Annotated in this window: 60 protein-coding genes (1 of these 60 only partly in view); 26 read left to right on the plus strand and 34 right to left on the minus strand. The window is 70.6% G+C overall.

Annotation, left to right across the window (positions count from 1 at the left end; genetic code table 11):
• Positions 1-391: 391 nt before the first annotated feature.
• Complete coding sequence (locus tag ACIBJC_RS30120) at positions 392-1,033, minus strand: DNA-3-methyladenine glycosylase (RefSeq protein ID WP_399297842.1); 642 nt, start codon at positions 1,031-1,033, stop codon at positions 392-394.
• Positions 1,034-1,118: 85 nt separating this feature from the next.
• Between ACIBJC_RS30120 and ACIBJC_RS30125 the strand changes: the two genes are divergently transcribed.
• The 3 genes from ACIBJC_RS30125 (at position 1,119) to ACIBJC_RS30135 (ending at position 3,189) form a co-directional block, all read left to right on the plus strand.
• Positions 1,119-1,901: a sporulation protein gene (locus ACIBJC_RS30125; RefSeq protein WP_399297844.1), complete on the plus strand. Its 783-nt coding sequence runs from the start codon at positions 1,119-1,121 to the stop codon at positions 1,899-1,901.
• A gap of 67 nt (positions 1,902-1,968) precedes the next feature.
• Positions 1,969-2,508: a YbhB/YbcL family Raf kinase inhibitor-like protein gene (locus tag ACIBJC_RS30130; RefSeq protein WP_329826297.1), complete on the plus strand. Its 540-nt coding sequence runs from the start codon at positions 1,969-1,971 to the stop codon at positions 2,506-2,508.
• 162 nt (positions 2,509-2,670) lie between these two features.
• Positions 2,671-3,189, plus strand: a complete 519-nt coding sequence (locus tag ACIBJC_RS30135; RefSeq protein ID WP_399297846.1) for an HNH endonuclease — start codon at positions 2,671-2,673, stop codon at positions 3,187-3,189.
• A gap of 3 nt (positions 3,190-3,192) precedes the next feature.
• On the opposite strand, the gene ACIBJC_RS30140 is transcribed toward ACIBJC_RS30135, so the two are convergent.
• The 4 genes from ACIBJC_RS30140 to ACIBJC_RS30155 all read right to left on the minus strand — a co-directional run bounded on the left by ACIBJC_RS30140 (position 3,193) and on the right by ACIBJC_RS30155 (position 6,435).
• Positions 3,193-3,969 (minus strand): sulfite exporter TauE/SafE family protein, encoded by a 777-nt coding sequence (locus ACIBJC_RS30140; RefSeq protein ID WP_399297848.1) that lies wholly within the window; start codon positions 3,967-3,969, stop codon positions 3,193-3,195.
• A gap of 140 nt (positions 3,970-4,109) precedes the next feature.
• Positions 4,110-5,042, minus strand: a complete 933-nt coding sequence (locus tag ACIBJC_RS30145) for an SPFH domain-containing protein (RefSeq protein ID WP_399297850.1) — start codon at positions 5,040-5,042, stop codon at positions 4,110-4,112.
• Between the two features lie 92 nt (positions 5,043-5,134).
• Positions 5,135-5,566: an NfeD family protein gene (locus tag ACIBJC_RS30150; protein ID WP_399297852.1), complete on the minus strand. Its 432-nt coding sequence runs from the start codon at positions 5,564-5,566 to the stop codon at positions 5,135-5,137.
• A 77-nt stretch (positions 5,567-5,643) separates the two neighbouring features.
• On the minus strand, positions 5,644-6,435 hold the full coding sequence (locus tag ACIBJC_RS30155; RefSeq protein WP_399297854.1) for an ABC transporter ATP-binding protein: 792 nt from the start codon (positions 6,433-6,435) through the stop codon (positions 5,644-5,646).
• Positions 6,436-6,562: 127 nt separating this feature from the next.
• Here ACIBJC_RS30155 and ACIBJC_RS30160 point away from each other — a divergent pair, with 127 nt between their 5' ends.
• Positions 6,563-7,363: a hypothetical protein gene (locus ACIBJC_RS30160; protein ID WP_399297856.1), complete on the plus strand. Its 801-nt coding sequence runs from the start codon at positions 6,563-6,565 to the stop codon at positions 7,361-7,363.
• A 288-nt stretch (positions 7,364-7,651) separates the two neighbouring features.
• On the opposite strand, the gene ACIBJC_RS30165 is transcribed toward ACIBJC_RS30160, so the two are convergent.
• From ACIBJC_RS30165 to ACIBJC_RS30175, 3 genes are all read right to left on the minus strand, one after another.
• Positions 7,652-7,900, minus strand: a complete 249-nt coding sequence (locus ACIBJC_RS30165) for a chaplin (protein ID WP_399297858.1) — start codon at positions 7,898-7,900, stop codon at positions 7,652-7,654.
• A 175-nt stretch (positions 7,901-8,075) separates the two neighbouring features.
• Positions 8,076-8,774 (minus strand): response regulator, encoded by a 699-nt coding sequence (locus tag ACIBJC_RS30170; RefSeq protein WP_399297859.1) that lies wholly within the window; start codon positions 8,772-8,774, stop codon positions 8,076-8,078.
• Complete coding sequence (locus tag ACIBJC_RS30175; RefSeq protein WP_399297861.1) at positions 8,767-9,912, minus strand: GAF domain-containing sensor histidine kinase; 1,146 nt, start codon at positions 9,910-9,912, stop codon at positions 8,767-8,769. Before ACIBJC_RS30175 ends, ACIBJC_RS30170 begins: the two co-directional genes overlap by 8 nt.
• 285 nt (positions 9,913-10,197) lie before the next feature.
• Between ACIBJC_RS30175 and ACIBJC_RS30180 the strand changes: the two genes are divergently transcribed.
• The 3 genes from ACIBJC_RS30180 (at position 10,198) to ACIBJC_RS30190 (ending at position 13,135) form a co-directional block, all read left to right on the plus strand.
• Positions 10,198-10,896, plus strand: a complete 699-nt coding sequence (locus ACIBJC_RS30180) for an SDR family NAD(P)-dependent oxidoreductase (RefSeq protein WP_399297863.1) — start codon at positions 10,198-10,200, stop codon at positions 10,894-10,896.
• The gene (locus ACIBJC_RS30185) at positions 10,893-12,071 is read left to right on the plus strand and encodes an S-adenosylmethionine:tRNA ribosyltransferase-isomerase (RefSeq protein WP_399297865.1); all 1,179 of its coding nucleotides are present in this window, start codon (positions 10,893-10,895) and stop codon (positions 12,069-12,071) included. Before ACIBJC_RS30180 ends, ACIBJC_RS30185 begins: the two co-directional genes overlap by 4 nt.
• A 281-nt stretch (positions 12,072-12,352) precedes the next feature.
• Entirely contained in the window at positions 12,353-13,135 is a 783-nt protein-coding gene (locus tag ACIBJC_RS30190) for a transglycosylase SLT domain-containing protein (RefSeq protein WP_399297867.1), read from the plus strand.
• A gap of 200 nt (positions 13,136-13,335) precedes the next feature.
• Here the strand turns inward: ACIBJC_RS30190 and ACIBJC_RS30195 are convergent, their stop codons facing one another.
• The gene (locus ACIBJC_RS30195; RefSeq protein ID WP_399297869.1) at positions 13,336-15,942 is read right to left on the minus strand and encodes an FHA domain-containing protein; all 2,607 of its coding nucleotides are present in this window, start codon (positions 15,940-15,942) and stop codon (positions 13,336-13,338) included.
• A gap of 536 nt (positions 15,943-16,478) precedes the next feature.
• Between ACIBJC_RS30195 and serB the strand changes: the two genes are divergently transcribed.
• Positions 16,479-17,744, plus strand: a complete 1,266-nt coding sequence (gene serB / locus ACIBJC_RS30200) for a phosphoserine phosphatase SerB (RefSeq protein ID WP_399297870.1) — start codon at positions 16,479-16,481, stop codon at positions 17,742-17,744.
• 130 nt (positions 17,745-17,874) lie between these two features.
• Here the strand turns inward: serB and ACIBJC_RS30205 are convergent, their stop codons facing one another.
• From ACIBJC_RS30205 to ACIBJC_RS30220, 4 genes are all read right to left on the minus strand, one after another.
• Positions 17,875-18,393, minus strand: a complete 519-nt coding sequence (locus ACIBJC_RS30205; protein WP_399297872.1) for a SixA phosphatase family protein — start codon at positions 18,391-18,393, stop codon at positions 17,875-17,877.
• Between the two features lie 93 nt (positions 18,394-18,486).
• Complete coding sequence (locus tag ACIBJC_RS30210) at positions 18,487-18,696, minus strand: hypothetical protein (RefSeq protein WP_399297874.1); 210 nt, start codon at positions 18,694-18,696, stop codon at positions 18,487-18,489.
• Positions 18,697-18,857: 161 nt separating this feature from the next.
• Complete coding sequence (locus tag ACIBJC_RS30215; RefSeq protein ID WP_283958703.1) at positions 18,858-18,974, minus strand: SGM_5486 family transporter-associated protein; 117 nt, start codon at positions 18,972-18,974, stop codon at positions 18,858-18,860.
• Between the two features lie 4 nt (positions 18,975-18,978).
• A complete protein-coding gene (locus tag ACIBJC_RS30220) occupies positions 18,979-20,337 on the minus strand; it encodes a CynX/NimT family MFS transporter (RefSeq protein ID WP_399297876.1) in 1,359 nt (452 codons plus the stop codon).
• A gap of 93 nt (positions 20,338-20,430) precedes the next feature.
• Here ACIBJC_RS30220 and ACIBJC_RS30225 point away from each other — a divergent pair, with 93 nt between their 5' ends.
• Positions 20,431-21,111 (plus strand): FadR/GntR family transcriptional regulator, encoded by a 681-nt coding sequence (locus ACIBJC_RS30225; protein ID WP_399297878.1) that lies wholly within the window; start codon positions 20,431-20,433, stop codon positions 21,109-21,111.
• On the opposite strand, the gene ACIBJC_RS30230 is transcribed toward ACIBJC_RS30225, so the two are convergent.
• The 5 genes from ACIBJC_RS30230 to ACIBJC_RS30250 all read right to left on the minus strand — a co-directional run bounded on the left by ACIBJC_RS30230 (position 21,092) and on the right by ACIBJC_RS30250 (position 25,282).
• The gene (locus ACIBJC_RS30230; protein ID WP_399297880.1) at positions 21,092-21,430 is read right to left on the minus strand and encodes a hypothetical protein; all 339 of its coding nucleotides are present in this window, start codon (positions 21,428-21,430) and stop codon (positions 21,092-21,094) included. The genes ACIBJC_RS30225 and ACIBJC_RS30230 overlap by 20 nt on opposite strands.
• A 181-nt stretch (positions 21,431-21,611) precedes the next feature.
• Positions 21,612-22,382 (minus strand): enoyl-ACP reductase FabI, encoded by a 771-nt coding sequence (gene fabI / locus ACIBJC_RS30235; RefSeq protein WP_399297882.1) that lies wholly within the window; start codon positions 22,380-22,382, stop codon positions 21,612-21,614.
• Positions 22,383-22,386: 4 nt separating this feature from the next.
• Positions 22,387-23,106: a 3-oxoacyl-[acyl-carrier-protein] reductase gene (gene fabG / locus ACIBJC_RS30240; RefSeq protein ID WP_329826278.1), complete on the minus strand. Its 720-nt coding sequence runs from the start codon at positions 23,104-23,106 to the stop codon at positions 22,387-22,389.
• 147 nt (positions 23,107-23,253) lie between these two features.
• Positions 23,254-24,744 (minus strand): ATP-binding protein, encoded by a 1,491-nt coding sequence (locus tag ACIBJC_RS30245; RefSeq protein ID WP_399297885.1) that lies wholly within the window; start codon positions 24,742-24,744, stop codon positions 23,254-23,256.
• A gap of 58 nt (positions 24,745-24,802) precedes the next feature.
• The gene (locus tag ACIBJC_RS30250; RefSeq protein ID WP_399297887.1) at positions 24,803-25,282 is read right to left on the minus strand and encodes an ATP-binding protein; all 480 of its coding nucleotides are present in this window, start codon (positions 25,280-25,282) and stop codon (positions 24,803-24,805) included.
• Positions 25,283-25,475: 193 nt separating this feature from the next.
• Here ACIBJC_RS30250 and ACIBJC_RS30255 point away from each other — a divergent pair, with 193 nt between their 5' ends.
• From ACIBJC_RS30255 to tyrS, 5 genes are all read left to right on the plus strand, one after another.
• Positions 25,476-26,342 (plus strand): helix-turn-helix domain-containing protein, encoded by an 867-nt coding sequence (locus ACIBJC_RS30255; protein WP_399298227.1) that lies wholly within the window; start codon positions 25,476-25,478, stop codon positions 26,340-26,342.
• Complete coding sequence (locus ACIBJC_RS30260; RefSeq protein ID WP_399297889.1) at positions 26,339-26,560, plus strand: DUF397 domain-containing protein; 222 nt, start codon at positions 26,339-26,341, stop codon at positions 26,558-26,560. Before ACIBJC_RS30255 ends, ACIBJC_RS30260 begins: the two co-directional genes overlap by 4 nt.
• A gap of 170 nt (positions 26,561-26,730) precedes the next feature.
• Positions 26,731-28,254 carry a TldD/PmbA family protein gene (locus ACIBJC_RS30265; RefSeq protein ID WP_385004540.1) on the plus strand — a complete coding sequence of 508 codons (1,524 nt, stop codon included), beginning with the start codon at positions 26,731-26,733 and terminating at the stop codon, positions 28,252-28,254.
• Positions 28,251-29,663, plus strand: coding sequence for a metallopeptidase TldD-related protein (locus tag ACIBJC_RS30270; protein ID WP_399297892.1), 1,413 nt, complete (start codon positions 28,251-28,253; stop codon positions 29,661-29,663). The genes ACIBJC_RS30265 and ACIBJC_RS30270 overlap by 4 nt, the downstream gene beginning before the upstream one ends.
• An 84-nt stretch (positions 29,664-29,747) precedes the next feature.
• Entirely contained in the window at positions 29,748-31,016 is a 1,269-nt protein-coding gene (gene tyrS / locus ACIBJC_RS30275) for a tyrosine--tRNA ligase (RefSeq protein WP_399297893.1), read from the plus strand.
• Between the two features lie 73 nt (positions 31,017-31,089).
• On the opposite strand, the gene ACIBJC_RS30280 is transcribed toward tyrS, so the two are convergent.
• On the minus strand, positions 31,090-31,389 hold the full coding sequence (locus ACIBJC_RS30280; protein WP_399297895.1) for a GlsB/YeaQ/YmgE family stress response membrane protein: 300 nt from the start codon (positions 31,387-31,389) through the stop codon (positions 31,090-31,092).
• Between the two features lie 259 nt (positions 31,390-31,648).
• Here ACIBJC_RS30280 and ACIBJC_RS30285 point away from each other — a divergent pair, with 259 nt between their 5' ends.
• Complete coding sequence (locus ACIBJC_RS30285) at positions 31,649-32,038, plus strand: DUF3099 domain-containing protein (protein ID WP_399298228.1); 390 nt, start codon at positions 31,649-31,651, stop codon at positions 32,036-32,038.
• Positions 32,039-32,377: 339 nt separating this feature from the next.
• Positions 32,378-32,650 (plus strand): hypothetical protein, encoded by a 273-nt coding sequence (locus ACIBJC_RS30290; protein ID WP_399297897.1) that lies wholly within the window; start codon positions 32,378-32,380, stop codon positions 32,648-32,650.
• Here the strand turns inward: ACIBJC_RS30290 and moaA are convergent.
• The 3 genes from moaA to ACIBJC_RS30305 form a co-directional block, all read right to left on the minus strand.
• A complete protein-coding gene (moaA, locus tag ACIBJC_RS30295; protein ID WP_399297899.1) occupies positions 32,633-33,622 on the minus strand; it encodes a GTP 3',8-cyclase MoaA in 990 nt (329 codons plus the stop codon). The two genes, ACIBJC_RS30290 and moaA, sit on opposite strands and share 18 nt — an antisense overlap.
• Before the next feature lie 213 nt (positions 33,623-33,835).
• Positions 33,836-35,488, minus strand: a complete 1,653-nt coding sequence (locus ACIBJC_RS30300) for a cation acetate symporter (protein ID WP_399297901.1) — start codon at positions 35,486-35,488, stop codon at positions 33,836-33,838.
• Positions 35,485-35,928: a DUF485 domain-containing protein gene (locus ACIBJC_RS30305; RefSeq protein ID WP_399297903.1), complete on the minus strand. Its 444-nt coding sequence runs from the start codon at positions 35,926-35,928 to the stop codon at positions 35,485-35,487. Before ACIBJC_RS30305 ends, ACIBJC_RS30300 begins: the two co-directional genes overlap by 4 nt.
• A gap of 254 nt (positions 35,929-36,182) precedes the next feature.
• Here ACIBJC_RS30305 and ACIBJC_RS30310 point away from each other — a divergent pair, with 254 nt between their 5' ends.
• Positions 36,183-37,772, plus strand: a complete 1,590-nt coding sequence (locus tag ACIBJC_RS30310; protein ID WP_399297905.1) for a S8 family peptidase — start codon at positions 36,183-36,185, stop codon at positions 37,770-37,772.
• Between the two features lie 91 nt (positions 37,773-37,863).
• Here the strand turns inward: ACIBJC_RS30310 and ACIBJC_RS30315 are convergent, their stop codons facing one another.
• Positions 37,864-38,907 carry a zinc-dependent alcohol dehydrogenase family protein gene (locus ACIBJC_RS30315; RefSeq protein WP_399297907.1) on the minus strand — a complete coding sequence of 348 codons (1,044 nt, stop codon included), beginning with the start codon at positions 38,905-38,907 and terminating at the stop codon, positions 37,864-37,866.
• Positions 38,908-39,073: 166 nt separating this feature from the next.
• On the opposite strand from ACIBJC_RS30315, the gene ACIBJC_RS30320 reads away from it, so the two are divergent.
• Together ACIBJC_RS30320 and ACIBJC_RS30325 are read left to right on the plus strand one after the other, a co-directional pair.
• Positions 39,074-39,646, plus strand: a complete 573-nt coding sequence (locus ACIBJC_RS30320; RefSeq protein WP_399297909.1) for a hypothetical protein — start codon at positions 39,074-39,076, stop codon at positions 39,644-39,646.
• A 29-nt stretch (positions 39,647-39,675) separates the two neighbouring features.
• A complete protein-coding gene (locus tag ACIBJC_RS30325) occupies positions 39,676-39,969 on the plus strand; it encodes a hypothetical protein (RefSeq protein WP_399297911.1) in 294 nt (97 codons plus the stop codon).
• Here the strand turns inward: ACIBJC_RS30325 and ACIBJC_RS30330 are convergent.
• On the minus strand, positions 39,966-40,703 hold the full coding sequence (locus ACIBJC_RS30330; protein ID WP_399297913.1) for a VIT family protein: 738 nt from the start codon (positions 40,701-40,703) through the stop codon (positions 39,966-39,968). The two genes, ACIBJC_RS30325 and ACIBJC_RS30330, sit on opposite strands and share 4 nt — an antisense overlap.
• Positions 40,704-40,820: 117 nt before the next feature.
• On the opposite strand from ACIBJC_RS30330, the gene ACIBJC_RS30335 reads away from it, so the two are divergent.
• The 5 genes from ACIBJC_RS30335 (at position 40,821) to ACIBJC_RS30355 (ending at position 45,864) form a co-directional block, all read left to right on the plus strand.
• Positions 40,821-41,921 (plus strand): DEDDh family exonuclease, encoded by a 1,101-nt coding sequence (locus ACIBJC_RS30335; RefSeq protein WP_399297915.1) that lies wholly within the window; start codon positions 40,821-40,823, stop codon positions 41,919-41,921.
• Positions 41,922-42,009: 88 nt separating this feature from the next.
• Positions 42,010-42,243, plus strand: a complete 234-nt coding sequence (locus ACIBJC_RS30340; protein WP_329826260.1) for a hypothetical protein — start codon at positions 42,010-42,012, stop codon at positions 42,241-42,243.
• A 107-nt stretch (positions 42,244-42,350) separates the two neighbouring features.
• Positions 42,351-43,163 carry an SURF1 family protein gene (locus tag ACIBJC_RS30345; protein ID WP_399297918.1) on the plus strand — a complete coding sequence of 271 codons (813 nt, stop codon included), beginning with the start codon at positions 42,351-42,353 and terminating at the stop codon, positions 43,161-43,163.
• 75 nt (positions 43,164-43,238) lie between these two features.
• The gene (locus tag ACIBJC_RS30350) at positions 43,239-45,104 is read left to right on the plus strand and encodes a glycoside hydrolase family 15 protein (protein WP_399297920.1); all 1,866 of its coding nucleotides are present in this window, start codon (positions 43,239-43,241) and stop codon (positions 45,102-45,104) included.
• 4 nt (positions 45,105-45,108) lie between these two features.
• Complete coding sequence (locus ACIBJC_RS30355; RefSeq protein WP_399297922.1) at positions 45,109-45,864, plus strand: SDR family oxidoreductase; 756 nt, start codon at positions 45,109-45,111, stop codon at positions 45,862-45,864.
• Positions 45,865-45,869: 5 nt separating this feature from the next.
• Here ACIBJC_RS30355 and ACIBJC_RS30360 read toward each other — a convergent pair whose 3' ends face one another.
• Both ACIBJC_RS30360 and ACIBJC_RS30365 read right to left on the minus strand, forming a co-directional pair.
• The gene (locus ACIBJC_RS30360) at positions 45,870-47,072 is read right to left on the minus strand and encodes an FAD-dependent oxidoreductase (protein WP_399297924.1); all 1,203 of its coding nucleotides are present in this window, start codon (positions 47,070-47,072) and stop codon (positions 45,870-45,872) included.
• Between the two features lie 186 nt (positions 47,073-47,258).
• Entirely contained in the window at positions 47,259-47,531 is a 273-nt protein-coding gene (locus ACIBJC_RS30365; RefSeq protein WP_399297926.1) for a DUF4873 domain-containing protein, read from the minus strand.
• A 178-nt stretch (positions 47,532-47,709) separates the two neighbouring features.
• Here ACIBJC_RS30365 and ACIBJC_RS30370 point away from each other — a divergent pair, with 178 nt between their 5' ends.
• Positions 47,710-48,348, plus strand: a complete 639-nt coding sequence (locus tag ACIBJC_RS30370; protein ID WP_399297928.1) for an HAD family acid phosphatase — start codon at positions 47,710-47,712, stop codon at positions 48,346-48,348.
• Positions 48,349-48,443: 95 nt separating this feature from the next.
• On the opposite strand, the gene amaP is transcribed toward ACIBJC_RS30370, so the two are convergent.
• The 5 genes from amaP to ACIBJC_RS30395 form a co-directional block, all read right to left on the minus strand.
• A complete protein-coding gene (gene amaP / locus ACIBJC_RS30375; protein WP_399297930.1) occupies positions 48,444-49,022 on the minus strand; it encodes an alkaline shock response membrane anchor protein AmaP in 579 nt (192 codons plus the stop codon).
• Positions 49,023-49,026: 4 nt separating this feature from the next.
• The gene (locus ACIBJC_RS30380; RefSeq protein ID WP_399297932.1) at positions 49,027-49,713 is read right to left on the minus strand and encodes a DUF6286 domain-containing protein; all 687 of its coding nucleotides are present in this window, start codon (positions 49,711-49,713) and stop codon (positions 49,027-49,029) included.
• Positions 49,710-50,072, minus strand: a complete 363-nt coding sequence (locus tag ACIBJC_RS30385) for a hypothetical protein (RefSeq protein ID WP_399297934.1) — start codon at positions 50,070-50,072, stop codon at positions 49,710-49,712. The genes ACIBJC_RS30380 and ACIBJC_RS30385 overlap by 4 nt, the downstream gene beginning before the upstream one ends.
• Before the next feature lie 21 nt (positions 50,073-50,093).
• Positions 50,094-50,285 (minus strand): hypothetical protein, encoded by a 192-nt coding sequence (locus ACIBJC_RS30390; protein ID WP_399297936.1) that lies wholly within the window; start codon positions 50,283-50,285, stop codon positions 50,094-50,096.
• Positions 50,286-50,354: 69 nt separating this feature from the next.
• A complete protein-coding gene (locus ACIBJC_RS30395) occupies positions 50,355-50,822 on the minus strand; it encodes an Asp23/Gls24 family envelope stress response protein (RefSeq protein ID WP_329826245.1) in 468 nt (155 codons plus the stop codon).
• Between the two features lie 95 nt (positions 50,823-50,917).
• Between ACIBJC_RS30395 and ACIBJC_RS30400 the strand changes: the two genes are divergently transcribed.
• Entirely contained in the window at positions 50,918-51,670 is a 753-nt protein-coding gene (locus ACIBJC_RS30400) for a hypothetical protein (protein ID WP_399297938.1), read from the plus strand.
• 82 nt (positions 51,671-51,752) lie between these two features.
• On the opposite strand, the gene ACIBJC_RS30405 is transcribed toward ACIBJC_RS30400, so the two are convergent.
• The 3 genes from ACIBJC_RS30405 to ACIBJC_RS30415 form a co-directional block, all read right to left on the minus strand.
• Complete coding sequence (locus ACIBJC_RS30405; RefSeq protein WP_399297940.1) at positions 51,753-52,544, minus strand: enoyl-CoA hydratase/isomerase family protein; 792 nt, start codon at positions 52,542-52,544, stop codon at positions 51,753-51,755.
• Positions 52,545-52,674: 130 nt separating this feature from the next.
• Complete coding sequence (locus ACIBJC_RS30410) at positions 52,675-52,896, minus strand: helix-turn-helix domain-containing protein (RefSeq protein WP_006123601.1); 222 nt, start codon at positions 52,894-52,896, stop codon at positions 52,675-52,677.
• Between the two features lie 393 nt (positions 52,897-53,289).
• Positions 53,290-54,477, minus strand: partial view of an ABC-F family ATP-binding cassette domain-containing protein gene (locus ACIBJC_RS30415; protein ID WP_329826242.1) — the 3' portion only. The gene runs 411 nt beyond the window's last position; the window shows 1,188 of its 1,599 coding nt (coding positions 412-1,599); its start codon lies off the right edge, out of view; the stop codon is at positions 53,290-53,292.

The raw sequence follows: 54,477 nt of genomic DNA on the forward strand, positions 1-54,477 counted from the left end.
TTGAGTTCTCAAGGAACGGACGCTTCCTTCGTACTCACCCCTGCGGGCTTTCCTCCGGGCGCTTCCCTTCGGTGCTTCATTTTGTTCTGTACTTCTTGTTTCTGTACTTCGTTCCTGCGTTTCCGACTCTATCAGATTCATTCGGCGGTGTTTCCCGCTTCCAGAATTCCGAAGGCCTTTGGAGTGGCCCTTTGCCTTTCGGCTGCTCACTACTTTAACCGAATCCCCGCCCGGCTCATAATCGAGCCGATGGGCGCAGAAATTTCGGCATGCCGAAACTCAGACCCGTAAGGGTTTGATCGTGTGTAGTGGGTGGCCGCTGCGGAGGCTGCTGAACAGCAGGCTCCGTTGAAAGCGGCTCGGGCCACGTTAGGCGGACGAAACAGCGGAGTCAAGTTCGGCGGCGGCGCGGGGCGTGGGCCCGATAAGGGCTGACCGAGGGGTCGCCGTCGATCCAGAAGCGCCAGGGGTGGGTCGCCCCGTCGCCGCCCACCCCCGTACGGGGACCGCTGCGGACCTGGTCTTTGGTGACCGGGGTGCCGGTGAGTACCGACAGCGGCTGGTCCGGGCCGGCACAGACGTCCGTGCCGTTGAGTGCGCGGTCCACGTCCAGGGCGGTGGCCAGGCGGGCCGGGCCTTTGGCCAGTTCCCTGTCGTGACGGGCCGAGATTCGACGTTTGCGTGCCTGCTCCGCGCCCATGCCGATCTCGCCGGCCCGGAGCAGGACCCCGCTCGCCCGGCCCTCGGGCCCGCACACCAGGTTGAGGCAGTGCCACATCCCGTAGGTGAAGTAGACGTACGCGTGGCCGGGCGGGCCGAACATCACCGCGTTGCGGGGCGTGCGTCCCCGGAAGGCGTGCGAGCCCGGGTCCACCTCGCCCGCGTACGCCTCCACTTCTGTGAGCCGTAGCTCGATGGGGCCGTCGTCCGTCTCCCGTACCAGCGTCCGGCCGAGGAGGTCGGGTGCGACGTCAAGGACCGCCCGGTCGAAGAAGTCCCTGGGCAACGGCATACGGTCGGGGCTCGCCATCATGGCGTCCGAGCGTACCGGGGAACCGTCCGTGGCCGGATCGCGTATGTAGGGGTCAGGGACCCGAAGGATTTAGTAGGAGTGACATATGGGCTTCAAGAAGCTGCTCGCGAGCCTGGGCGCCGGTGGGGCGACCGTCGAGACCGAGCTGACCGAGTCGAACGTGGTGCCCGGCGGAGTGGTGCAGGGTGAGGTGCGGATCGAGGGCGGCTCCGTGAACCAGCGGATCCAGGGGCTCTCCGTCGGACTGCAGGCACGGGTCGAGGTGGAGGGGAACGACCAGGAGACCAAGCAGAACATCGAGTTCACGCGGCAGAGCATCGGCGGCGCCTTCGAGGTTCAGGCCGGCGCGGTGCACGTGGTGCCGTTCGGCCTGGAGATCCCGTGGGAGACCCCCGTCACGACCATCGACGGGCAGCCGCTGCGCAACATGAACATCGGGGTGACCACGGAGCTGGACATCGCGCGGGCGCTGGACAACAGCGATCTCGACCCGATCAACGTCCACCCGCTCCCGGCCCAGCAGGCCATCCTGGACGCCTTCATCCACCTCGGTTTCCGCTTCAAGAGCGCGGACATGGAGAAGGGGCACATCCGCGGGACGCGGCAGCGGCTGCCGTTCTACCAGGAGATCGAGTTCTTCGCGCCGCAGCAGTACCGCGGGCTGAACCAGGTCGAGCTGACCTTCGTCGCGGACGACCGCGAGATGGACGTCATCCTGGAGATGGACAAGAAGCCGGGGCTGTTCACCGAGGGCAGCGACTCCTTCCGCTCGTTCCAGGTGGGGCTGGGCGACTTCCAGGAGACCGACTGGGCCGCCTATCTGAACCAGTGGCTCGCCGAGGTGGGTGGCCGTCGCAACTGGTTCTGAGCGAAGCCTTTAGGCTCGGGGTCGCCGACAGACGACATGCCGACAGCCGACATCCGGAGGTTCAGACGTGACCGAGGCGACGAGGGCACCGCTCCCTCATGACTTCCATCCGAAGGTGCCGTCGTTCACCGTGGTGAGCGACGACGTCGCGCCCGGGGCGGTCCTGAAGGACGCCCAGGTCCAGGCCGCTGGGAACACCTCGCCGCATCTGCGGTGGGAGGGGTTCCCAGCGGAGACCGGAAGCTTCGCCGTGACGTGCTTCGATCCCGACGCCCCGACCGGCAGCGGGTTCTGGCACTGGGTGGTCTTCGACATCCCCGCGTCGGTCACGGAGCTTCCGGTGGCCGCGGGCAGCGGCTCGTTCGAGGGGCTGCCCAAGGGTGCCGTACAGGCGCGCAACGACTACGGTTCGAAGGACTTCGGGGGCGCCGCGCCGCCGCCCGGGGACCCGGCGCACCGCTATGTGTTCACGGTGTACGCGGTGGACAGTGAGCGGCTCGGTCCGGACAGCGACGCCTCTCCCGCGGTGGTCGGATTCAATCTGCGCTTCCACACGCTGGCGCGCGCCCAGCTCGTCGGGGAGTACGCGGCCCCCGCCGCTGGCTGACCGTTTGCTTTTTGTTTGCCCTGCCCTGGTCTTGGAGAGATCAGGGCAGGGCATTTTTTATTGTGTTGTCCCTCTCGGCGCGCCCGGCCAGAGTTGATCCAAGCCCACAGCCCTGTCAGCCATGTCAGGGGGCCGGGCGGCGAAACACGGGAGGTGGACGGGATGCGGGACACGCTGGTACTGAATGCGAGCTTCGAGCCGCTGTCGACGGTGACGCTCAACCGTGCGGTGGTCCTGGTGCTCCAGGACAAGGCCGTCGTCGAGCAGGCCCATCCCGGTCTCCGTGTGCGCGCCGCCGCCGTGGAGCTTCCGGTGCCGCGGGTGATCAGGCTCTGCCGGTATGTCCGGGTGCCCTTCCGAAGACAAGCTCCGTGGTCGAGGCGTGGGGTCCTGATACGCGACCAGCACCGGTGCGCGTACTGCGGTCGGCGCGCGACGACGGTGGACCATGTGGTGCCGCGGTCCCGGGGTGGCGCGGACAGTTGGCTGAATACGGTGGCTTCGTGCGCCGAGGACAACCACCGGAAGGCGGACCGTACGCCGGATCAGGCGGGGATGCCGCTGCTGCACGCGCCGTTCGTACCGTCACCGGCGGAGGCGATGCTGCTGTCGTTGCGGGTCGGTGAGCGCTCCGAGCTGCCGCAGTGGCTCGCGGGGGTGCAGGCACAGCCCGCCGCGTGACCGTCAGCCGTACCTGCGGATCAGAAGCTGGACGATGGCGACCACGCCGACCGTCACGACCAGCGCGCGCAGGGCGGCCGGCGGCAGCTTGCGGCCGAACTTGGCGCCGAGCTGGCCGCCGATGGCCGAGCCGACCGCGATGAGTACGACAGCCGTCCAGTCGAACTCGGCGACGAAGAGGAAGAAGAGCGCGGCGACGCTGTTGACGACGGCGGCGAGGATGTTCTTCACCGCGTTGAGGCGCTGCAGGGTGTCGTCGAGCAGCATGCCCATCAGGGAGAGGTAGATGATTCCCTGGGCAGCGGTGAAGTAGCCGCCGTAGACGCTGGCGAGCAGCACTCCGGCGAACAGGAGCGGGCCGCCGTTGAGTCCCGCGCTGGTGCCTTTGCGTGTGCGGCGGGCCTGGACGGCGCGGGCGAGCCGGGGCTGGAGGATCACCAGGACGAGGGCGAGGGTGACCAGGACGGGCACGACCGTCTCGAAGGCCGTGGACGGCAGGACCAGCAGCAGGGTGGCGCCACTGAGTCCGCCGAGGATCGCGGCGACGCTCAGGCGCAGGACGCGGGGGCGCTGGCCGGTGAGTTCGGCGCGGTAGCCGATGGCTCCGCTGATCGAACCGGGTATCAGGCCGAGGGCGTTGGAGACGGTCGCCGTGACCGGGGGCAGCCCTGTCGCCAGCAGGACGGGGAAGGTGATGAGCGTGCCGGAGCCGACGACGGTGTTGATGGCCCCCGCGCTGATGCCCGCAGCGAAGACGGCGAGCATCTCCCAGATGGTCACGGTGTGCTGCCCTTCGTGCTGATCGGTGCCGGATGCACCGACCACCGATCATGCACGAAGGGCGGGGGCGTTCTGTCGAGCGGGGTGTTCTGTCGGCGCGGGGTGTTCTGTCGAACGGTGTTCGGCCGGCGCAGGGTGTTCTAGTCGAGCGGGGTGTCCTGCCTGCGTTCCTTGCCGCCGGTGTTGAAGCCGGGCATGCCGCCGCCGAGGTTGTCGAAGGCGCCGCTGAGTCCCTTGAGCGCGTCGCCGATCTCGCTGGGCACGATCCAGAGCTTGTTGGCGTCGCCCTCGGCGATCTTGGGGAGCATCTGGAGGTACTGGTAGGCGAGGAGCTTCTGGTCGGGGTCGCCGGCGTGGATGGACTCGAAGACCGTACGGATGGCCTGGGCCTCACCCTCGGCGCGCAGGGCGGCGGCCTTGGCCTCACCTTCGGCACGCAGGATCGCGGACTGCTTCTCGCCCTCCGCGGTGAGGATCTGCGACTGGCGGATACCTTCGGCGGTGAGGATCGCGGCGCGCTTGTCACGGTCGGCGCGCATCTGCTTCTCCATCGAGTCCTGGATGGAGGTGGGCGGCTCGATGGCCTTCAGCTCGACGCGGTTGACGCGGATGCCCCACTTGCCGGTGGCCTCGTCGAGGACGCCGCGCAGGGCCGCGTTGATCTCCTCGCGGGAGGTGAGGGTGCGCTCCAGGTCCATGCCACCGATGATGTTGCGCAGTGTGGTGACGGTGAGCTGCTCGATCGCCTGGATGTAGCTGGCGACCTCGTACGTCGCGGCGCGGGCGTCGGTGACCTGGTAGTAGATGACGGTGTCGATATTGACGACCAGGTTGTCCTGGGTGATCACCGGTTGGGGCGGGAAGGGGACGACCTGTTCACGGAGGTCGATCCGGTTGCGGATCGAGTCGATGAACGGGACCACGATGTTCAGGCCCGCGTTGAGCGTGCGCGTGTAGCGGCCGAACCGTTCGACGATGGCGGCGCTTGCCTGCGGGATGACCTGGATCGTCTTGATCAGGGCGATGAATACAAGCACCACCAGGATGACCAGGACGATGATGATTGATGGCATCGCGTTTCTCGGGCCCTTCTCTGCCGGATGTTCTGATGATCCAGTTTCTCAGACCGGAGGTGAACGTGGTGACCGTTCGCCCGGGTTGAGCCTCACATGACGACGGCTGTCGCTCCGTCGATCTCGACCACGTCGACCTGCTGGCCGGGTTCGAAGGATGTGGACTCGTCGTAGGTGCGCGCGGACCACACCTCGCCGGCCAGTTTGATCCGGCCGCCTCTGACGTCCACCCGTTCCAGGACGAGGGCTTGACGGCCTTTCAGCGCGTCGATCCCGGTGGCGGATCCCGGGCTCGATCCGGCGCGCTGCCGGGCCGCGTACGGGCGTACGGCGGCGACGAGCGCCACGGACACCACGACGAAGACGAGGACTTGGACCACCACGCCGCCGCCGAGGGCCGCGGTGATCGCGCCGGCGACCGCACCGGCGGAGAACATGCCGAACTCGGGCATCGCCGTGATGACGAGGGGAATGCCCAGTCCTACGGCGCCGATCAGCCACCACACCCACGCGTCGATTTCCACATGGTCATGGTAGGGGCGCGGGTCCCTGTCCCGACAGGGGCGATATCAGGTCAGAAGGCCGCCGATATGACGGAGGTTCAGCCGAGGGGCAGACCGTGCGCCGTCCAGCGGTCGTTGGTGCGCTCGACGACGAGCGGGAGCCCGAAGCAGAGCGAGAGGTTGCGGGAGGTCAGCTCGGTCTCCATGGGGCCGGCGGCGAGCACCTTGCCCTGGCGGATCATGAGGACGTGGGTGAAGCCGGGCGCGATCTCCTCGACATGGTGGGTCACCATGATCATGGAGGGGGCGTACGGGTCGCGGGCGAGACGGCCGAGGCGGCGTACGAGGTCCTCACGGCCCCCGAGGTCGAGGCCGGCCGCGGGCTCGTCGAGGAGGAGGAGCTCGGGGTCGGTCATCAACGCGCGGGCGATGAGGGTGCGCTTGCGCTCCCCTTCGGAGAGCGTCCCGAACTTGCGGTCCAGGTACTCGGTCATGCCCAGCCGGTCCAGGAAGGCGCGGGCTCGCCGCTCATCGACCTCGTCGTAGTCCTCGTTCCAGGTGGCGGTCATGCCGTACGCGGCCGTGAGGACGGTCTGGAGGACGGTCTGGCGCTTGGGCAGCTTCTCGGACATGGCGATGCCCGCCACGCCGATTCGCGGGCGCAGTTCGAAGACGTCGACCTCGCCGAGCTTCTCGCCGAGGATCCGGACCTGGCCGACGGTCGGGAAGAGGTAGCTGGAGGCGAGGTTGAGCAGGGTGGTCTTGCCCGCGCCGTTGGGGCCGAGGATGACCCAGCGCTCCCCCTCCTTGACCGACCAGGAGACATCGTCCACCAGAGCGCGTCCGTCGCGGACCACGGTTACGTCCACCAGCTCCAGTACATCGCTCATGAGCGCGTTGTCTCCCCATGCAATCGTCTTGAGGTTTCGGGTGCGCCTGTAGACGCGGACCCCCAGGGAAAACCTACGCCACCGGTCGAGTGGTCCGGCCGTGAGGTCTGTTACCTAGGCTGTGACCATGCTTTCGCAACCACGCTCAGGACTGCTGGCCGCTTGGGGAAATGCCCTGTTGGCCGGATTTGTATCGCCGGACGACGCGGTGCTCGCCGTGGTCGGCGAGGACGCGCTGCACCGGGTGGAGGGGCTGCCGGGCGAGGCGGGGCCCGTGGGGCTGACGCTGGCGCTGGGGCGGCTGCGGTCGCTCGGGGTGACCGGGTACCGGGTCGCGCTGCCCGCGCCGGGGCACCCGCTGGGGCTCTGCGGACCGCCGGAGTTCAATGCCCGCGCCCTGGAGGCGGAGGAGGCCGTGATCGCCGTGGGGGCGCCCTACGGGCTGGTGCCCGAGGTGTCCGCGGTGGGTCCCGAGGGCGACCGTCATGTGGAGGTCCTCTGGCACTGTCTGCCGGTACGGGAGGCCCCGCCGGCGGACGTGCCCTCGCTCGGGGAGGCGGAGCGGGAGCTGTCGGAGGCACTGCGGGAGGCGGCGGAGGTGCTGTCCGGGCTGGACGTGGCGGCGTCGGGGCCGGTGGCCGAGGCGATCGTGGACGCGTACCGGGCGCGGGCCGAGGCGGGGCGCGAGGTGCTGGCCCCGGGCTATCCGCAGCGGGCGGTGCGGGTGCTGGAGCAGGCGCAGCGGGTGGGGCTGATGATCGAGCTGGCGTACCGGCACGGGCACGGGGGCGCGGTGAGCGCGTCGGAGATGGCGGCGCGGGGTGAGGCGCTGCGGCCGGTGGAGCGGTTCGCGCGGCGGGCACAGGTGGCGTCGTACAACGCGTATGTGGAGGAGCGGGAGCGGAACGGTCCCGGGGCGGGCGTCTGACACCCCTGGGGTCGACGCCTCCCCGCTGGGCACGCGTGCCGAGCGGGGAGGCGTCGACCCCGGAGGCATACTCCGGTGCGGGGGGAGGCCTCCGGCGCCGGATCATCGGCCCGTCTCCCCTCCTGGCCGGCGAGTGAGCCGAAGGGGCGCGCCGCTGTCGAAAGGGAGAGCGCGCGCAGGTTCGTGAGGAACGAACGAACCGAGCACGGTCGACCGTCGACAGCGGCATAAGGCGCCCCGGAGGCGAACCGAGCCCTTAAAAAAGGGGGCCCGGAGGCGAACCGAGCCTTAAAAATTAACAGCGTGGTTGCCGAACGCCGGGTTCAGCAGGCCGATCACGTTGACCGTGTTGCCGGTGAGGTTCACCGGGATGTGCACCGGGACCTGGACGGCGTTGCCGGAGCCGACGCCCGGGGAGTGCTGGGCCAGGCCGTCGGCGTGGGCGCCGCCCTCGGTGGCGAACGCGGCGCCGGCGGAGGCGCCCGCGGCGAGACCGGCGGTGACGAGGACCAGGGCGGCCTTCTTGGCAACCTTCATGAGGTGTTCCTTAATCGCGTGGTCAACAGCCGCGGCGGGATGCGGCGGCACGCCTTGGAGAACGCGCGACCGGCGCTCAGGATGCGCCGTGTGGGTGACATACACCCGACAGTATGAATCTCAGATCGGAAGATGACCTTCCGTTTTCGCATTGGGCCCCGCCGTCATCGCCGTATCAGCCGGTCACCCCGTGACGTACGGCCCACAGCGCCGCCTGCGTACGGTCCGAGAGGTCCAGCTTCATCAGGATGTTCGACACATGCGTCTTGACCGTCTTCTCGGAGAGCACCAGCGCGCGGGCGATCTCCCGGTTGGAACGCCCGTCGGCGATGAGGGTGAGCACCTCGCGCTCCCGTTCGGTGAGCGACGTGCCCCTCCCCTGGCCCATGGCCGGGTCGTCCTGGGCCAGCAGGGCGCCCGCCACCTCGGGCTGGAGCAGGACGTGCCCCGCGTGGACGGAGCGGATCGCGCCGGCCAGTGCCTCGGGGTCGACATCCTTGTAGACATAGCCGGAGGCCCCGGCGCGCAGCGCGGGCACGACGGTGCGCTGCTCCGTGAAGCTGGTGACGATCAGCACCCGGGCCGGGTTGCCGAGGTCGCGGAGCTTGCGCAGCGCCTCGATCCCGTCCGAGCCGGGCATCTTGATGTCCATCAGGACGACGTCGGGGCGCAGCTCCTCGGTGCGGGCGACGCCCTCGGCGCCGTCGGACGCCTCCCCCACGACCTCGATGTCGGGCTGGATCTCCAGGAACGTACGGAGTCCGCGCCGTACCACCTGGTGGTCGTCGACCAGCAGTACGCGGATGGCACGCCCGTCGCCTGCCCCCGCCCTGCCTTCGAAGCGCTGCGCGCCGCCCTTGTCGTCTTCAGCCACCGGGCACCTCCATCTCGATCGTGGTGCCCTGTCCGGGCGCCGATTGCACCCGGAGTCTGCCGCCCACTCCGCCGGCCCGGTCCCGCATCGAGACCAGTCCGAGGTGGCGCCCGGCCCGGCGGACCACACGGGGCTCGAAGCCCTTGCCGTTGTCGGTGACGCTGAGGACCGCGCCCTGGGCGCGACGGGCGAGCGTGACGTCGACGCGGTCGCCGCCGGAGTGGCGCAGCGCGTTGTGCAGGGCCTCCTGGGCCACGCGCAGCAGCGCCTCCTCCTGGGCGGCGGGCAGCGCCCGTACCGCCGAGCTGTCGAAGGTGACCCGGGCCGCGTGGGCGCGGTCGAGCACCTGGATCTGGGTACGGAGCGTAGCCACCAGGCCGTCCTCGTCCAGGGCGGCGGGGCGTAGCTCGACCACGGCGGCGCGCAGCTCGTCGGCGGCTTCCGCGGCGAGGGCGGCGACCTGCTGGAGCTCGTCCTTGGCGCGGGCGGGGTCGCGGTCGACGAGGGCGGCGGCGGCCTGGGCGGTGAGCCGCAGGGAGAAGAGCTTCTGGCTGACGGCGTCGTGCAGCTCGTGGGCGAGGCGGGAGCGTTCCTCGACGATGGTCAGTTCGCGGCTGCGCTCGTAGAGCCGGGCGTTGGTCAGGGCGATCGCGGCGTGCTGGGCGAGGATCGAGAGGAGTTCCTCGTCCTCCTCGGTGAATCCGCAGCCGCCGTCCGGCTTGGGGCAGCGTTTGTTGGCGAGGAAGAGCGCGGCGATGGTCTCGTCGCCGTCCCTGACCGGCAGGCCCAGGAAGTCGGACATGTCGGGGTGGGCGGAGGGCCAGCCCTCGAAGCGGGGGTCCTTCCGTACGTCGGCGAGGCGCTCGGCCTTCTCCTCGTGGAGCATCGCGGCGAGGATGCCGTGCTGGCGCGGGAGCGGGCCGATGGCCTTCCACTGTTCGTCGCTGACGCCGTCGACGACGAACTGGGCGAAGCCGCCGTGGTCGTCCGGCACACCGAGGGCCGCGTACTCGGCGTCGAGCAGCTCCCGGGCGGAGACGACGATCGTCTTGAGGACGTCGTGCACCTCCAGACGCCTGCTCATGGCGAGGAGTGCGGTGCTCACGGCGGCGAGGCCGGAGCTGGGTCGGTGGCTCATGTGGCCACCGTATCCCCGGGCCGGTACGCGGCGTATCGGCCCGGGGACGGTCCGCGGCCGGGGTCCTTGGGACTAGGACCCGGGTGTCCCGGCCTAGGTCCCCGGCGTCCCGGCCTAGGGCGAAGTGCCCGCGTGGGTCCGGGCCCGCGCACGAGGCGGTGGGGGCGGGGGCGTTCCTACGTTGGACGTGTCACAGGGTCACTGGGTCACGGCGCCGCGGAGTCACGGAGTCACGGCAGGCGGGCGACCGGTGACCGGGAACGCCGACGCGGAGGAGCGGACGTCATGCCGGTAGCGGTCATCACGGGGGCATCGAAGGGGCTGGGGCGCGCACTGGCCGAGGCGCTGGCGCGGCGCGGCTGGGATCTGGTGCTGGACGCCAGGACCGCGCGCGTACTGGAGGGGACGGCCCGCGCGGCCGGGACGCACGGGACGCGGGTGGTGGCGCTCGCCGGGGATGTGACGGACGCCACGCACCGTGCGGAGCTGGTGGCCGCCGCGGCGGGGCTCGGCTCGCTGGACCTGCTGGTGAGCAATGCCAGCGCGCTGGGCGCGGAGCCGCTGGTACGGCTGGACGCGCTGCCCCCGGCGGGGCTGCGGGCCGCGCTGGAGACCAATGTGGTGGCGGCGCTCGGGCTGGTGCAGGAGGCGCTGCCGCTGCTGCGGGAGAGCGCGGCGGGCGCGGTGATCGCGGTCAGCTCGGACGCGGCGGCGGAGGCGTACGAGACCTGGGGCGGGTACGGGGCGTCCAAGGCGGCGCTGGACCACCTCGCGGCCGTGCTGGCGGTCGAGGAGCCGGGGCTGCGGGTGTGGGCGGTCGATCCGGGGGACATGGGGACGGATCTGTACGCGGCGGCCGTGCCGGACGACACGGATCCGCGTCCTGCGCCCGAGACGGTGGTGCCCGGCTTCCTGCGGCTGCTGGACCGGCGGCCGGCGAGCGGCCGGTACGCGGCGCCAGCGCTGCTGGAGGCGACGGCATGAGGATGCCGGACGCGCCCGAGGAGCTGTCGGCGCGGATGCCGGACGTACCCGAGGAGCTGTCGGCGCGGGTTCCGGCGGAGCAGCGTGGGGCGGGACGGGACGATGTACGGCTGCTGGTGTCCAGGGGGACGCGGGTGAGCCACCACGCCTTCCGGGAGCTGTCGGAGCTGCTGCGGGCCGGGGACGTCCTGGTGGTCAACACGTCGGCGACGCTGCCCGCGGCGGTCGACGGGCGGATCGGGCCCGATCCGGGCGGTGAACGGGTGGTCGTGCACTTCTCGACGCGGGGTGACGACGGCAGGTGGGCGGTCGAGCTGCGGACGCCGCGTGGGCCGGCCGGAGCCGGGGCAGGGGCCGGGACGAGGACCGGAGCCGGGGCAGGGGCCGGGACGAGGACCGGAGCCGGGGCAGGGGCCGGGACGACGCTGCCCCGGCCCGGTGGCCCGGCCGGCGCGGTCGTACGGCTGCCCGGCGGGGGTCAGCTCGTCCTGGAGGAGCCGCTGGACCCGGCGGGGGCCAGGCTCTGGTGGGCGCGGACCCCGGGCACCGATGTGCCGGGGCTGCTGGGCCGCCGCGGCCGGCCCATCCGGTACGGGTACACGGAGCGGGACCAGCCGCTCTCCGCGTACCAGACGGTCTTCGCGCTCCCCTCCCCCGACGGCCGGGGCTCGGCGGAGATGCCGAGCGCGGGGCGGCCCTTCACGGCGGGGCTGGTCGCGGAGCTGGTGAGCCGGGGCGTGCAGTTCGCGCCGCTGGTCCTGCACACGGGGGTGGCGTCGGCGGAGGCGCACGAGCCGCCGTACCCGGAGCGCTTCGCGGTGCCGGAGCCGACGGCGCGGCTGGTGAACGCCGCCGCGGCGGCGGGCGGCGTGGTCGTCGCGGTCGGTACGACGGCGGTGCGCGCCCTGGAGTCGGCGGCGGGCCCGGACGGGGTGGTGCGGGCGTCGTCCGGCTGGACGGACCTGGTGGTGACGCCCCGGCGCGGGGTGCGCGTGGTGGACGGGCTGCTGACCGGGCTGCACGAGCCCGTGGCCTCGCATCTGCTGATGCTGGAGGCGATCGCCGGGCGGGCGGCGCTGACCAGGGGATACGAGGCGGCGCTGCGCTGCCGCTACCTCTGGCACGAGTTCGGGGACGTCCATCTCGTCCTGCCCGGAAAAACGCTCACTCCTTGAATTGCTGGAGCAACACGCGGTCATGCCGAGGGGGGTCCGATGTGAGCCCCGGCATAGGACGCACGTCACTTACGAGCGGGTTTAGTCGACGGATAAAGGCCGCGTGAGCATGGCATAACCGGACATTGGGGCGCCTTCCAGGCGCCCCTTCGCACTATCCGGGGTCGTACGTCACACCTTTGCCAGGGCATTTTGCGGCCGCTAACAATTGCCGACGTCGCCGCCGAGATGGCTGGCCGTCCGGCCTCCGCGACTCCCGCTATTCGAAGAGGTACGTCTCTATGTTCTCGTCACGCACCCCTGGCCTCAGCCGTCTGAACAAGACCCACAGGGCATCGATCGCCGGCGTCGCAGCCGCCGGAGCCGCGGCTCTGACGTTCACCCTCGTCCCCGGGGGCCACGGCGCCGCCGAGGCCAAGCCCGAGGCCCAGGCCAAGTCCTCCGCCGCCACTCAGGTGGCGTGGACGCCGGCGACGGACAGCACCCAGGCATCGACCGTGCACTCGATCGTCGCCAAGCAGCACACCAACGCCCTCGACGGCGTGGCCCAGGTCCAGAACACCGGCATCTCGAAGTCGGACTCCGAGTCCAAGGCCAAGTCCGCCGCGAAGGAGAAGGCCGAGGCGAAGGCGAAGGCTGCCGCCAAGGCCAAGGCCGCCGCCAAGGCGAAGGCCAAGGCCGAGGCGAAGAAGCGCGCCAAGACCACGTCCGCCAGCCGCTCGACCGTGCGCAAGCCGGTCTACGCGAACAACCTGGACGGCTGGATCCGTGAGTCGCTGGCCATCATGAAGAAGCACGGCATCCCGGGCAGCTACAACGGGATCCACCGCAACATCATCCGTGAGTCGAGCGGTAACCCGAACGCGATCAACAACTGGGACATCAACGCCCAGAACGGCATCCCCTCGAAGGGTCTGCTGCAGGTGATCCCGCCGACCTTCAAGACGTACCACGTCAAGGGAACGCCCAACAACATCTACAACCCGGTCTCGAACATCGTGGCCGCGTGCAACTACGCCGCGGACAAGTACGGCTCGATGGACAACGTCAACAGCGCGTACTGACCGTCACGGACACATCCGGAGCGATCCGGGCAGCCGTGTGAACGAACGCCGGAGGGCGGCACCCCCACTGCGGGGGTGCCGCCCTCCGGCGCGTTCCGGTACGTTCCGGCGTTTTCCGGTGCTCTCCGGGACGCGCCGTACGTACGGCGCGTCCCGTACGGATACGGTTCCGGCGCCTCAGGCCCGGTCGCGGTCCGGCGTCACTTGCGCATGACCTCGGGCTCGTGGCGGCGCAGCAGCCGCGCGACCACGAAGCCGCAGACGACCCCGATCAGCACCAGGACCGAGATGTTCAGGACCCACTGGCCCGCCGCGTGCTCCCACAGCGGGTCCAGGTTCGTCGGGTCGTTGAGGTCCCACGGCGCCATCAGGTGCGAGAGGTCCAGGGTGGTGCCCGCGCCGGCGATGGCCCAGCGGGACGGCATCAGCCAGGCGAGCTGTTCCAGGCCCGGCGAGTCGTAGAGCTGGAAGAGGACGCCCGTGAACACGACCTGGACGATCGCGAACATGACGAGCAGCGGCATCGTCTTCTCGGCGGTCTTCACCAGCGAGGAGATGACCAGGCCGAACATCATCGAGGTGAAGCCGAGGGCGATCACGACCAGGCAGATCTCGACGGCCGGCGGCATGATCAGGCCCTCTTCGGGCAGCACGCGGGGCGCGAAGCCGATACCGCAGATGATGACGCCCTGGAAGGCCGTGATCACACCGAGTGTGATCACCTTGGACATCAGATAGGCGGAGCGGGAGAGGCCGGTGGCCCGTTCCCGTTCGTAGATCACCCTCTCCTTGATCAGTTCACGTACGGAGTTGGCCGCGCCCGAGAAGCACATGCCGACCGTGAGGATCAGCATGATCGTGCCCGCGGCGCCGTTGAACCGGGTCGGCGCCTCGGGCGGCCCGAGGCCGAACTTGGCGGGGATCACGACGCTGACCACCCCGAGCACGGCGGGCAGGATCAGCATCAGCCCCATGAAGCCCTTGTCGGAGGCGATCACCGAGGAGTAGCGGCGTATCAGCGTCCAGAGCTGGGAGCCCCAGCTCTGCGCCTTCGGCGGGCGCAACTGCTGCGGCGGCGGCATGTGGACGGACTGGGCGGCGACGGAGTCGATGTCCGCGGCGTACATCTGGTAGTGCTGCGAACCGCGCCAGCGGCCCGCCCAGTCGTAGTCGCGGTAGTTCTCGAAGGCCGAGAAGACATCGGCCCAGGTGCTGTAGCCGAAGAAGTTGAGCGCTTCCTCCGGCGGGCCGAAGTACGCCACGGAGCCGCCGGGGGCCATCACGAGCAGCTTGTCGCAGATGCCCAGCTCGGCCACGGAGTGGGTGACCACCAGGACCGTACGGCCGTCGTCGGCGAGCCCGCGCAGAAGCTGCATGACATCGCGGTCCATGCCCGGGTCGAGGCCGGAGGTCGGCTCGTCCAGGAAGATCAGCGACGGCTTGGTGAGCAGCTCCAGGGCCACGGACACGCGCTTGCGCTGACCACCGGAGAGCGAGGTGATCTTCTTGTCCTTGTGGATGTCGAGCTTCAGCTCGCCCAGCACCTCGCCGATCCGGGCCTCGCGCTCGGCCTCGGCGGTGTCGCCGGGGAAGCGGAGCTTGGCCGCGTACTTGAGCGCCTTCTTGACGGTCAGCTCCTTGTGCAGGATGTCGTCCTGCGGAACGAGACCGATGCGCTGACGCAGTTCGGCGAACTGCTTGTACAGATTCCGGTTGTCGTAGAGGACGTCGCCCTGGTCGGCGGGGCGGTAGCCCGTGAGCGCCTTGAGCAGCGTGGACTTGCCGGAGCCGGAAGGACCGATGACCGCGATGAGCGACTTCTCGGGGACACCGAAGGAGACGTCCTTGAGGATCTGCTTGCCGCCGTCGACCGTCACCGTGAGGTGGCGGGCCGAGAAGGAGACCTCACCGGTGTCGACGAACTCCTCCAGCCGGTCCCCGACCAGCCGGAAGGTGGAGTGGCCGACACCGACGATGTCGTTGGGGCCGAGGAGCACGGTGCCGGACTTGGCGATCGGCTGACCGTTGACGTACGTGCCGTTGTGGGATCCGAGGTCGTGGATCTCGAAACGGCCGTCGGGCGTCGCCGTGAACTCGGCGTGGTGACGCGAGACCTGGAGGTCCGAGACGACCAGTTCGTTCTCCAGCGCACGGCCGATGCGCATCACACGGCCGAGGGAGAACTGGTGGAAGGTGGTCGGGCTGCGGTCCCCGTGTGCGGACGGAGCCCCCGCCTCGCCGCCCGCGCCACCGCCCTGCGGCTGCCGTGATTGCTGTGGCTGCTGCGGCTTCTGCGACTGAGGCGCTTGCTGCGCGTAGTGGGGTGCAGGGGCCTGTACCTGCTGGGGTACGGGGGCCGCCTGTGCCTGCGGCGCCTGCTGCCAGCTCTGCTGCTGCGGCGGGGCGGCCTGCTGCTGGGGCTGCTGCCAGCCCTGCGGGGCCGGCGCCTGCTGGGCCGGTACCTGCTGAGGTGCCGCGCTCTGCGCGCTGTACGCCCCCGCGCCCGCACCGACTCCCGCGCCGGTGAGACTGACGCGAGGGCCGTCGGTGGCGTTGCCGAGATGGACGGCGGAGCCGGCGGCTACTTCCATCTGCTGAATGCGCCGGCCCTGTACATAGGTGCCGTTGGTACTGCCATGGTCCTCAATGACCCAGCCACGGCCTCCCCACCTCAGGGTGGCGTGGCGCCACGAGACCCGGGCGTCGTCGATCACGAGGTCGCCCTGTGGATCGCGGCCGAGGGTGTACGACCTGGACGGATCGAGCGTCCAGGTCCTTCCGTTCAATTCCAGTACGAGTTCCGGCACTCCATGCCCCACTTGTTGTCCCCCGAGTTTCCCCCATCGCAGGGAGTCTAGGGATGGCGAACATCGTGGGGAACTATTTCAGGCTCACTCCCGTCTTTGAAAGTCGGGCCGTGTGCAATACCGGCACAAGCGTGTAACAGCCCCACCACAAAGGGCTGTCGGTGAGGAACAAAGAGCCACGGAAAGCAACAACACAGACAAACCACAGGGCTGGTGGGGCAATCCGTCGCCGCGAACTCCTTTCGGCGTCGGGCGGTCGGGGCGTCCGGGGCGGTACCGGAGAGCGCGGGGGCGGGATTCAACCGTCGATTTCTCGCCAATCGAGGACCGGCGGTACGGCCGTACCGGAGTCAGGGAATCCGGTACGCCGGTTACGTACGGTACGGCGGACGGTCCGTACAGCACGCCGGCAAATGACCCCGGACCCGGCGGCGCACCGTACCCGCAGGTCACCCCCGCTATCACCCCATGATCACTGTCCGGTACGCGGGACGGCTGGCCGGTTTCCGTGCCTCGCCCGATACGGTGGAACCACCATGAGCGCACCTCAGCCCCGTCTGCACTCCGATGTCCCGACCCTCCTCGTCAAGATCTTCGGGAAAGACCGCCCGGGGATCACCGCCGGGCTCTTCGACACCCTCGCCGCCTTCTCCGTCGACGTGATCGACATCGAGCAGGTCGTCACCCGTGGCCGTATCGTCCTGTGCGTACTCGTCACCGCGCCGACCGCGGGCGGTACCAGCGAGGGCGAGCTGCGGTCCACCGTGCACAGTTGGACCGAATCCCTCAAACTCCAGGCCGAGATCATCTCCGGCAAGGGCGACAACCGCCCGCGCGGCAGCGGCCGTTCCCATGTCACCGTCCTCGGAAACCCGCTGACCGCCGAGTCGACGGCGGCCATAGCCGCCAGCATCACCGCGACCGGCGGCAATATCGACCGGATCTTCCGGCTCGCGAAGTACCCGGTCACGGCGGTCGAGTTCGCCGTGTCCGGTGTGGAGACCGAACCGCTGCGCACCGCCCTCGCCACCGAGGCGGCCGAGATCGGGGTGGATGTCGCCGTCATCTCGGCCGGACTGCACCGCCGGGCCCAGCGGCTGGTGGTCATGGACGTGGACTCGACCCTGATCCAGGACGAGGTCATCGAGCTGTTCGCGGCGCACGCCGGCTGCGAGGCCGAGGTCGCCGAGGTGACCGCCAGGGCCATGCTCGGCGAGCTGGACTTCGAGCAGTCCCTGCACGCCCGGGTCGCGCTGCTCGCCGGGCTCGACGCGTCGGTGGTGGAGAAGGTACGGGCCGAGGTACGGCTCACCCCCGGTGCCCGCACCCTGGTCCGGACGCTCAAGCGGCTCGGCTACCAGGTGGGGGTGGTCTCCGGTGGATTCACCCAGGTCACCGACGCCCTCCAGGTGCAGCTCGGGCTGGACTTCGCCGCCGCCAACACCCTGGAGATCGTGGACGGCAAGCTCACGGGACGGGTCGTGGGCGAGATCGTCGACCGGGCGGGCAAGGCCCGGCTGCTGCGCCGGTTCGCGGCCGAGGCCGGGGTGCCGCTGGCGCAGACGGTGGCCATCGGCGACGGCGCGAACGATCTCGACATGCTGAACGCGGCCGGACTCGGGGTGGCCTTCAACGCCAAGCCGGTGGTCCGCAAGGCCGCCCACACGGCGGTGAACGTACCGTTCCTGGACACCGTGCTCTATCTGCTGGGCATCACCCGGGAAGAGGTCGAGATCGCGGACGGTGAGGACGGCTTCGAAGAGCCGTCCGAGCAAGCACCGCTGGACGGCCGGGCGGGCTGACCCGCGCGGCGGAGAACAGAGACGTAAGTACAAGGATGAAAGAAAAAGGATGAAAGAAGGCCCCGGTCGGGAGCCGGCGAACAGCCGGGCTCCCCACCGGGGCCTTCCCCGTCCTTGGGTACGCCGGCGGTCAGCCGCGCGGCGTCCAGAACTCGACGAGCTTGGCCACGCCGTGCTCGACCGACTTCCAGGTGCCGTCGAACGTGAGGACGGCGAGAGCCGCGGTGGGGAAGCCACTGCTGTTCATCCGCGCGAGGGCGTCGCCCTCCGAGGAACCCGCGAGGGCGTCGGCGAGGGCGTGCGTACCCGGGTTGTGGCCGATGAGAAGGAGGTCGCGCACGTCGTCGGGGACCTCGTTGACGACGGCGATCAGCTCGCCGAGGGCGGCATCGTAGAGCCGGTCCTCGTAGACGGTCCTGGGGCGCTGCGGCAGCTCGGCCACCGCGAGTTTCCAGGTCTCTCGCGTTCTGGCCGCGGTCGAGCAGAGAGCCAGATCGAAGGCGATACCCGTCGCGGCCAGCTCACGGCCGGCGATGGGGGCATCCGCACGGCCCCGGTCGGCGAGCGGCCTGTCGTGGTCGGCCACGTCGGGCCAGTCGGCCTTCGCGTGCCGGAGGAGGACGATCCTGCGGGGTGTTTCGACGCTCATGCTTCCCAGCTTCGCATGAAATGAGCCAGCGGGCGCAGGGTGTTGACGTGCTCACCCGGCACGGGTGAACGGCACCGCCGCCGCTGACCGGTACTACCGGGCCAGGGTCAGATGCAGGTGCTCAAGGATCCTGCCGACCGTGGGGTCGGAGGTCGCGGCATGCGCCTGCCCGGGGTCCGCCATCAGCAGGAACAGGACCACGAAGGCTATGGAGGGCAGGGCGACGGACCACCACGGCAGCCGGGTGTCGACGCTGCCGGAGGTGGCCGGGGCGTGGGGCCGGGAGTGGGTACGGACCGGCATGGCCGCCTCCGGGAGTCGGTGGATGGGTCTGCGACCCGTGATGCTTCCAAGCTACGGATCACGGGGCCCGGTTCCCATCCGGTGACCCACCCACTTGACCCTGACCCAGGCCCCCTAGGGGATGGGGGGCCAGCCCCACCCCGGGGCGTCACGGCGGACGGTCAGGGGCTGGCGATGGTGGCGATGATGCTGATGATCACCATGATGCCGATGATCGTGCCGAAGACGAGCAGCAGTTTCCGCTGGCCGTTCTGGGGGTTCGGGTCAAGGACTGGCATGCGGTCAGTCTCGCATCCGCGTCTCGTCCTCGATCGTCCGGTCCCGCCCCGCGATGACGCCCATCGCCATCTGCGGTACGAGGAACCCGGCCATCAGCGCGATCGGCAGCCCCCAGCCGCCGGAGTACTCGTACACCATTCCCACCAGCACGGGTCCGGGGATCGAGATCAGATAGCCGGTGCTCTGGGCGAAGGCGGAGAGGCGCCCGACACCGGCGCCGGTCCTCGACCGCAGGCCGATCATGGTGAGGGCCAGCGGGAACGCGCAGTTCGAGACGCCCAGCAGCACGGCCCAGACCCACGCGCCCCCGACCGGCGCGAGATACAGCCCGGCATAGGCGGTCAGCCCGCAGAGCCCGAGGGCGACGACGATCGGCCCCTGGTTGGTCATACGGGTGGCCACCCGCGGGATCACGAAGGCCAGCGGCACGCCCATCGCCATGATCACGGCGAGCAGCAGCCCCGCCGTGCCCGCCGGGACCCCGGCGTCCCGGAAGATCTGCGGCATCCAGCCCATGGTGATGTACGCGCCGGTGGCCTGGAGGCCGAAGAAACAGGCGAGCGCCCAGGCCGTACGGCTCCGCCCGAGCCGGAGACCGGGCGCGCCACCGCTGCCGCCCGGCGCCGCGGTCGCGTCCCTGGCCGTGGACGGAGCCGGAGCCGGGGAGCCGGAGGCGGTCGCCGAGCGGTCGCGCGCCAGGCCGGTCCACGGCAGTACGGCCACGGCGGCGAGCACCGCCCAGACGCCCAGCCCGGTACGCCAACTGCCGCCGAGTGCCTGGGTCATGGGGACGGTCACGGCAGCCGCCGCGGCGGTGCCGAGCGCCAGCCCCATGGAGTACAGGCCGGTCATGGTGCCGACCCGGTCGGGGAAGTCGCGCTTGACGATCACCGGCATCAGCACATTGCTGACGGCGATCCCCATGAGCGCGAAGGCGCTGGCGGCGAGGAAGCCGGCCGTACCGCCGGCGAACGGGCGGAGCGCCACTCCCGCGGTGATCGCCACCATCCCGGCGAGGACGACGGCGCCGGGGCCGAAGCGCCGCGCCAGCCGGGGCGCGGCGAAGCCGAAGACGGCGAAGCAGAGCGGCGGTACGGAGGTGAGGACGCCCGCGAGGGTGCCGCTCATGTGCAGTCCGTCCCGTACCTCTTCGAGGAGGGCGCCGAGGCTGGTGATGGCGGGGCGGAGGTTGAGTGCGGCGAGGACGAGCCCGGCGACCAGGAGCCGGGTGCGCCACTTCGACGAAGGCGCTGTCGGCGCGGCGGGGACGGAAAGGGCGGTGGGGACGGAAAGGGCGGTGGGCGCGGACGCCGGTATGCGCCGGGTATGCGGGTGGAGAGAGGTGTGCGGCTCGTCGAACATGGGGCCATCATAGAATGATGGGATGTTTTACTGTCCATCTGCGGGACGCTGTCCTCCTGCCGGACGCTGTCCCTCCCCGAGACCAGGAGCACCATGGCACTGACCTCTCCCCGGCGCTCCGCGCTCTCCGATCAGGTGATCACCGAGCTGCGGGACCAGATCACGTCGGGCGCGTGGCCGGTGGGCTCACGCATCCCGACCGAGCCCGAGCTGGTCGAACAGCTCGGGGTGGCCCGCAACACCGTCCGCGAGGCGGTCCGCGCGCTCGCCCACAACGGGCTGCTGGCCATCCGGCAGGGCTCGGGGACGTATGTCGTCGCGACCAGCGAGCTGGCCGGGGTGATGCACCGCAGATTCGCCGGGGCCGAACCGGTGCACATCGCCGAGCTGCGTTCCACGCTGGAGTCCTCGGCCGCGCGGCTGGCCGCCCAGCGCCGTACGGAACGCGATCTGCGGCAGCTCGACACGCTCCTCGCGCGGCGCGAGGAGGCCTGGGCCGCAGGGGACGCGGACCGTTTCGTGACGGCTGACACGACGCTGCATCTCGCGGTCGTCGCGGCGTCGCACAACGATGTGATGACCGCGCTCTACGCGGATCTGGGCCATCTCCTGCGCGACTGGCTGCGGGACGACGTGGGCCGGGAGCTGCGCCCCGAGAACCACATGGACCACGCACGGCTGGTGGCGGCGATCCGGGCGGGGGACGCGGAGACGGCGGCGGCCGAGGCGGCGAGCTACACCCGGCACTGCCTGGTCACGGACGTACGTGGCTGACCCGTACCGACCTGATCTCCTTCCAGCACCGGTCGGCGAGCCGGACGTACCCGGCGGCCCTGATGTCCACGGGCGCGCCGACGGCGTCAATGTCCCACCAGCGCGCGCAGTCCACGTGCAGCCGGACCCGGTCCGTCTCGGGGTACGGGTTGTGGCAGTACGCGACGGCGCGGGAGCCCTGGATGTCCGTACGGCAGGTGGCATGGAAGCGGTCGGGGGCCGGGCGGTCCCGGCCCGGTCGGTCGGCGGCGACCGCCAACGCCGAGGCGATCAGCGTGGCCGCCACAAGAGCGGCCGTACGGCGACGTCGCGGACGCATACGGACCCCTCCTCCCCCGGCGGAAGAGCCGTAGGGACGGCCCCGTCATGAGCCGTCCCGCCCAGTGTGCGGGGAAGCGCCGCTCTTTTCGACTCGGGGAGGAGCAGCGGGCGGACGGGAGAACAAGAAGGCCGCGCGCTCCGAAAGGGAACGCGCGGCCTTCTCAGTGCTGCCGAGAGTGTCAGGCACCCATCATGTGCACGCCGCCGTCGACGTGGACGATCTCGCCTGTCGTCTTCGGGAAGAAGTCCGACAGCAGACCGACGACACCGCGACCGGCCGGCTCCGGGTCCGAGAGGTCCCAGTTGATCGCGGCACGCTCGTTCCAGACATCCGCGAAGGTCTCGAAGCCCGGGATCGACTTGGCCGCCATCGACTTGAGCGGACCGGCCGAGATCAGGTTGCAGCGGATGTTCCGCTCGCCCAGGTCACGCGCGAGGTAGCGGTTGGTGGACTCCAGGGCCGCCTTGGCGACACCCATCCAGTCGTACTTGGGCCAGGCGAACTGCGCGTCGAAGGTGAGGCCGACGACCGAGCCGCCGCGCTCCATCAGCGGCAGGCAGGCCATGGTGAGCGACTTCAGGGAGTACGCCGAGACGTGCACCGCCGTGGAGACGTCCTCCCAGCTCCCCTCCAGGAAGTTGAAGGCGCCCTGCGGCCCGAAGGCGATCGAGTGCACGATGCCGTCGAGCCCGGCGCCCTCGCCCTGGTGCTCACGGATCTTGTCGGCCAGCCCGTCCAGGTGCTCCTGGTTGGTGACGTCCAGCTCGATGACCGGGGCGGGCTTGGGCAGCCGCTTGGCGATGCGCTCGACGAGCGTGAGCCTGCCGAAGCCGGTGAGGATGACCTCGGCGCCCTCCTCCTGCGCCACCTTGGCGGCCTGGAAGGCAATGGAGGACTCCGTGAGGACGCCCGTCACGAGAATGCGCTTGCCGGCGAGGATTCCACTCATGTGATCAGTGACCCATGCCCAATCCGCCGTCAACGGGAATGACGGCTCCAGTGATGTACGAGGCGTCGTCGGAGGCGAGGAACCGCACCGTCGCGGCGATCTCCTCCGGCTGCGCATAGCGGCCGAGCGGCACCTGCGAGACGATGCCCGCGCGCTGCTCGTCGGTGAGTACCTTCGTCATGTCGGTGTCGACGAAGCCGGGCGCGACGACGTTGAAGGTGATGTTCCGCGAACCCAGCTCACGGGCGAGGGAGCGGGCGAACCCGACCAGACCTGCCTTGGACGCGGCGTAGTTCGCCTGCCCCGCCGAACCGAGCAGCCCGACCACGGACGAGATCAGGACGACCCGGCCCTTCTTGGCGCGCAGCATCGCGCGGTTGGCGCGCTTGACGACGCGGAAGGTGCCGGTGAGGTTGGTGTCGAGCACGGAGGCGAAGTCCTCCTCGGACATCCGCATCAGCAACTGGTCCTTGGTGATGCCGGCGTTGGCCACCAGCACCTCCACGGGACCGTGCTTCTCCTCGATCTCCTTGTATGCCTGCTCCACCTGCTCGCTGTCGGTGATGTCGCAGCGGACCGCCAGGCAGCCCAGCTCCGTGAGCGCCTGCGGCGGCTCGCCGGAGCGGTAGGTGATGGCGACCTTGTCGCCGTTGTCGGCGAAGGCACGGGCGATGGCGAGGCCGATGCCCCGGTTTCCTCCGGTGACGAGAACCGAGCGGCTCAACGGATCAGCCTTTCCTCAAGGGGTCTGGTACCCCTGAAAACCTATAGGTCCCACCCGGCCCGCGGAGAATCGGCCCCTGACAGCGCCTCGGGGCACTCCCTGTCGGGTCCCTACAGAAACGGGCCTCGGGCCGGTTGCTGTACGGGCTCACTCCCCGCCGTACAGACGGTCAAGACTCACCAGCACCACCTCGCCCCCCTTCTCGGCGGCCCGCAGCTCAGGGGTGAACCCCTCTCCGCTGAAGCAGACGAGCCGGACCTGCGACACATCCGTGCCGCGCCCTGCCAGCAGATCCCGGATTCCTCGCAGCCGTTCGAGATGTCCAACCCCCATGACCTGACCCCACTTGCACTCGCCGAGTGCCAGCAACACCCCGTTGTCCTGGCCGACAGCGCCGTGGGCCACGACGTCGACTTCGTAGGAGGCCCGGTTCGCCGGGTCGGTGACAGTGCCGTACGACACGTCGATCGGCAGCCCGCCGAGCGTCTCGGGCGCCGCGAAGTGGGCGACCCAGTCCCGGCAGAGCTGCTCGAAGTGCGGGCCGACCACCGCAGGGAAGAAACTCGGTCCGCTGCTCCGCCAGGCGGCTTCGGCCATCCCCCGGTCCAGCATGGCGATCTTCGGCCGGACGATGGCATGGTCGAAGTTGATCAGCGGTTCGGCGACCTGGTACGTGCTGCGGTTCTTGCGGAACGCGTCCGTCTGCCGTTGTACGAGTCCACAGTCCTGGAGCACGGTCAACGGGTGGGTGATGTCGCCGGTGGGCCGGGCGAGGAAGTTCGCGATACGGCCGGACGTGCGGTTCCCTGAGGCGATCGCCGACAGCACCGAGTGGTAGATCGCCCGGTCGCGCAGATCGGACTCGTCGGCCAGCAGGTAGCGCGCCTCCCGGTAGAGAGGCGAGCGCGGCGAGAGCACGGTCCGGCAGATCCAGGCGTCGAAATCCTCGATGCCGGACGGGGTGTCGTCCCGTACGAACTCACGCCGATAGGCCGGAGTGCCGCCGACGACCGCGTGGACGAGCACCGCGAGCCGGGGATCGTCCATGCCCCAGAACTCCGCCGCCTTCCGGAAGTCGAGCGGGTGAACGACCAGTTCCAGGCTCGCCCGGCCCCGCAGCGGTGACGTACCGCTGAGCAGCCCGCCCATGAAGGCGAGCGAACTGCCGCACAGGAGAAGACGGGTACGGGACTCCAAGCGCTCCGGGCGGCGGGGCCCGTAGGCGACCTGGAGCACGGAGTGCAGCGACGGCGAGTGCCGGGCGAGATAGGGGAATTCGTCGATCACCACGGGCAGCGGCCGCTCACGGCCGAGCGCGAGCAGCGCATCGACTGCCGCCTCCCAGCGGTCGAACCGCAGCGGCGCGACGCTCCCGGTGTACGCGGCCAACTCCTCGCCGAAGCGGCGCAGCGACTCGGCTTCCGTCGCCTCGTACGCACAGAAGTAGAAGCCGCCGCCGGCCCGCGCGAGCGCGTCGAGCAGGAAGGACTTCCCCTGCCGACGACGACCGGACACCACACCCAAGGTGGCTTCGGGCCCGGCATCGGCGGCGAAGGCGGTCAGCTCGCTCCACTCCCAGTCCCGGTCGAACATGTCGTCCGGCTTGGCGAGCGTGCCTGGATCCTGTCCTGTTCCCATGGTTTCGCCTCCTGTGCGGAATTAAGGGGAAACATACTTCCGGGAAGTACGTTTCCCCTTAACGAGGCTCGCGGGCCGCCGACACGGGACAGGCCACCCGGCAGCGGACCTGTTTCCCGATCGACGACCGGATGACATGCCAGTCCGGCGTCAGCAGATCCAGCAACGCCAGCCCCCGCCCGGACTCCGCAGTCGCGTGGTCGAGCGGAACACCTCGCCTGCGCGGCAGCGTGTGCGGATCCGGATCGTGGACGTTGACCGCCACCCCGAAGGAAGCGGCGTACACCTCCACCACGACCGGTACGTGATCCCCGCAGGCCCGTACGGCGTTCCCGACCAGCTCCGACACGACGAGCTGTGCGGTGTCGACGGCGTCGGCATCCACGCCGAGATCGGCGAGGACCTTGGCGGTCAGCTCGCGGAGCGAGCGGAGGTGGGATCCGGTGGCGTTCACGTGGGCGGCGAAGCCGCGGCTGCGGTGGCGTAAGTAGAAGCCGGGGGTGGGGGGTTGGGGTACTTGTTCTCGACGTTCGGCCATGGTGTACACGGCACCTCCGGGGCAGCGGGGCAGCAACAAGGGAAGCAACGCCACGCGGTTGCGCGCTCACCATCCGTGGCGATTTCCCGATACTGCACCTAGCCACCCAGGGTGGCAAGTTTTCAACCCGTACGGGTGACGGGTCCTCCAGAGCCGCTACTTCGAGGGTAATTGCGGGTGTATGACTGCCGTCATGCCTAACTCTCCAGTGGTTCCCACTGTCCGACGCCGACGCCTCGGGACTGCCCTCAGACAGTTCCGCAACGACGCGGGGATGACTCTCGACCAAGCCGCTTCCGCGATCGGCTGGAAGGGGCCCAAGTTGTCGAAGATCGAGAGTGCCAACCAGTCCATCCGCCCAAGCGACGTCGCCACGTTGCTGGAGGTCTACGGGCTGGACGATCCCGAGGTGCTCACCGCACTGGACAGCCTGGCACGGGATGCGGGGAAGAAGGGCTGGTGGCAGACGTACAGCGGCGTCGTCTCTCCTTCCTATGCCGACTACATCTCACTTGAGTCCGACGCCGTTTCCATCTGCGCCTGGTCGCCTCTCGTGATCCCTGGCCTTCTTCAAACCGCGTCGTACGCTCGCGAGAACATCGCCGGCATCACGACGTTCCGTACGCCGGAGGAAGTAGCCGCACTGGCGGAGGTCCGACTCGCCCGCCAGTCAGTGCTCACCCGCCCTGGCATTCCACTGGAGTTGTGGGCGATCATCCACGAAGCAACGCTCCATCAGCGGTTCGCCATGCGCCCCAACACCATGCGTGACCAACTGCGCCGTCTGCTCGATACCGCCGACATGCCCAATGTCACGGTTCAGCTCATGCCGCTGAACTGCACAGCGCATCCCGGTGTCCTGGGCGGTTTCAATCTGGCCAGCTTTCTCGGACGCATGCCTCCCGTAGTGGTCTTGGAGAACGTCGGCGGTGCGGCTTACGTTGAGGGGGACGACGCAGCGCCCTTCACGAAAGCCTTCGAACGCATCCGCGCTACGGCTCTCTCCGTGGAGGACTCGCTCGCGCGGATCGCCGAGATGGAAGAAGGCCAGAGAAAGTGACGGATCCGAAGACAGAGCTGTGCGCCTACAACCTCTCCGCCGCTTCCTGGCGCAAGTCCTCTGCCAGCGGAGCGGAGCACGACTGCGTCGAGATAGCCAACCTCCCGGACGGCGCCAAGGCCATCCGGGACTCCAAGCGCCCCAGCGCCGCCCAACTCCACTGCACCGCTACGGAATGGGCCGCCTTCCGCGACGGAGTCGTCTCCGGCAGCCTCTGAGACAGGGGCAAGGGTGTCCAGAGGGGATCAGTCCCGTGCGCGCCTACCACACGCCACGACGGAGATGGCCGAGGTGCCGTAATGGGTCTTCGGGGGTGCTGCCCCGCATGATTCACTGCGGACGCATGGAAGGTGCGACAACCAGAGCGTGATGACAAGGAAGGCAGCACGTGCCCCACGAGGTAGATCAGTCGTTCCTGGCGCTGCCGCTGCGGGCGCTCGCCGACGCGGCGCTCGCGCGGGCGCGGGCGCTCGGTGCCCAGCACGCGGATTTCCGGTTCGAGCGGGTGCGCGGCGCGGCCTGGCGGCTGCGGGACGGGAAGCCCGCCGGGTCGTCGGACACCACCGATCTCGGCTACGCGGTCCGGGTGGTGCACGGCGGGGCCTGGGGCTTCGCGTCCGGGGTGGATCTGACCATGGACGCGGCGGCGCGGGTCGCCGGGCAGGCCGTGGCGATGGCGAAGCTGTCCGCGAAGGTGATCGCCGCCGCGGGGTCCGACGAGCGGGTGGAGCTGGCCGAGGAGCCGGTGCACGCCGAGAAGACCTGGGTGTCGGCGTACGAGATCGATCCGTTCACCGTGCCCGACGAGGAGAAGAGCGGGCTGCTCGCCGAGTGGAGCGCGCGGCTGCTGCGGGCGGAGGGCGTGGCGCATGTGGACGCCTCGCTGCTCACCGTCCACGAGAACAAGTTCTACGCGGACACGGCGGGCACCGTCACCACCCAGCAGCGCGTGCGGCTGCATCCGCAGCTCACGGCGGTCGCGGTCGACGGCAAGAGCGGCGAGTTCGACTCGATGCGCACGATCGCGCCGCCGGTCGGCCGGGGCTGGGAGTACCTGACCGGCACCGGCTGGGACTGGGACGCGGAGCTGGAGCGCATCCCCGGGCTGCTCGCGGAGAAGATGCGCGCGCCGAGCGTCGAGGCCGGTACGTACGACCTGGTCGTCGACCCGTCCAACCTGTGGCTGACGATCCACGAGTCGATCGGCCACGCCACCGAACTGGACCGGGCGCTGGGGTACGAGGCGGCGTACGCGGGGACGTCCTTCGCCACGTTCGACCAGCTCGGGACGTTGGCGTACGGCTCCTCGGTGATGAATGTGACGGGTGACCGCACCGCCGAGCACGGCCTCGCCACGATCGGGTACGACGACGAGGGCGTCGAGGCGCAGTCGTGGGACCTGGTCAAGGACGGCACGCTGGTGGGCTACCAGCTCGACCGGCGGATCGCGAAGCTCACCGGCCTCGGCCGCTCCAACGGCTGCGCGTACGCCGACTCGCCGGGGCACGTACCGGTGCAGCGCATGGCCAACGTGTCGCTGCGGCCGGATCCGGGCGGGCTCGCCACGGAGGATCTGATCGGCGGGGTGGAGCGCGGGATCTATGTGGTCGGCGACCGGTCGTGGTCGATCGACATGCAGCGCTACAACTTCCAGTTCACGGGCCAGCGGTTCTTCCGGATCGAGAACGGCAAGCTGGCGGGCCAGCTCCGCGATGTCGCCTACCAGGCGACGACCACGGACTTCTGGGGCTCGATGGAGGCGGTCGGCGGACCGCAGACGTATGTCCTGGGCGGCGCCTTCAACTGCGGCAAGGCGCAGCCGGGCCAGGTGGCGGCGGTCTCCCACGGCTGCCCGTCGGCGCTGTTCCGCGGCGTCAACATCCTCAACACCACGCAGGAGGCCGGACGATGACCCCCACCAGCCGCGTCAGCAGGCCGCACGAGATCGTCGAGCGCGCCCTCGAACTGTCCACCGCCGACGGGTGCGTGGTCATCGCCGACGAGCAGTCCTCCGCCAATCTGCGCTGGGCGGGCAACGCGCTGACGACCAACGGGGTGACCCGGGGCCGTACGCTCACCGTCATCGCGACCGTGGACGGCGCGCGGGGCACCGCCTCGGGGGTCGTGTCGCGTTCCGCCGTCACCGCCGACGACCTGGAGCCGCTGGTGCGGGCGGCCGAGGCCGCCGCTCGGGGCGCCGGGCCCGCCGAGGACGCGCAGCCGCTGGTCGGTGCGGACGGCGCCGACGGCCGGGGGTCGGCGGGCTTCGCCGACGCGCCCGTCGAGACGACCTCCGCCGTCTTCGCGGAGTTCGCGCCGGCGCTCGGGGAGTCCTTCGCGCGGGCCCGGGCCGGCGGCCGTGAGCTGTACGGTTTCGCGAACCACGAGCTGACCTCGACGTATCTCGGTACGTCGACGGGTGTGCGGCTGCGCCACGACCAGCCCAGCGGCACGCTGGAGCTGAACGCGAAGTCGCCGGACCGCTCGCGTTCCGCCTGGGCGGGGCGGGCCACGCGGGACTTCCAGGACGTGGACCCGGCCGCTCTCGACGCCGAGCTGGCCCGGCGTCTCGCCTGGGCCGAGCGCAAGGTGGAGCTGCCCGCCGGGCGGTACGAGACGCTGCTGCCGCCGACCGCCGTGGCCGATCTGCTGATCTACCAGTTCTGGTCGTCCACGGCCCGGGACGCGGTGGAGGGCCGTACGGTCTTCTCGCTGCCGGGTGGTGGCACCCGCGTCGGGGAGAAGCTGTCCGAGCTGCCGCTCACGCTGCGCAGCGACCCGTACGAGCCGGGTCTGGAGTCGGCGCCGTTCGTGATCGCGCACGCCTCCGGCGACGACGCCTCCGTCTTCGACAACGGGCTGCCGCTCGCGCCGACGGAGTGGGTGCGCGGCGGCACACTGGACCGTCTCGTCTCCACCCGGCACAGCGCCGCCCTGACCGGGCTCCCGGTCGCGCCGGGTATCGGCAATCTGATCCTGGACGGCGGGGGCGAGCGCTCGCTGGACGAGATGGTGGCGAACACCTCGCGCGGGCTGCTGCTGACCTGCCTCTGGTACATCCGCGAGGTCGATCCGGCGACGCTGCTGCTCACGGGGCTGACCCGGGACGGCGTCTATCTGGTCGAGGACGGCGAGGTGGTCGGCGAGGTGAACAACTTCCGGTTCAACGAGTCGCCCGTCGATCTGCTGTCGCGGGCGGCGGAGGCCGGCCGTACGGAGAAGACGCTGCCGCGTGAGTGGGGCGACTGGTTCACCCGGGCCGCGATGCCCGCCCTGCGCATCCCGGACTTCAACATGAGCTCGGTCAGCCAGGGGGTGTGACCCCCATAGACTGGTGATTCACCACAGCACCATCCCAGACATCCGAGACATCCGCGTGTGCACCACCCGAGGAGAGAAACGACCGTGACGGACATCGTCGACGACCTGAAGTGGCGCGGGCTGTTCGCCCAGTCCACCGACGAGGACGCCTTGCGCAAGGCGCTCGCGGACGGTCCCGTCACGTTCTATTGCGGTTTCGACCCGACCGCGCCCAGCCTGCACGTGGGTCATCTGGTGCAGGTGCTGACCGTACGCAGGCTCCAGCAGGCCGGGCACCGGCCGCTGGCGCTGGTGGGCGGGGCCACCGGGCAGATCGGTGACCCGCGGCCGACCGCCGAGCGGACGCTGAACGACCCGGAGACGGTGGCCGGCTGGGTGGAGCGGCTGCGGTCGCAGATCGAGCCGTTCCTCTCGTTCGAGGGGCCGAACGCGGCGACCATGGTCAACAACCTGGACTGGACCGCGGGCCTGTCCGCGATCGAGTTCCTGCGGGACATCGGGAAGCACTTCCGCGTCAACAGGATGCTGACGAAGGACTCGATCGCCCGTCGGCTGGAGTCCGACGAGGGCATCAGCTACACCGAGTTCAGCTACCAGCTCCTCCAGTCCATGGACTTCCTGGAGCTGTACCGGCGGTACGGCTGTGTCCTCCAGCAGGGCGGCAGCGACCAGTGGGGCAATCTCACCGCCGGTCTCGACCTGATCCACCGCCTGGAGCCGGGCGCCGAGGTGCACGCACTGGCGACGCCGCTGATGACGAAGGCGGACGGCACCAAGTTCGGCAAGACGGAGGGCGGCGCGGTCTGGCTCGACCCGGCGATGACCACGCCGTACGCGTTCTACCAGTTCTGGCTGAACGTGGACGACCGTGACGTCTCCGCGTACAGCCGCATCCTCAGCTTCCGGACCCGTGAGGAGCTGGAGGAGCTGGAGCGGGCCACGGCGGAGCGTCCGCAGGCGCGCGCCGCGCAGCGGGCGCTGGCGGAGGAGCTGACGACGCTGGTGCACGGCGCGGAGCAGTGCGCGGCGGTCATCTCCGCGTCCCGGGCGCTGTTCGGCCAGGGCGAGCTGACGGGGCTGGACGAGGCGACGCTGGGCGCGGCGCTCTCCGAGGTGCCGCGCGCCGAGGTCACCGAGCTGGCGTCGGTGGTGGATCTGCTCGCCGCGGTGGGTCTGGCGCCGAGCAAGTCGGCGGCGCGGCGCACCGTCAAGGAGGGCGGGGCGTACGTGAACAACGTCAAGGTCGCGGACGGCGAGGCGGTTCCCGAGCGTACGGAGCTGCTGCACGGCCGCTGGCTGGTGCTCCGCCGCGGGAAGAAGAACCTGGCCGCGATCGAGGTCACGGCGGGCTGAACCGCGGGACGGGACGACGGCTGCGGCCGGGTGCGTGGGCGGTGGCCCGTGCCCCCGGCCGCGGTGCTGTCCGTCAGATTCTTTCCCGTGTGCTCGTCCCCGTCGTGCCCCTGTTACCGCGGATCGCCTGCCAGAGCTTGGCGACGAGCGCGACCACGATGATGGCCCCGATGAGCTGGAGCACGTGCCGGGTCCAGTCGATGCCCTTGGTGTTGGCGACCCCGAGCCAGCCGGCGACGGCGTTGCCGAGCACGCTGCCCAGGATGCCGCACAGAACCGTCAGCCACAGAGGGATGTTCTGCTTGCCCGGGATGATCGCTTTGGCGATCAGGCCGAGCACCAGGCCCACAACGATGACCCACAACCAACTCATGGTCGCCTCCTCACGCGGCGCGATGTGCGCATGAGGCCACTCTGTGGTGATCGGCCATACGGCGCATGTCGGACGCGGCCGTACGGGGGCGCGACGAGCCACGACGGCGGGGTCGGCGAGGCGCACCGGTCACGCCGGGGGGTGACCCCCTCTCGTGGCCGCCGCACGGTCGGCGTACCGTGAAGGGTGTCCGGTCCGGGGAGAGTTCCGCCGGGAGAGTTCCGGGGGAGCGCCGGTGGCAGAAATCGGGTGGTGGAGCGTGACGCGTAAGCAGAGCGGCGCCGAGGTCTTCCGGATCACCGGGGCCCGTACGGGACTGGCCGAGGATGTACGTGGCCGGCAGCGCCGGTATGTGATCTCGATGAGCGTGCGGACGCTCGCCGTGGTCGCGACGGTGGCCCTGTGGAACGTGCAGCGGCCGATCGCGATCGTGACGCTCGCCCTCGGGGTGCTGCTGCCCTACGTGGCGGTGGTGATCGCCAACGCGGGCCGGGAGAACTCCCCCGCGCTGCCCTCCACTTTCGTCGCCGCGCCGATGCTGCCCCCGATGATCGCGGCGTCGCCGGCACCGGGCACGGCACAGGCGGGCGCCAAGGCCCCCGGCCGTGAGTACGGTGAGGGGCCTTCGCCGACGCGCGAACCGACGTGAGGCGAATCGGCGTGACGTGAGGGGGCGGACGCCGACGGGAGTGGATTCCCGGCGTCCGCAAAACGCGGGAAAAGCCTCAAGAAAAGCTCAGATCAATCGTGAAGTTCCGGTGCACGGCACCCCGTTGCCCGTGACATACTTTGCAAGCGCTCCGCATCCCCCGTCGGAGCGACGGACCGACGCCGGGCAGCTCCCCCCGTGGCTGCTCGGCGTCGCCTTTTTCGGGGTCGTCACCACCGGGGACATCACCACTGCGGCCCGTTACCACCGAGACCGAGGTCGTCACCACCGGGGTCGTCACCACCGCGGCCCGTTACCGCGACGCCCTAGGGTGGGTGGGTGAACTTCCCCCTCTTCCCCACTCCTGATTCCCCCGACGACAACGCGCCGCCGGTCTGCTCCGCGAAGGGCTGCCGCGCCGCCGCCGTCTGGGTCCTCGCCTGGAACAACCCCAAGCTGCACACGCCGGAGCGCCGCAAGACCTGGCTGGCCTGCGACGCGCACCGCGAGCATCTGTCGTCGTTCCTGGGGGTGCGCGGGTTCCTCAAGGATGTGGTGACCCTGGAGGAGTGGGAGGGTCGCGAGGAGCACGATTCAGCCGCCGATGGCTGACATCGGGCGGTCGGGCTGGAGGAAGGCGGGATCGTCCAGACCTGAACCGGCCTTCTTTCCCCACATCGCCAGCTTCCAGAGCGTGGCTATCTCCTCGTCGGGGGCGCCCGAGCGCAGGGCCGCCCGCAGGTCCGTCTCCTCCCGGGCGAACAGGCACGTACGCACCTGGCCGTCGGCGGTCAGCCGGGTGCGGTCGCAGGCGCGGCAGAAGGGGCGGGTGACGGAGGCGATCACCCCGACGCGGTGCGGGCCGCCGTCCACGAGCCAGCGCTCGGCGGGCGCCGAGCCGCGTACGCCCCCGCCCTCCTCGGTCAGGGTGAACCGGGTGCGCAGCGAGGCCAGGATGTCACCGGCCGTGATCATGTTGTCGCGCTTCCAGCCGTGCTGCGCGTCGAGGGGCATCTGCTCGATGAACCGCAGCTCGTAGCCGTGCTCCACGGCCCAGGCCAGCAGATCGGGGGCCTCGTCCTCGTTGAGCCCCGGCATCAGCACCGTATTGACCTTGACGGGGGTCAGCCCGGCGTCACGGGCCGCGCGCAGCCCGTCGAGGACGTCCTGGTGCCGGTCACGGCGGGTGAGGGTCTTGAAGGCGTCGGGCCGCAGGGTGTCGAGCGAGACATTGACCCGGTCCAGCCCGGCGACCTTCAGCGCGGCGGCCGTGCGCCTGAGGCCGATGCCGTTGGTGGTCAGCGACATCCTGGGGCGCGGCTCCAGCGCCGCGCACCGCTCCACGATCCCGACGAGTCCCGGCCTGAGCAGCGGCTCACCGCCGGTGAAGCGGACCTCCTCGATGCCCAGGCGCGTCACGGCCATCCCGATCAGCCGGACGATCTCGTCGTCGGTCAGCAGATCGGTCTTGGTGAGCCACTGGAGACCTTCCTCCGGCATGCAGTACGTGCACCGCAGGTTGCACCGGTCCGTGAGCGACACGCGAAGATCCGTGGCGACACGGCTGTAGGTGTCGATGAGCACTGTGGCCCCTCCCGGTGGTTCCTGATGGTCGGTGTGGCTCCCCGGTGATCGGATCCGGCTCCTTCGAGCCTACGTCAGACCTCCGACACCACCGGGCGCCGTGTGCGACGACGAGCCACCCGGGGCGGGGAGCCCGACGGGGGCCGAGGAGCCGCGAGGCCGCGTCGCGGGACTCCACGACGCGGCCTCGGAGGCTGGTACGACGGCTCGGGGTCAGTGCGCCCCCGTACCGGTGAGGGACTTGACCTCCAGCTCGGCGTACTTCCCGGTGTCCGGCTGCTCCTTGGACAGTACGGTGCCCAGCCAGCCGAGAGCGAAGCCCAGCGGGATGGAGATCAGCCCGGGGTTCTCCAGCGGGAAGAAGTGGAAGTCGACGTCCGGGAACATCGAGGTGGGCTTGCCCGAGACGACCGGCGAGAAGAGCACCAGCAGCACGGAAGAGGACAGACCGCCGTAGATCGACCACAGGGCGCCCTGGGTGGTGAACCTCTTCCAGAACAGGCTGTAGAGGATCGTCGGCAGGTTGGCCGAGGCGGCGACGGCGAAGGCGAGCGCGACCAGTCCGGCCACGTTGAGGTCGCGGGCCATGGCGCCGAGTCCGATGGAGACGACACCGATGGCGACGGTCGCCCAGCGGGCCGCGCGGACCTCCTCCTTCTCGGTCGCCTCCCCCTTGCGGATCACATTGGCGTAGATGTCGTGCGCGAACGACGAGGACGAGGCCAGCGTCAGCCCCGCGACCACCGCGAGGATGGTGGCGAAGGCGACCGCCGAGATCACGGCCAGCAGGATCGCGCCGCCCGTCGACCCGGCTCCGCCGCCGATCTCCAGGGCTGCCAGGGGAGCCGCCGTGTTGCCCGCCTTGTTGGAGGCGATGATGTCGCCGGGCTTGAGGAGCGCGGCGGCACCGAAGCCGAGGACGATCGTCATCAGGTAGAAGGCACCGATGATGCCGATGGCCCAGATGACCGACTTCCGGGCTGCCTGCGCGGTCGGCACGGTGTAGAAGCGGATCAGGATGTGCGGCAGTCCCGCCGTACCGAGGACGAGCGCGATCCCGAGCGAGATGAAGTCCAGCTTCGAGGTGGCCGTCGCCCCGTACTTGAGACCGGGCTCCAGGAAGGCCGCGCCCTTGCCGCTGTTGCTCGCCGCCGAGCCCAGCAGGTCGGAGAGGTTGAAGTGGAACTTCCACAGGATCAGGAAAGTGATCAGCAGGGTGCCCGCGATGAGCAGGACGGCCTTGACCATCTGCACCCAGGTGGTGCCCTTCATGCCGCCGATCGTGACGTACACGATCATCAGCAGGCCGACCAGCGCGACGATGGCGATCTTCCCGGCGTCGCTGGTGATGCCGAGCAGCAGGGAGACGAGCACGCCCGCGCCGGCCATCTGCGCCAGCAGGTAGAAGATCGAGACGACGATGGTGGAGGTGCCCGCGGCGGTACGGACCGGGCGCTGGCGCATGCGGTACGCGAGGACGTCGCCCATCGTGTACCGGCCGGAGTTGCGCAGCGGTTCGGCGACGAGGAGCAGCGCGACCAGCCAGGCGACGAGGAAGCCGATGGAGTAGAGGAAGCCGTCGTAACCGAAGAGCGCGATGGCCCCGGCGATCCCGAGGAACGACGCGGCGGACATGTAGTCGCCGGAGACGGCGAGGCCGTTCTGGAAGCCGGTGAACTGCCGGCCGCCCGCATAGAAGTCCGAGGCGCTCTTGGTCTGGCGGCCGGCCCAGACGGTGATGATCAGGGTCGCCACGACGAAGAGCCCGAAGAGCGTGATGATCAGCGGCCGGTGCTCGCTGGCGTCCCCGGCGGCGGCGAGCCGGACCGGGGCCGACTGGCTGAGGAGAGTGACCGGGTGGCTCATGCGTCCGCCTCCATACGGGACTTGATGGCTTCGGCCTTCGGGTCGAGCTGCCGTGCCGCGTGCCGCGAGTAGATCCAGGCGATGAGGAAGGTGGTGGCGAACTGCGCGAGGCCGAGGACCAGCGCGACATTGATGTTGCCGAAGAGCTTGGTGCCCATGAAGTCGCCGGCGTAGTTGGACAGCAGGACGTACAGCAGGTACCAGGCGATGAAGGCGACGGTCAGCGGGAAGGCGAAGGAGCGGTAGGTGCGGCGCAGTTCGCCGAACTCCTCGCTCTCCTGCACCTCGACGAACCGGGCCGTCGTGGGCTGGGCGGGTGCGGCCCCGTCCTTCGCGATCCGGACCGGCGGAGCCCCGTCCTTCGGGGCCCCTTCGAGTGTGGACGGGGCGGTGCTGGTGTCCGTACCGCCCTCGGGCGGCGGCGGTGTGTCGGAAGCCACGGACTCTCCTCGTGACGCGGGTGCGGTGGGGTGGGTCATAGGGCGGGAAACCTCACAGGGAACGCGTAGGTGCTGGTCCCCCTGACAACGGCACGGGAGGCATGGCGAAGCGGTTCAACACCGGCCTTTTTCTTGCGGAAAGGATTCGGGAAGTGATTGATGACCATGGCTGGTCGGAGATAACTTCACTGGTCATGTACCCGTCCAGGCGTAGTCCGCGCCGGGACGGCTCTCACGGATGATGTGGAGAACCCATGGCTCATCTGGGATCCAGACGGCGGCGCGTCCTCGCGCTGCCCGTAGGTCTGGCCCTCACGGTCTCGCTCGGCTTCCTGCCGACCGGCACGGCCACGGCCGCCGACTCGGCCGCGGCGGGCGGTCCGTCCGCCCCGGTCGTGACGGACGGACCGAAGCTCTCGTACGTGGTCAACACCCGCGGCGGGCGCTCGACGACCCGGTCGGTCGAGAAGGCGATCGGCAAGGCCGGCGGCACGGTGGTGACGACCTACGACCGGATCGGCGTCATCGTCGTCACGTCGCAGAACCCCGCCTTCGCCACGACCGTCCGCAAGGTCAGGGGCGTCGACTCGGCCGGTGCGACCCGTACCGCGCCGCTGCCCTCGCAGTCCACGACGGACCTCGGGGCGCCTCAGCAGGTGACGGCCGAGGAGATAGCGGCGGCGACCGCGAAGGCCGAGCGCGCGAACAAGCGGGCCGGGGGCGCGGCCGGGGGGTCCGGCAAGGCCCTGGCCCAGGACCCGCTGGAGCCGTTGCAGTGGGACCTGCCCGCCATCAAGGCGGACAAGGCGCACGAGAAGACGCTCGGCAGCAGGAACGTCACTGTCGCCGTCATCGACACGGGTGTCGACGACACGCACCCGGACATCGCGCCGAACTTCGACCGCGCCGCCTCGGTCAACTGCGTGAGCGGCAAGCCCGACACGGCGGACGGCGCCTGGCGGCCGACCTCCGAGGAGAGCCCGCACGGCACGCATGTGGCGGGCGAGATAGCCGGGGCGAAGAACGGCGTCGGGATCACCGGGGTCGCGCCGGGCGTGAAGGTGGCCGGCATCAAGGCGTCCACCCCGGCCGGGTACTTCTTCACCGAGGCCGTCGTGTGCAGCTTCGTCTGGGCCGCCGAGCACGGCGTGGACGTGACGAACAACAGCTACTACACCGACCCGTGGTACTTCAACTGCACGACCGACCCGGACCAGAAGGCCCTGGTCGACGCGATCACCCGGGCCACCCGGTACGCGGAGAACAAGGGCACGGTCAACGTGGCCGCGGCGGGCAACGAGAACTACGACCTCGCGGCCGACTCGATCACCGACCCGAGCAGCCCGAACGACTCGACGCCCGGTGAGCGGGTCATCGACCCGTCCAAGTGCCTCGACATACCGACCCAGTTGCCCGGCGTGGTGACGGTCGCCTCCACCGGCGCCAAGAACCTGAAGTCCTCGTTCTCCAACCACGGTCTGGGGATCATCGACGTCGCGGCCCCGGGCGGCGACTCCACCCGCTACCAGACGCCCGCCCCGCCGGCGACCAGCGGTCTGATCCTCGGCCCGCTGCCGGGCGGCACGTGGGGCTACATGGCCGGTACGTCGATGGCCTCCCCGCACGCCGCGGGCGTGGCGGCGCTGCTGAAGTCGACGCACCCGCACGCACCCGCGTGGGCCATCAAGGCACTGCTGAAGGTGCAGGCGGACGACGTCGCCTGCCCGGAGGCGTACGACATCGACGGTGACGGACAGGTCGACGCCGTCTGCGAGGGCGGCAAGCGCTACAACAGCTTCTACGGGGCGGGGCTGGTAGACGCCCTGGCCGCGGTCGGCAAGTAACGGCCGGTAGGACGCACGAAGCGCGGGCCGCCCTTACGGGTGGCCCGCGCTTCCCACTTCGTACATCCCCTGAGGACGACTGAGAAGGGCGTCAGACGGCGATGAGCACCTTGAGGGCGGTGCGCGCGTCCATCGCCTTGTAGCCGGCTGCCACGTCGTCCAGCCCCACCCGCAGGTCGAAGACGGGCGACGGGTCGATCGTGCCGTTCAGCACGTCGGGAAGCAGCTCGGGCAGGTAGGCGCGGGCGGGCGCGACGCCGCCGCGCAGGGCGATGTTCCGCGCGAACATGTGGCTCAGGTCGAGACCGGTGGCGCTGCCGTGCGGCACCCCGACGTAGCCGATCGTGCCGCCGTCGCGGGTGATCTTCACGGAGGTGAGCATGGACTGCTCGGTGCCGACCGCCTCGATCACGGAGTGCGCTCCCTGCCCGCCGGTCAGCTCCCGTACGGCCGCCACGGCCGCGTCGCCGCGCTCGGCGACGACATCGGTGGCGCCGAAGCTCCTGGCGATGTCCGTACGGGCCTGGTGGCGCCCGAGCGCGATGATCCGCTCGGCGCCGAGCCGCTTGGCGGCCAGCACGCCGCACAGCCCGACCGCGCCGTCCCCGACGACGGCGACCGTGGAGCCGGGCCGCACGCCGGCGCCGACGGCGGCGTGGTGCCCGGTGCCCATCACGTCGGAGAGCGCGAGCAGCGCGGTCAGCAGCCGGTCGTCGGAGGCGGCGTCCGCGGGGAGCTTGACGAGCGTGCCGTCGGCGTGGGGGACCCGTACCGCCTCGCCCTGTCCGCCGTCGGAGCCGGCCTGGCCCCAGATGCCGCCCTCGGGGCAGGAGGTCTGGATGCCGTCGTGGCAGAACTCACAGACGCCGTCGGACCAGGCGAAGGGCGCGACGACGAGATCGCCGGACGCGAATCCGCCCACGCCGGAGCCGGTCTCCTCGATCACGCCGAGGAATTCGTGGCCTATCCGCTGCGAGGGCCCGGTGGGCCCCTCGCCCCGGTACGGCCACAGGTCGCTGCCGCAGATGCAGGAGCGCAGGACCCGTACCACCGCGTCGGTGGGCTGCTGGATCACCGCGTCCGGTACCTCCTCGACACGGATGTCGCCGGGTGCGTGAATGACGGTGGCGCGCATGTGGGGGGTTCCCTCTTCCTGTGGCTTCCTGTGGCATTGATTGGTACGACCATCCAATGGCCGACCATCCACCGTAAGCCCACCCGCGGGGTCGGGGGCAAACGCGCCGCCCGGCATCCCCCGGCGGCCGTACGATCTTCCGCACCGGCACTGGGGGGAGTCTGCTGTGGCAGGTCTGGAACTGTTACTGGCCCGTCTCGCGGGTACGGTCGCGGGCGCGATCGCCAGGTCCCTGCTGACCCCACGGCCGGGCGCGGCCCTGGTCGGGGACCCGGTCCGGCCGCTCCCCCGGCCACTGGGCCAGGACGCCCCACGCCGGCCGGCGAAGGTGCTGGCCGGACGCCTCTCCGACGCGTACGCCTCGCTCCCCGAGCACGAGCGGCAGGCGGCGGCCGACTCCGTACAGGACACCTTCGCTGCGGCGGTGGTCAAAGGTCACTCTCCACGTACGGACGGAGGATCAACTCCGCGCGCTGCGGCTGCTTCCGGAGGTGCGGAACCTCTCACTTCTCGGCTCCTTGGCCGATTTGTCACCTCTGGGCTCTCTCCCCGCACTCGAAGAGCTCTACAGGGGCAACAACCCGCTGGTGACGGACCTCTCCCCCTTGGCGGAGCTGCCCACACTGCAAACGCTGGACCCGTCTCGGTGCACCGCGCTTCAAGACCTGTCGCCGCTGCGGCAAATGGACCAACTCGTCAACCTCACGCTCGACTCCTCTGTGACAGCAACGAGTGCTAACGGACCCAATAGTCTTCGCTCCCCTCCCTGTGTCCTTTCTTCAACTGGTAAGGGAAAACGACCTGCACCTCGACTGGTTGACCGGTTGGCATTCACTGACGCACCTCCCACTGATGTCCTGTCATATCGTCAGCGGGTTGGAGCCCCTGGCAGGGCTTCCGAAGCTTCAGACCCTCGATCTCCTTGACTGCACCCACGCCGCCGAGGCGATCGACCTGTCCCCGTTGGCGGCTCTGGACGACCTGACGATCCGTCTGTACGTAGACATTCCGGTGCAGGGTGAAGACGCCTTCCCACCCGGCCGGATCATCCGCATCGGCTAAACCCCCGCCGCCCCCAGCAACGCCCCCGCCCCGTACGTCACCCCCATCGCCACCGCTCCCCCGGCCATGTTCCGCAGCAGCGCGGGGCCCACCGCCGCCGAGCCCAGGCGGGCGCTGCCCCAGCCCGTCAGGGCCAGGGCCGCCAGGACGGACAGGACCGTGATCCAGAGCCGCAGGGACGCCGGTGGGAGGACCATGGCCAGGAGGGGGAGCAGGGCGCCCGCCGTGAAGGCGAGGAAGCTGGCGCCCGCCGCGTGCCAGGGGTTGGTGAGGGCGTCGGGGTCGATGCCCAGTTCCACGCGCGCGTGGGCGCGCAGCGCGTCGCGGCGGGTGAGCTGTTCCGCGGCTTCCCGCGCCACGTCCCGCGAGAGTCCACGGTCCGCCAGCATGTTCGTCAGTTCGTCGAGTTCGGCCCGTGGCTGTTCGCGCAGTTCCCGTTTCTCGACCTCCAGCGCCGCCTTCTCCGAGTCGCGCTGGGTGGAGACCGATACGTACTCCCCGGCCGCCATCGACATCGATCCGGCCAGCAGCCCGGCGAGCCCCGCCGTGAGCAGGGTGCCGCGCGCGCTCGTGGCGCCCGCCACCCCGACGACGATTCCCGCCGTGGAGACGATGCCGTCGTTCGCGCCGAGGACGGCCGCGCGCAGCCAGTTGAGGCGGGGGCCCAGGGAGTCGCCGTGGGGTTCGTCGTGCGGTTCGCCATACGGTTCGTCATGCGGTGTGGTGTCGGTCACCCGGCCAAGGTCTCACCCCCACCCGCCGCCGTCCGTGGACCGACCCGCCCCTCAAGGGCCTTGACGGGGCAACGGCTGACCGGGCAACAGCACTGTCAGTCGTGGCCCGTATTCTCTGTGACCATGCTTGACGACCAGACGCAGACGACTTCAGCGGCATGGCCGACCGCCTATCCACAGGGGTACGCGGTCGTTGACGTCGAGACCACCGGTCTCGCGCGCGACGACCGGATAATCTCCGCCGCCGTCTACCGCCTGGACGCTCTCGGCAATGTCGAGGACCACTGGTACACGCTCGTCAACCCGGAGCGCGATCCGGGACCCGTGTGGATCCATGGTCTGACGAGTGAGGTGCTGGAGGGCGCGCCGCTCTTCCCCGAGGTGGCGGAGGAGCTGGCCGAGCGGCTGGACGGGCGGGTGCTCGTGGCGCACAACGCGATCTTCGACTGGTCGATGATCGCCCGGGAGTACGCGCGCGCCGAGCGCACCGCGCCGACCCGGCAGCGGCTGTGCACCATCGCGCTCTCCAAGGAGCTGGGGCTGCCCCTGCCCAACCACAAGCTGGAGTCGCTCGCCGCGCACTTCGGTGTCGTACAGCAGCGCGCGCACCACGCGCTGGACGACGCCCGGGTGCTGGCCGAGGCGTTCCGGCCGAGTCTGCACGCGGCGGCCAGGGACGGCGTACGGCTGCCGCTGCTGGAGTGCCGGCCGCTGACCGAGTGGTCGGACGCGCCGTCGCGGCCCCGGGTCGGTTATCAGCCTTCGTCCCGGCAGGGGAGCTGGCGGCCGTCGCGCAAGCGGCCCGCCTGTCCGTATCCCAATCCGGGGCGGTACGAGCCGGGCGGGACGCTGCGGCAGGGGATGCGGGTGGCGTTCTCGGGTGACACGTCGATCGACCGGGAGCTGCTGGAGGACCGGGCGGTGGAGGCGGGGCTGCATGTGGCGACGAGTGTGTCCCGGCTGACCAGTCTGCTGGTGACGAACGATCCGGAGTCCTCGACGTCGAAGACGGTCAAGGCGGCGTCGTTCGGCACCCCGGTGGTCGACGAGGCGGCCTTCACACAGCTTCTGCGGGACGTGACGCCCGCGGGGGCCGAACCGGCCGCGGGCGGCCCCGGTCCGGCCCGTGGCGCCGTACCGACGGAGCACTCCGTGCCGGCGGGCCGCCCCGTGCCCCCGCAGGAGTCGGCGCCCGGACTGTTCCCCGTGGACGAGTGACCGGACGGGTGACCAGACGGGTGAATTGACGCGCGACTCGCCACCGCCCCGCTCGCGCCCCGGTCCCCGGCGCTCCACTCTGTGGCGCATGGCACGTTGTGAGGTCTGCGGAAACGATTACGGCATGTCCTTCGAGGTGCACGCGCAGGGCGTGGTGCATGTCTTCGACTGTTTCGCCTGCGCCATCCACCGGATGGCGCCGATCTGTGAGCACTGCCGGGTCCAGGTCATCGGGCAGGGCGTCGAGGTGGACGGTCACTGGTTCTGCGGCGGTCACTGCGCCCGCGCCGACGGCAGGGTGGGCATCGTCGACCGCGTCTGAGGCTCGGCCAGCAGCACCCTCTCCGCCCGCTCCCGTCACAGCGCCCGAGGCGTCCCATCCCCACCCCCGGGTCCGGCCGCCGGGACCCGCCGGGTACCGTCGATGACGTGTACCGCTTCCTGTTGTCCCGGCAATGGGTGATCCTCACCCTCCTTGCCCTCGCGCTCATCCCCACGATGATCGAGCTGGGCTTCTGGCAGTTTCACCGCCATGAACACAAGGTCGCCCAGAACGCGCTGATCTCGGCCAACCTCGCGGCGAAGCCCGTACCGGTCACGGAGCTGACGTCCCCCGGGCACAGCGTCCCGCGCTCCGACTACTGGCGCGGTGTCACCGTCACCGGCACGTTCGACCCCGCGCACGAGGTCGTCGTACGGCGCAGGACCTCCAACGACGACCGGGTCGGCTACCACGTCCTGATCCCGCTGATCATGAAGGACGGCCGGGCGGTCATCGTCAACCGGGGCTGGATCCCGGCAAACGGCGACCAGCACGCCTTCCCGAAGATCCCCGCCGCCCCGAAGGGCGAGGTCACCATCGCGGGCCGGCTGAAGGCCGACGAGACCTCGGCGGTCACCGGCATCCGGGACGTGGGGGGTCTGCCGCCCCGTCAGGTCATGCTGATCAACAGCCGTCAGCAGCAGGAGTCCCTGGACCGTACGGTCCTCGGCGGCTATGTCGAGCTGACCTCCCCCGTGCCGGCGGGCGACAGTCCGCAGCCGATCCAGAACCCCGACGACGGCTCGATCGGCCCGCACATGGCGTACGCGATCCAGTGGTGGCTGTTCGTGGCCGCCGTGCCGGTCGGCTGGTGGATTCTCGTACGCAACGAGAAGCGCGACCGTGCTGCCGCCGCCGCTGCCGCGAAGAGCGCCGCGGAGGCGGACACGGATTCCGAGCCCGAGCCCGCACACGCCTGACATCCGGTCCCGCCGCGTCATCCCCCTGCCCCATCCCGCTGCTTAACGCGGCCGCCGTACGGGAAAAGCCCTGGCGTGACCCAACGCATCGAGGATTACGCACTCATCGGCGATCTCCAGACCGCCGCCCTGGTCGGCAGGAACGGCTCCATCGACTGGTTGTGCCTTCCTCGCTTCGACTCGGCGGCCTGCTTCGCCGCGCTGCTCGGCACCGAGGACAACGGCCACTGGCGGCTCGCCCCCGCCGGGGCAGGGACATGCACCCGGCGCGGCTATCTGGGTGAGTCGCTGGTGCTGGAATCGGTGTGGGAGACCAGGACCGGCACCGTCAAGGTCACGGACTTCATGCCGCAGCGCGAGCAGGCCCCCGACATCGTGCGGATCGTCGAGGGCGTCAGCGGCTCGGTGGAGATGACGGGCACCCTCCGGCTGCGCTTCGACTACGGCTCGGTGGTGCCGTGGATGCGGCGCGCGGACGGCCACCGGGTCGCGGTCGCGGGTCCCGACTCCGTCTGGCTGCGCAGCGAGCCCCCGGTGAAAACCTGGGGGCAGCACTTCAGTACCTGTTCGTCGTTCACCGTCGGGCCGGGCGAGAAGGTGGCGTTCGTCCTCACCTGGCATCCCTCCCACGAGCCGCGCCCGGCGCGCGTCGATCCGTACGACGCGCTCACGCACAGCCTGGAGGACTGGGAGGCGTGGGCGGCCCGCTGTTGCTACCGGGGTCCGCACCGCGCGGCCGTCATGCGCTCGCTCATCACGCTCAAGGCGCTCACGTACGGCCCGACGGGCGGCATCGTCGCCGCGCTCACCACCTCCCTGCCGGAGGAGCTGGGCGGCGTACGGAACTGGGACTACCGCTACTGCTGGCTGCGCGACTCCACGCTGGTGCTGGGGGCGCTGGTCTCCGTCGGCTATCTGGAGGAGGCGGCGGCCTGGCGCGACTGGCTGCTGCGCGCTGTGGCGGGCGATCCGGCCGATCTTCAGATCATGTACGGGATCGGCGGCGAGCGCCGGCTCCCGGAGAGCGAGCTGCCGTGGCTGCGCGGCTACGCGGGCTCCGCCCCGGTCCGTACCGGCAACGGCGCGGTCGACCAGCTCCAGCTCGACGTGTACGGGGAGGTCATGGACTCCCTGAACGTGGCGCGTACGGCGGGGCTCGCCTCGAAGCCGCACGCCTGGAACCTCCAGCTCAGCCTGCTGGGCTTCCTGGAGTCGAAGTGGCGGGAGCCCGACGAGGGGCTGTGGGAGGTGCGGGGGCCACGCCGGCACTTCGTGCACTCCAAGGTGATGGCGTGGGTCGCCGCGGACCGTGCCGTACGGACCCTGGAGGAGGACCCCTCGCTCCGCGGCGACGTACGGCGGTGGCGGGCGATGCGGGACGAGGTGCACCGGGAGGTGTGCGAGAAGGGGTACGACCCGGAGCGCAACACCTTCACCCAGTCGTACGGCTCGACGGAGCTGGACGCGGCGACGCTGCTCATCCCGCGCGTCGGCTTTCTGCCGCCGGACGATCCGCGGGTGACCGGCACGGTCGACGCGGTACGGGCGGAGCTCGGGCAGGACGGCTTCCTGCGGCGCTACAGCGCTACCGGGTCGGCGGTGGACGGGCTACCCGGGGGCGAGGGAACGTTTCTGGTGTGCTCCTTCTGGCTGGCCGACGCGCTCCATCTCACGGGACGTACGGCGGAGGCCGAGGAACTGTTCGAGCGGCTGCTCGCGCTGCGCAACGATGTCGGGCTGCTCGCGGAGGAGTACGACCCGGTGGCGCGGCGGCAGCTCGGCAACTACCCGCAGGCGTTCAGCCATATCGGCCTGGTGGTGACGGCGCTGACGCTGACGGGGGTGGACCCGGCCGCCGGGGACGGAGCAGAGGACGGCGACGGCGACGGCGAAAGGGACGGGCCCGGGGACGACAGCTCAGGGGCCGGCACGGCAGGATAGGACCATGGATCTTGGACTGAAGGACCGCGTCTACGTCGTCACCGGTGGCTCGCGAGGGCTGGGCCGGGCCACCGCCGAAGCGCTCGTGGCGGACGGCGCGAAGGTCGTCGTCTCGGGGCGCGACGAGAAGAGCATCACCGCCGCGGCGGCGGAGTTGGGGCCCGGGGCGCACGGAGTGGCCGCGGACAACGCGGACCCGGCCGTGGCGGAGCAGCTGATCGCCACCGCGAAGGAACGATTCGGCCGCTTCGACGGCATCCTGATCAGCGTCGGCGGCCCGGCGCCCGGGTCGGCCGCGGACAACACGGACGAGCAGTGGCGTACGGCGTTCGATTCGGTCTTCCTGGGCGCGGTACGGCTGGCCCGTACGGCGGCGGCCGAACTGTCCGAGGGCGGGGTCGTCGGCTTCGTGCTCTCCGGCTCGGTCCATGAGCCGATCCCGGGCCTGACCATCTCCAACGGGCTGCGCCCCGGGCTGGCGGGGTTCGCGAAGTCCCTGGCCAACGAGGTCGGCCCGCGCGGCATCCGGGTGCTGGGCCTGCTGCCGTCCCGGATCGACACGGACCGGGTCCGCGAGCTGGACGCGCTGTCCGGCGACGCGGAGGCGGCGCGGGCGGTGAACGAGTCGCGCATTCCGCTGCGGCGGTACGGGACGCCGGAGGAGTTCGGCAGGACGGCGGCGTTCCTGCTGTCGCCCGCCGCGTCGTATCTGACGGGCGTGATGCTCCCGGTGGACGGCGGCGCGCGCCACGGCTTCTAGGGCGGTCAGGACGGCTGGACCTCGTCGAAGAGGGCGAGGGCTGCGGAGGGGTCCGGGCTCACGAGGCGTTCCAGACCGGCCGTGGTGATCTCCGCCCACCTGCCGGCCCGTGCCCACATCTGTTCCTCGAAGGCGCGGACGGCCTCGTCCAAGTCTCCCGGGCCGGGGGCGGCGGCGATGGACTCGGCAAGTTCGGCGCCTTCCAGCATCGCGAGGTTCGCGCCCGCCCCCAGCGGGGGCATCAGGTGGGCGGCGTCGCCCAGGAGCGTCACCCCGGGGACATGGGCCCAGGTGTGGGACACGGGAAGGGCGTAGAGGGGGCGGTGGACGAAAGTCGTGCCGTGGCGGACGAGGTCGAGGACGGGGGCGGCCCAGCCGTCGAACAGAGCCAGCAGGCGTGACCGCACGGCCTCGGCATCATTGTCGGCGTCAGAGTCGGTGTCCGCCGGGCCCTGGCCCCCGTGCCGGTTCAGGCCCCCGTGCCGGTTCAGGCCCCCGTGCCGGTCCGGGTTCGTGTGCCGGTCCGGCTCCCCGCGGAACTGGGCGTACACCTTGACGTGGCCGCCGCTGTTGCGCTGGGCGACAATCGCGCGGTTCACGCCGTACACGGCCACGGAACCGTCGCCGACCAGCCGGGCGAGGTCGGGGTGGCGGGTGTCGACGTCGTCCAGGGAGGTCTCGACCAAGGTCACACCGGTGTACCGCGGCGTCACGGACGAGACCGCCGGGCGGACCCGGGACCAGGCACCGTCCGCGCCGATCACCAGGTCGAACGTCTCCTGCCGCCCGTCCGCGAAATGGACCAGCACGCCGTCCCCGCTCTCCGGCACCACCTCCGTCACGACGCGGCCCCAACGAACGTCCAGATTCCCGAGCAACAGGTCACGGAGCTGCCCGCGGTCGATCTCGGGATTGGCCAGGTCACCCGGACGAGGCTGCCAGTCACGAAGGACGGCCCCGTCCACGTCCAGAATCCGCATGGCCTGCCCCTCGGGACGGGCCAGCGCCTGGAACTCCGCCAGCAGCCCCGCCTTCTCCAGCGCCAACTGGCCCAGCCCCTCGTGCAGGTCCAGCGTGCCGCCCGCGGGACGGGCGTCGCGCGCGGAATCGCGTTCGAGGACGGTGACGGGGTGACCATGACGGTGCAGGACGCGGGCGAGGGTAAGGCCGGCGGGGCCGCTGCCGATCACGGCGATACGGGGGCTCATGCCGAGACAACGTACGGCCCCTCACCGAACCGGTCCCGCCCCGTCACCGAACCGGAACGACGGTGTGACAGCGGACGGACGATCCTTCCGGCGCGGCCTCCGCGTCCCTCCGGGCCGGCCTCCGCGTCCCGTTCCCTCACCCGGCCTTGTCCGGCTCTCGCCCGGTCCTCGCCCGGCCCGTTCGGGCTAGAACGGGATCTCGCCGCGTCCCGACACCTTCAGCCGTCCGCTGCCGATGGCCGTGTGCGTGGCCACGACCGGCCCCTCCCGGCCGTCGGGGAACCGGATCGTGAGATCGGCGCTGTCCAGCGCCGGACCGGCCGCCTCCTCCGCGTCGCCCGTCTGTACGCTGCCGCCCCACTGCCACGTCTCACCGTCCCGGCTCCCGCTCAGCGTGGCCTCGACCTGAATCTCGGACGCGCCGACGACGAGTGTCGCGGGCCCTTGGTAGTTGCTCATGGGCCCAGTGTGCGCCCCCTGGCCCCGGCCTCCCACCGCACCGGCGCGTGAGTGGGACAACAGCGCCTGGCTCAGGGCGAGTTCGACTATTGGCCGACCGGACTCTACCCATCGGTAACCCTTGGCTGCCACGATGTGCCCGACACTTCGGCCCCACCCCTCACCCAAGGAGACCGATATGGCGGCACCCGGCCTGCTCAGAAGCCTCACCACGACCGCGGTTCTCACCACGGCGATCGTGGCGGGCACCGCTCTGCCCGCCCTGGCCGCGCCCCCCGCACCGGCGGCCACCCCGGCCGCCGCCGGCACCGCGGCGGCCGCGAAGCCCGACTACGCGACCTGGCAGGCCGACATCGCCGCCGTCATGGACCAGGCCGACTCCTACGTCGCCGGACGCCTCGCCTCGGTGCCCGCCGGCCAGAAGCCCGCCATCGTCCTGGACATCGACAACACCTCGCTGGAAACCGACTATTCGTCGGCCGTGCCGACCCCGGCGATCCGGCGGACCCTCGCCCTGGCGGACTTCGCGCACGACCGGGGCGTCAAGATCTTCTTCGTGTCGGCACGCCCGGACCTCATCCAGGCGATCACCAAGGCCAATCTGACGTCGGTCGGCTACACGATCGACGGGCTCTACAGCCGGTCGTTCGGCGACCTGTTCACCGAGGTGAGCGCGTTCAAGACGGCCCAGCGCGTGAAGATCGAGAAGAACGGCTACACGATCATCGCCAACATCGGCAACAACACGACCGACCTGACCGGCGGTCACGCCGAACGCACCTTCAAGCTCCCCGACTACGACGGCCAGCTCTCCTGACCTGAGCACCTGACCGGCATCGTCGTTGCCGGAGGAGGTCCCGGAGGGAGAGGGTCCCGGAGCGAGGGGGCGACGGCCGCGCCCGGCCCCGTCCCTCAGCTCACCCGCTCCGCCCGGTGCTTCACCGCCCCCAGCCGTACCTCCGCCGGCAGCGACGCCAGTCCCGCCGAACTCCGCGCGTGCGCCAGGGATTCGTCCGACAGGCCGCGCAGCGTCTCGCCCGGCCGCGCGTGCGGCTCCAGGAGGAGGCGCACCCGGGCCGACGGACCGGTGCGCCTGCCCGTCAGACGGACGGCCGCGCGGGCCACGCCGTGCAGGGACTCCGCGTCGTCCACGAGTACGTCCTCCAGCGCCCGGCCGCGCAGCACCGCGCCCTCGCCGTCACCGCCGTTGACCAGGACCTCCGGCAGCCGGGCGCGGCGCAGTTGGGACAGCAGCCACCACAGGGCCAGGACGACGAGGATCGCGAGGGCGGCGATGATCACGGGCCACCACCAGCCGTCGTCCCGGTAGCGGAGCCGGTTCGCGCGGCTCAGCAGAACACCGCGCGGTCCGGCGTACGGCCACCAGGACGGCACCGGCAACCCCGTGCCGGCCGCGAGGACCGTGCCGCCCGCGCACAGCAGGACCAGGCCGATGAGAGCGAGCAGTACCCGGTTGACCAGGCGGATCATCCCGTCACCCCTTCTTCGCCGGCCGGTGGACCCGTACCGTCAGGGCCGGCCGCCGGTCGAGGCCCAGTTCGCCGATGCCGTCGTCCAGCGCCCGCTCCAGGTCGGCCCGTACGTCGTCGAGTGCGCGGAAGTGCGCGGCGGCGTTCACCTTCGCGCGGGAGCGCCGCAGCCGTACGCGCGCGGACCGGACGCCGGAGACCTCCATGGCCCGGTCGCGCAGCGCGAGTTCGGCGGCTTCGCGGTCGAGTCCGGCACGTACCGGCACGGACTCCCGCCGCATGGGCAGCAGTCGGCGCAGTCCCGGGGTGAGGGCGAGGGCGAGCAGCCACAGACCGAGGGCCGTCGCGACGGCGGCGGCCACGAGGATCCACACGTCCTCCAGCGGCCGGCGGGCCAGTTGGCCGGCGAGCGCGCGGCGCCAGTACATGGCCTGGTGGCCGGCGCGTACGGCGGCGATGTCGTACAGCAGCAGTCCGGTCGCGCCGAGCGCGATCAGCGCGGCCAGCGCGGCCGGGACGCGGCGCTGGGACCAGAAGCGTCCGGCGCGCGCCACTCCGCCACCGCCGGTGTCGCCCTCCTCGTAACCGTCGAGGGTGGGCCTGCGCCCGTCGTCGGCGCCCGTATCGTCCATGTCCGGTGGATCGCCCCTGTCGACGTCCCGGTGTCCTCCGGGCGCGGGCCCCTCGCTCATCGGATCCTCCCCCGCGCCGCGCCGCGCGACCGGTCGGAGTGCAGTCGCTCGACCCGCACGTCCACCTCGGGCACCTCCATCCCCACCAGCGTTCTCACCCGGTGGACGACCTGCCGGCGCACCGCGCCGCACTGGGTGCCGATGTCGGAGGGGTACTCCAGCTCGACACCGACCCGTACCCGCGCACTGTCGTGACGCACCGCCACGGAGGCGTACGGCGGAGTGCCGCCTTCCGGTACACCGCCGAGCGCTTCCCTGGCCGCCTGCGCGGCGATCTTCGCGACGACCCGGTCGGCGATCGTGGTCGCCCCTCGTCCGGCCGCCGCCACCCGGTCCCCGACCACCTGGTCACCGGTCATCCGGTCACCGGCCATCCGCTGTCACCGCCGCCGGTCGTCGCGGTCGCGGGGACGGAAGAAGTCGCCGGGTTCCAGATCGCCGTCGATGAACTTCCCTGCCAGAAAACCGACCGCGCCCAGCACGGCCACCACCACAAAGGCTCCGAAACCACCGAAGTATCCGGCGAATCCGAGCACCATTCCGGCCACCAGGCCGACCGCCGCCATACTCATCGTGCACTCCTCTTCCGCTGCTCGGGCCAGGCCCCCGGCGATTCCGTACGACGGCGCCCCCGCCGGCCGCTACTGGAGCCGTGATTCCGGCTCTTCGTCATCTTCCTCGTCGGGGAGCTTCACATCGCTGACCGCGATGTTGACCTCGACGACTTCGAGACCCGTCATCCGTTCGACCGCGGCGACCACGTTCTCCCTGACGGCCGCGGCGACTTGAGTGATCGAGACGCCGTAGTCGACGACGATCTCCAGATCGAGCGCCGTCTGCACCTCTCCGACCTCGGCCTTCACCCCGCGACTGACGGACTTGCCGCTGCCGGGGACCCGGTCGCGTACGGCGCCGAAAGTACGGGAGACCCCGCTGCCCATGGCGTGCACGCCGAGGACGTCCCTGGCGGCGAGGCCCGCGATCTTCTCCACGACGCCGTCGGCGATGGTCGTACGGCCACGCGAGCCCGGGGCTCCGCCGCCGCGCTTGGTGAGGGGGGAGGCGCCCCCCTTCTCGTCGGCCCGACTGCGGGGTGCGGTGTCTGACATCGCCACTCATCCCTTTCCGCGCGGTGGTTTGACTCCTTTGCCCACATTAGGTGCGCTTGCCCCGTCCCGCGCCGTGGATGGGGCAGGGTGGAGGAATGACGACTGGGCACGGTACCGAGGGATGGACGGCGGCCGTACGTCAACGGCTCGCCCTGGGCAGACTGCTCGCGCTGGGCGACGCGGCCGACGGCGCGTGGCTGGCCGAACGGGCCGCGCTGGCGGAGCTGCGGCGGGCCGCGGCGGCCGTGCCGGGGGCCGTGCTCGGCTCCGTCCGGATCGCCCTGGCCGACCCGGAAGGGGCCTCGGCCCCGGCCGTACCGCCGCCGCCCGGCGCACAGCCGCCGGGACCGCTGCGGATCGACGGGGAGTTCGCGGCAGCGACGGGCGAGCCGCTGCCCGCGCTGGCGGCGCGGCTGCGCGGGGCGCTGTTCGGCTGTGCGGTGGACGGGCTGGGGCTGCGGGTGACCGAGGTCGATCTGCGGGTGACGGCGCTGCTGGACGCGGCGGCTGAATCCCCGGCGCCCGCTGGGCCGGTCGGGCGAGACGCCGCGGAGCCGGAGGACGCGACGGGGGCCGCGGCGGCGGCCGTACCCGGGGTCGCGCATCTGACCAGGACCCTGGGCAGCGCGGTGGCCGCGACGGCGACGGACGGCGGCGGTGCGGAGCACGTACGGGTGGAGCTGGCGACGGCGGCGGGGCACCGCCCGCTGGAGGTGGCGCGGGCGGTGCGCGCGAAGCTCGCCGGGCTCGCCGCGGCGCCGCGCACGGTGACCGTGCTGGTGACGGCGGTGGAGGCCCCGGCAGGGCGGGCGGGCCGCGGCAGCGCGCGGCGTACGGCGCGGAGCTGACCCGTATGGCGCGGGGCTGACCTCGTACGGCGCGGAGCTGACCCGTACGGCGCGGAGCTGACCCCGTACGCGAGTACGCCCGTCAGTCCCCCAGGCCGGCCAGGTCGCGCAGTCGGCGTGCCTGCGCCGCGCGCTCGGCGGTGCGCTGGGCCTCGAAGGAGCGGTCCGTCGCGCCCTGGAGCAGGGCCTTGGTCTCGATCAGCGCGTCCCTGGGCGCGGCGAGCAGCGCCGCCGCCAGGTCCTGGGCGGCGGCGTCGAGTTCGCCGGGTGCCACCACCAGGTTGGCGAGCCCGATGTGTCCCGCCTCCTCGGCGTGGACGAAGCGGCCCGTGGCGCAGATCTCCAGCGCGCGGGCATAGCCGACGAGCCCCACCAGCGGATGGGTGCCGGTGAGGTCGGGTACCAGGCCGAGGCTTGTCTCGCGCATGGCGAACTGCACGTCGGACGCGACGACCCGCAGATCGCAGGCGAGCGCGAGTTGGAAGCCCGCGCCGATCGCGTGCCCCTGAACGGCCGCGATGGACACGATGTCGCTGCGGCGCAGCCAGACGAAGCCGTCCTGGTACGCGGCGATGGTCGCGTCGAGCTCCGTGTCGGAGCTCCGGGCGAGATCGCCGAAGGACGGCTCGCCGTCGAACCCCTCAGGGGCGAACGCCTGCCGGTCGAGCCCCGCGGAGAAGGATTTTCCCTCACCGCGCAGCACCACGACCCGCACGCTGCCCGGCAGTGACCTTCCGGCTTCTGTCAACGCCCGCCACAGAGCGGGAGACTGAGCGTTGCGCTTGGCCGGAAGGGCCAGTGTCACCGTGGCAACCGCGTCCTCGACGGTGAGCCGTATGCCGTCCTTGTCGAGTACTGGTGCGAGCGAAGTCATGGGGTGCCTCCGGTTCGGGCAGTCGGACTCAACGTACTAAGTGACTGCACAGTAACCACCTGGGCGATCGCACGATCGCCCAGGGTGGCCACTCTCCGAACCGGTGGCCGGGAGGAGCCGCACTCGATCGTCAGGCCGATGCGGCCTTCTTGCCTCGCGTGGCCCCGCCGCGTCCCCGCAGCGTGACTCCGGACTCACTGAGCATCCGGTGGACGAATCCATAGGAACGGCCCGTTTCCTCGGCCAGTGCCCGGATGCTCGCACCACTGTCGTATTTCTTCTTCAGGTCTGCCGCGAGCTTGTCACGCGCGGCGCCGGTTACCCGGCTGCCCTTCTTCAGAGTCTCGGCCACCCGTGCCTCCTCATGGAAGTGCGCTCTGGACTTCTCATGATCACCCCTCGCGGGCGTCCTGGCCACCCATTCAGCAAGGTCCGTACGACAAGCTTCGGCGTACTTCAACCTTCGAGCACGAACGGAATGCTCTGTTCCAGAGTCGTCCGGATCGGGCCCCGGCCTGGGCCGGGCGAGAAGTGCCAGGTCAGGACCGTTCCCCGGACGAGGGTGCGGATGATGTACGTGTGGACGCGATCCGTCGGGTACCACGCCGGGAGTACGAGACGCAGTCACTCAGATGGTGGATCACTGCTGAGCCGAATGATCCAGAGGGAGTGGATCACGCTGGACGATCACACCGTCGGTGGGGCGGCGCAGGACAGGCAGGGACGAACGACGTGCCGGGACGCGTCAGGCGAGCGCGACCAGGTCCGCGTAGTCCGCGCCCCACAGGTCCTCGACGCCGTCCGGCAGCAGGATGATCCGCTCCGGCTCCAGCGCGTGGACGGCGCCCTCGTCGTGGGTGACGAGGATGACCGCGCCCTTGTAGGTACGCAGCGCGCCCAGGATCTCCTCACGGCTGGCCGGGTCGAGGTTGTTCGTCGGCTCGTCCAGCAGCAGCACATTGGCGGAGGAGACGACCAGGGTGGCGAGCGCCAGCCGGGTCTTCTCGCCGCCGGAGAGCACCCCGGCGGGCTTGTCGACGTCGTCGCCGGAGAAGAGGAAGGACCCGAGCGTCTTGCGGACGGCGACCAGATCGAGGTCGGGCGCCGAGGAGCGCATGTTCTCCAGGACGGAGCGCTCCGGGTCGAGGGTCTCGTGCTCCTGGGCGTAGTAGCCCAGCTTGAGGCCGTGGCCGGGGGTCACCTGCCCGGTGTCCGGCTTCTCGACCCCGGCCAGCAGGCGCAGCAGGGTGGTCTTGCCGGCGCCGTTGAGGCCGAGGATGACGACCCGGGAGCCCTTGTCGATGGCGAGGTCCACGTCCGTGAAGATCTCCAGCGAGCCGTACGACTTCGACAGGCCCTCGGCGGTGAGCGGGGTCTTGCCGCAGGGGGCGGGCTCGGGGAAGCGCAGCTTGGCGACCTTGTCGGACTGGCGTACCTGCTCAAGGCCGGAGAGCAGCCGCTCGGCGCGGCGGGCCATGTTCTGCGCGGCGACGGTCTTGGTGGCCTTGGCGCGCATCTTGTCGGCCTGCGAGTTCAGGGTCGCGGCCTTCTTCTCGGCGTTGGCGCGCTCGCGCTTGCGGCGCTTCTCGTCCGACTCGCGCTGCTGCTGGTAGAGCTTCCAGCCCATGTTGTAGACGTCGATCTGCGAGCGGTTGGCGTCCAGGTAGAACACCTTGTTGACGACTGTCTCGACCAGTTCGACGTCGTGGGAGATCACGATGAAGCCGCCGCGGTAGGTCTTGAGGTAGTCGCGCAACCAGACGATGGAGTCCGCGTCGAGGTGGTTGGTGGGCTCGTCGAGAAGGAGGGTGTCGGCGTCCGAGAAGAGGATGCGGGCCAGCTCGACGCGGCGGCGCTGACCGCCGGAGAGCGTATGGAGTGGCTGGCCGAGCACCCGGTCGGGCAGGCCGAGCGCGGCGGCGATGGTGGCGGC

The organism is Streptomyces sp. NPDC050509 (assembly GCF_044457965.1).
In the GTDB taxonomy this organism is placed as follows: Bacteria; Actinomycetota; Actinomycetes; order Streptomycetales; family Streptomycetaceae; genus Streptomyces.

Bases quoted from the DNA above. Each gene is read 5' to 3' on its own strand.
- ACIBJC_RS30205 (WP_399297872.1), bottom strand. From the start codon at position 18,393: ATGAGCGTCGAAACACCCCGCAGGATCGTCCTCCTCCGGCACGCGAAG.
- ACIBJC_RS30210 (WP_399297874.1), bottom strand. From the start codon at position 18,696: ATGCCGGTCCGTACCCACTCCCGGCCCCACGCCCCGGCCACCTCCGGC.
- ACIBJC_RS30400 (WP_399297938.1), top strand. From the start codon at position 50,918: ATGACGACTGGGCACGGTACCGAGGGATGGACGGCGGCCGTACGTCAA.
- ACIBJC_RS30390 (WP_399297936.1), bottom strand. From the start codon at position 50,285: ATGAGTATGGCGGCGGTCGGCCTGGTGGCCGGAATGGTGCTCGGATTC.
- ACIBJC_RS30300 (WP_399297901.1), bottom strand. From the start codon at position 35,488: ATGAGCCACCCGGTCACTCTCCTCAGCCAGTCGGCCCCGGTCCGGCTC.
- ACIBJC_RS30280 (WP_399297895.1), bottom strand. From the start codon at position 31,389: ATGAGTTGGTTGTGGGTCATCGTTGTGGGCCTGGTGCTCGGCCTGATC.
- serB (WP_399297870.1), top strand. From the start codon at position 16,479: ATGAGCGCACCTCAGCCCCGTCTGCACTCCGATGTCCCGACCCTCCTC.
- ACIBJC_RS30395 (WP_329826245.1), bottom strand. From the start codon at position 50,822: ATGTCAGACACCGCACCCCGCAGTCGGGCCGACGAGAAGGGGGGCGCC.
- ACIBJC_RS30355 (WP_399297922.1), top strand. From the start codon at position 45,109: ATGGATCTTGGACTGAAGGACCGCGTCTACGTCGTCACCGGTGGCTCG.
- ACIBJC_RS30250 (WP_399297887.1), bottom strand. From the start codon at position 25,282: ATGGCCGAACGTCGAGAACAAGTACCCCAACCCCCCACCCCCGGCTTC.
- ACIBJC_RS30160 (WP_399297856.1), top strand. From the start codon at position 6,563: ATGCTTTCGCAACCACGCTCAGGACTGCTGGCCGCTTGGGGAAATGCC.
- ACIBJC_RS30220 (WP_399297876.1), bottom strand. From the start codon at position 20,337: ATGTTCGACGAGCCGCACACCTCTCTCCACCCGCATACCCGGCGCATA.
- ACIBJC_RS30215 (WP_283958703.1), bottom strand. From the start codon at position 18,974: ATGCCAGTCCTTGACCCGAACCCCCAGAACGGCCAGCGGAAACTGCTG.
- ACIBJC_RS30145 (WP_399297850.1), bottom strand. From the start codon at position 5,042: ATGCCATCAATCATCATCGTCCTGGTCATCCTGGTGGTGCTTGTATTC.
- ACIBJC_RS30185 (WP_399297865.1), top strand. From the start codon at position 10,893: ATGAGGATGCCGGACGCGCCCGAGGAGCTGTCGGCGCGGATGCCGGAC.
- ACIBJC_RS30370 (WP_399297928.1), top strand. From the start codon at position 47,710: ATGGCGGCACCCGGCCTGCTCAGAAGCCTCACCACGACCGCGGTTCTC.
- ACIBJC_RS30125 (WP_399297844.1), top strand. From the start codon at position 1,119: ATGGGCTTCAAGAAGCTGCTCGCGAGCCTGGGCGCCGGTGGGGCGACC.
- ACIBJC_RS30365 (WP_399297926.1), bottom strand. From the start codon at position 47,531: ATGAGCAACTACCAAGGGCCCGCGACACTCGTCGTCGGCGCGTCCGAG.
- ACIBJC_RS30165 (WP_399297858.1), bottom strand. From the start codon at position 7,900: ATGAAGGTTGCCAAGAAGGCCGCCCTGGTCCTCGTCACCGCCGGTCTC.
- ACIBJC_RS30315 (WP_399297907.1), bottom strand. From the start codon at position 38,907: ATGCGCGCCACCGTCATTCACGCACCCGGCGACATCCGTGTCGAGGAG.
- ACIBJC_RS30175 (WP_399297861.1), bottom strand. From the start codon at position 9,912: ATGAGCCACCGACCCAGCTCCGGCCTCGCCGCCGTGAGCACCGCACTC.
- ACIBJC_RS30340 (WP_329826260.1), top strand. From the start codon at position 42,010: ATGGCACGTTGTGAGGTCTGCGGAAACGATTACGGCATGTCCTTCGAG.
- ACIBJC_RS30385 (WP_399297934.1), bottom strand. From the start codon at position 50,072: ATGACCGGTGACCAGGTGGTCGGGGACCGGGTGGCGGCGGCCGGACGA.
- ACIBJC_RS30405 (WP_399297940.1), bottom strand. From the start codon at position 52,544: ATGACTTCGCTCGCACCAGTACTCGACAAGGACGGCATACGGCTCACC.
- ACIBJC_RS30225 (WP_399297878.1), top strand. From the start codon at position 20,431: ATGGCACTGACCTCTCCCCGGCGCTCCGCGCTCTCCGATCAGGTGATC.
- ACIBJC_RS30180 (WP_399297863.1), top strand. From the start codon at position 10,198: ATGCCGGTAGCGGTCATCACGGGGGCATCGAAGGGGCTGGGGCGCGCA.
- ACIBJC_RS30230 (WP_399297880.1), bottom strand. From the start codon at position 21,430: ATGCGTCCGCGACGTCGCCGTACGGCCGCTCTTGTGGCGGCCACGCTG.
- amaP (WP_399297930.1), bottom strand. From the start codon at position 49,022: ATGATCCGCCTGGTCAACCGGGTACTGCTCGCTCTCATCGGCCTGGTC.
- ACIBJC_RS30380 (WP_399297932.1), bottom strand. From the start codon at position 49,713: ATGAGCGAGGGGCCCGCGCCCGGAGGACACCGGGACGTCGACAGGGGC.
- ACIBJC_RS30120 (WP_399297842.1), bottom strand. From the start codon at position 1,033: ATGATGGCGAGCCCCGACCGTATGCCGTTGCCCAGGGACTTCTTCGAC.
- ACIBJC_RS30135 (WP_399297846.1), top strand. From the start codon at position 2,671: ATGCGGGACACGCTGGTACTGAATGCGAGCTTCGAGCCGCTGTCGACG.
- ACIBJC_RS30245 (WP_399297885.1), bottom strand. From the start codon at position 24,744: ATGGGAACAGGACAGGATCCAGGCACGCTCGCCAAGCCGGACGACATG.
- ACIBJC_RS30360 (WP_399297924.1), bottom strand. From the start codon at position 47,072: ATGAGCCCCCGTATCGCCGTGATCGGCAGCGGCCCCGCCGGCCTTACC.
- ACIBJC_RS30270 (WP_399297892.1), top strand. From the start codon at position 28,251: ATGACCCCCACCAGCCGCGTCAGCAGGCCGCACGAGATCGTCGAGCGC.
- fabI (WP_399297882.1), bottom strand. From the start codon at position 22,382: ATGAGTGGAATCCTCGCCGGCAAGCGCATTCTCGTGACGGGCGTCCTC.
- ACIBJC_RS30155 (WP_399297854.1), bottom strand. From the start codon at position 6,435: ATGAGCGATGTACTGGAGCTGGTGGACGTAACCGTGGTCCGCGACGGA.
- ACIBJC_RS30255 (WP_399298227.1), top strand. From the start codon at position 25,476: ATGCCTAACTCTCCAGTGGTTCCCACTGTCCGACGCCGACGCCTCGGG.
- ACIBJC_RS30190 (WP_399297867.1), top strand. From the start codon at position 12,353: ATGTTCTCGTCACGCACCCCTGGCCTCAGCCGTCTGAACAAGACCCAC.
- ACIBJC_RS30310 (WP_399297905.1), top strand. From the start codon at position 36,183: ATGGCTCATCTGGGATCCAGACGGCGGCGCGTCCTCGCGCTGCCCGTA.